This window comes from Cyclobacteriaceae bacterium, assembly GCA_025808415.1.
GTDB lineage: Bacteria > Bacteroidota > Bacteroidia > Cytophagales > Cyclobacteriaceae > UBA2336.
In genome coordinates this window covers 2,880,358-2,938,028 of the sequence record CP075525.1, presented here as the reverse complement: position 1 = coordinate 2,938,028, position 57,671 = coordinate 2,880,358, and the positions used below count along the sequence as shown (strand labels likewise).

The 57,671-nt window shown below is 43.4% G+C and carries 51 protein-coding genes, 1 tRNA gene and 1 pseudogene (2 of these 53 only partly in view); 17 read left to right on the top strand and 36 right to left on the bottom strand.

Going from position 1 to position 57,671, the window contains the following annotated elements; translation table 11 throughout:
• From KIT51_13165 to KIT51_13105, 13 genes are all read right to left on the bottom strand, one after another.
• Positions 1–657: the beginning of a tandem-95 repeat protein gene (locus KIT51_13165; protein UYN85811.1), read on the bottom strand. It extends 4,581 nt beyond the left edge of the window; only the first 657 of its 5,238 coding nucleotides appear in the window; its start codon is at positions 655–657; its stop codon lies beyond the left edge, outside the window.
• 154 nt (positions 658–811) lie between these two features.
• Entirely contained in the window at positions 812–1,597 is a 786-nt protein-coding gene (locus tag KIT51_13160; protein UYN85810.1) for a hypothetical protein, read from the bottom strand.
• 170 nt (positions 1,598–1,767) lie between these two features.
• Entirely contained in the window at positions 1,768–2,910 is a 1,143-nt protein-coding gene (locus KIT51_13155; protein UYN85809.1) for a glycosyltransferase family 4 protein, read from the bottom strand.
• The gene (locus KIT51_13150) at positions 2,907–3,836 is read right to left on the bottom strand and encodes a glycosyltransferase family 2 protein (GenBank protein UYN85808.1); all 930 of its coding nucleotides are present in this window, start codon (positions 3,834–3,836) and stop codon (positions 2,907–2,909) included. The genes KIT51_13155 and KIT51_13150 overlap by 4 nt, the downstream gene beginning before the upstream one ends.
• Entirely contained in the window at positions 3,833–5,011 is a 1,179-nt protein-coding gene (locus KIT51_13145) for a glycosyltransferase (protein UYN85807.1), read from the bottom strand. The genes KIT51_13150 and KIT51_13145 overlap by 4 nt, the downstream gene beginning before the upstream one ends.
• Positions 5,012–5,038: 27 nt before the next feature.
• Positions 5,039–6,157, bottom strand: coding sequence for a sugar transferase (locus tag KIT51_13140; protein ID UYN85806.1), 1,119 nt, complete (start codon positions 6,155–6,157; stop codon positions 5,039–5,041).
• A complete protein-coding gene (locus KIT51_13135) occupies positions 6,154–6,537 on the bottom strand; it encodes a response regulator transcription factor (protein ID UYN85805.1) in 384 nt (127 codons plus the stop codon). The genes KIT51_13140 and KIT51_13135 overlap by 4 nt, the downstream gene beginning before the upstream one ends.
• Positions 6,538–6,749: 212 nt before the next feature.
• On the bottom strand, positions 6,750–7,865 hold the full coding sequence (locus tag KIT51_13130; protein ID UYN85804.1) for an AMP-binding protein: 1,116 nt from the start codon (positions 7,863–7,865) through the stop codon (positions 6,750–6,752).
• Positions 7,866–7,877: 12 nt separating this feature from the next.
• The gene (locus KIT51_13125; protein ID UYN85803.1) at positions 7,878–8,246 is read right to left on the bottom strand and encodes a hypothetical protein; all 369 of its coding nucleotides are present in this window, start codon (positions 8,244–8,246) and stop codon (positions 7,878–7,880) included.
• A 16-nt stretch (positions 8,247–8,262) separates the two neighbouring features.
• Positions 8,263–9,087: a 1,4-dihydroxy-2-naphthoyl-CoA synthase gene (gene menB, locus KIT51_13120; protein UYN85802.1), complete on the bottom strand. Its 825-nt coding sequence runs from the start codon at positions 9,085–9,087 to the stop codon at positions 8,263–8,265.
• Positions 9,077–10,807 carry a 2-succinyl-5-enolpyruvyl-6-hydroxy-3-cyclohexene-1-carboxylic-acid synthase gene (gene menD, locus KIT51_13115; GenBank protein ID UYN85801.1) on the bottom strand — a complete coding sequence of 577 codons (1,731 nt, stop codon included), beginning with the start codon at positions 10,805–10,807 and terminating at the stop codon, positions 9,077–9,079. The genes menB and menD overlap by 11 nt, the downstream gene beginning before the upstream one ends.
• A 7-nt stretch (positions 10,808–10,814) precedes the next feature.
• Positions 10,815–12,008 (bottom strand): chorismate-binding protein, encoded by a 1,194-nt coding sequence (locus KIT51_13110; protein ID UYN85800.1) that lies wholly within the window; start codon positions 12,006–12,008, stop codon positions 10,815–10,817.
• A 2-nt stretch (positions 12,009–12,010) separates the two neighbouring features.
• A complete protein-coding gene (locus tag KIT51_13105; protein ID UYN85799.1) occupies positions 12,011–12,436 on the bottom strand; it encodes a hotdog fold thioesterase in 426 nt (141 codons plus the stop codon).
• A gap of 94 nt (positions 12,437–12,530) precedes the next feature.
• On the opposite strand from KIT51_13105, the gene KIT51_13100 reads away from it, so the two are divergent.
• Positions 12,531–13,172 carry a histidine phosphatase family protein gene (locus KIT51_13100; GenBank protein UYN85798.1) on the top strand — a complete coding sequence of 214 codons (642 nt, stop codon included), beginning with the start codon at positions 12,531–12,533 and terminating at the stop codon, positions 13,170–13,172.
• A gap of 1 nt (position 13,173) precedes the next feature.
• Here the strand turns inward: KIT51_13100 and KIT51_13095 are convergent, their stop codons facing one another.
• The 3 genes from KIT51_13095 to KIT51_13085 are packed head-to-tail and all read right to left on the bottom strand — an operon-like array spanning position 13,174 to position 16,568.
• Positions 13,174–14,718, bottom strand: coding sequence for a tetratricopeptide repeat protein (locus KIT51_13095; GenBank protein UYN85797.1), 1,545 nt, complete (start codon positions 14,716–14,718; stop codon positions 13,174–13,176).
• Entirely contained in the window at positions 14,654–15,460 is an 807-nt protein-coding gene (locus tag KIT51_13090; GenBank protein ID UYN85796.1) for a hypothetical protein, read from the bottom strand. Before KIT51_13090 ends, KIT51_13095 begins: the two co-directional genes overlap by 65 nt.
• 7 nt (positions 15,461–15,467) lie before the next feature.
• Positions 15,468–16,568, bottom strand: a complete 1,101-nt coding sequence (locus KIT51_13085) for a Nif3-like dinuclear metal center hexameric protein (GenBank protein UYN85795.1) — start codon at positions 16,566–16,568, stop codon at positions 15,468–15,470.
• 56 nt (positions 16,569–16,624) lie between these two features.
• On the opposite strand from KIT51_13085, the gene lpxK reads away from it, so the two are divergent.
• The 3 genes from lpxK (at position 16,625) to KIT51_13070 (ending at position 20,226) form a co-directional block, all read left to right on the top strand.
• Complete coding sequence (gene lpxK / locus KIT51_13080) at positions 16,625–17,665, top strand: tetraacyldisaccharide 4'-kinase (GenBank protein UYN85794.1); 1,041 nt, start codon at positions 16,625–16,627, stop codon at positions 17,663–17,665.
• Positions 17,666–17,738: 73 nt separating this feature from the next.
• Complete coding sequence (locus KIT51_13075) at positions 17,739–19,604, top strand: hypothetical protein (GenBank protein ID UYN85793.1); 1,866 nt, start codon at positions 17,739–17,741, stop codon at positions 19,602–19,604.
• Positions 19,605–19,629: 25 nt separating this feature from the next.
• Positions 19,630–20,226 carry a tRNA-(ms[2]io[6]A)-hydroxylase gene (locus KIT51_13070; GenBank protein ID UYN85792.1) on the top strand — a complete coding sequence of 199 codons (597 nt, stop codon included), beginning with the start codon at positions 19,630–19,632 and terminating at the stop codon, positions 20,224–20,226.
• 3 nt (positions 20,227–20,229) lie between these two features.
• Here the strand turns inward: KIT51_13070 and KIT51_13065 are convergent, their stop codons facing one another.
• Complete coding sequence (locus KIT51_13065) at positions 20,230–21,486, bottom strand: asparagine synthetase B (GenBank protein ID UYN88591.1); 1,257 nt, start codon at positions 21,484–21,486, stop codon at positions 20,230–20,232.
• Positions 21,487–21,638: 152 nt separating this feature from the next.
• Here KIT51_13065 and KIT51_13060 point away from each other — a divergent pair, with 152 nt between their 5' ends.
• On the top strand, positions 21,639–22,874 hold the full coding sequence (locus KIT51_13060; protein ID UYN85791.1) for an ABC transporter permease: 1,236 nt from the start codon (positions 21,639–21,641) through the stop codon (positions 22,872–22,874).
• Positions 22,875–22,890: 16 nt separating this feature from the next.
• Here the strand turns inward: KIT51_13060 and KIT51_13055 are convergent, their stop codons facing one another.
• Entirely contained in the window at positions 22,891–23,301 is a 411-nt protein-coding gene (locus KIT51_13055) for an OsmC family peroxiredoxin (GenBank protein UYN85790.1), read from the bottom strand.
• Between the two features lie 63 nt (positions 23,302–23,364).
• Between KIT51_13055 and KIT51_13050 the strand changes: the two genes are divergently transcribed.
• Positions 23,365–23,454 (top strand) — tRNA-Ser (locus KIT51_13050).
• 14 nt (positions 23,455–23,468) lie between these two features.
• Here KIT51_13050 and KIT51_13045 read toward each other — a convergent pair.
• Together KIT51_13045 and KIT51_13040 are read right to left on the bottom strand one after the other, a co-directional pair.
• Entirely contained in the window at positions 23,469–24,200 is a 732-nt protein-coding gene (locus KIT51_13045) for a response regulator transcription factor (GenBank protein UYN85789.1), read from the bottom strand.
• Positions 24,197–25,321 carry a histidine kinase gene (locus tag KIT51_13040; GenBank protein ID UYN85788.1) on the bottom strand — a complete coding sequence of 375 codons (1,125 nt, stop codon included), beginning with the start codon at positions 25,319–25,321 and terminating at the stop codon, positions 24,197–24,199. Before KIT51_13040 ends, KIT51_13045 begins: the two co-directional genes overlap by 4 nt.
• Before the next feature lie 215 nt (positions 25,322–25,536).
• Between KIT51_13040 and KIT51_13035 the strand changes: the two genes are divergently transcribed.
• A complete protein-coding gene (locus KIT51_13035; protein ID UYN85787.1) occupies positions 25,537–26,133 on the top strand; it encodes a retropepsin-like domain-containing protein in 597 nt (198 codons plus the stop codon).
• 20 nt (positions 26,134–26,153) lie between these two features.
• On the opposite strand, the gene KIT51_13030 is transcribed toward KIT51_13035, so the two are convergent.
• Genes KIT51_13030 through kduI form a run of 5 tightly spaced genes read right to left on the bottom strand, consistent with a single transcriptional unit; the run spans position 26,154 to position 31,702 of the window.
• Complete coding sequence (locus tag KIT51_13030) at positions 26,154–27,590, bottom strand: tagaturonate reductase (protein UYN88590.1); 1,437 nt, start codon at positions 27,588–27,590, stop codon at positions 26,154–26,156.
• Positions 27,591–27,602: 12 nt separating this feature from the next.
• The gene (uxaC, locus tag KIT51_13025; protein ID UYN85786.1) at positions 27,603–29,027 is read right to left on the bottom strand and encodes a glucuronate isomerase; all 1,425 of its coding nucleotides are present in this window, start codon (positions 29,025–29,027) and stop codon (positions 27,603–27,605) included.
• Between the two features lie 16 nt (positions 29,028–29,043).
• A complete protein-coding gene (locus KIT51_13020; protein ID UYN85785.1) occupies positions 29,044–30,069 on the bottom strand; it encodes a LacI family DNA-binding transcriptional regulator in 1,026 nt (341 codons plus the stop codon).
• The gene (locus tag KIT51_13015; GenBank protein UYN85784.1) at positions 30,066–30,860 is read right to left on the bottom strand and encodes a gluconate 5-dehydrogenase; all 795 of its coding nucleotides are present in this window, start codon (positions 30,858–30,860) and stop codon (positions 30,066–30,068) included. Before KIT51_13015 ends, KIT51_13020 begins: the two co-directional genes overlap by 4 nt.
• Positions 30,860–31,702, bottom strand: coding sequence for a 5-dehydro-4-deoxy-D-glucuronate isomerase (gene kduI, locus KIT51_13010; protein ID UYN85783.1), 843 nt, complete (start codon positions 31,700–31,702; stop codon positions 30,860–30,862). The genes KIT51_13015 and kduI overlap by 1 nt, the downstream gene beginning before the upstream one ends.
• Before the next feature lie 300 nt (positions 31,703–32,002).
• Here kduI and KIT51_13005 point away from each other — a divergent pair, with 300 nt between their 5' ends.
• From KIT51_13005 to KIT51_12960, 10 genes are all read left to right on the top strand, one after another.
• On the top strand, positions 32,003–35,242 hold the full coding sequence (locus KIT51_13005; protein UYN85782.1) for a TonB-dependent receptor: 3,240 nt from the start codon (positions 32,003–32,005) through the stop codon (positions 35,240–35,242).
• Between the two features lie 20 nt (positions 35,243–35,262).
• Complete coding sequence (locus tag KIT51_13000) at positions 35,263–37,056, top strand: RagB/SusD family nutrient uptake outer membrane protein (protein UYN88589.1); 1,794 nt, start codon at positions 35,263–35,265, stop codon at positions 37,054–37,056.
• Between the two features lie 13 nt (positions 37,057–37,069).
• A complete protein-coding gene (locus tag KIT51_12995) occupies positions 37,070–38,641 on the top strand; it encodes a DUF5123 domain-containing protein (GenBank protein UYN85781.1) in 1,572 nt (523 codons plus the stop codon).
• Positions 38,642–38,712: 71 nt separating this feature from the next.
• Positions 38,713–40,152, top strand: a complete 1,440-nt coding sequence (locus KIT51_12990) for a pectate lyase (GenBank protein UYN85780.1) — start codon at positions 38,713–38,715, stop codon at positions 40,150–40,152.
• A 3-nt stretch (positions 40,153–40,155) separates the two neighbouring features.
• Positions 40,156–40,902 (top strand): rhamnogalacturonan acetylesterase, encoded by a 747-nt coding sequence (locus KIT51_12985; protein ID UYN85779.1) that lies wholly within the window; start codon positions 40,156–40,158, stop codon positions 40,900–40,902.
• Between the two features lies 1 nt (position 40,903).
• On the top strand, positions 40,904–42,313 hold the full coding sequence (locus KIT51_12980) for a glycoside hydrolase family 28 protein (GenBank protein ID UYN85778.1): 1,410 nt from the start codon (positions 40,904–40,906) through the stop codon (positions 42,311–42,313).
• Positions 42,314–42,338: 25 nt separating this feature from the next.
• Positions 42,339–43,583 (top strand): DUF4861 domain-containing protein, encoded by a 1,245-nt coding sequence (locus tag KIT51_12975; GenBank protein ID UYN85777.1) that lies wholly within the window; start codon positions 42,339–42,341, stop codon positions 43,581–43,583.
• Between the two features lie 6 nt (positions 43,584–43,589).
• Positions 43,590–45,128, top strand: a complete 1,539-nt coding sequence (locus KIT51_12970; GenBank protein UYN85776.1) for a glycoside hydrolase family 88 protein — start codon at positions 43,590–43,592, stop codon at positions 45,126–45,128.
• Positions 45,129–45,314: 186 nt separating this feature from the next.
• Complete coding sequence (locus KIT51_12965; GenBank protein ID UYN88588.1) at positions 45,315–46,583, top strand: pectate lyase; 1,269 nt, start codon at positions 45,315–45,317, stop codon at positions 46,581–46,583.
• Positions 46,584–46,685: 102 nt separating this feature from the next.
• Positions 46,686–47,663, top strand: a complete 978-nt coding sequence (locus KIT51_12960) for a pectin esterase (GenBank protein UYN85775.1) — start codon at positions 46,686–46,688, stop codon at positions 47,661–47,663.
• Positions 47,664–47,743: 80 nt separating this feature from the next.
• Here the strand turns inward: KIT51_12960 and KIT51_12955 are convergent, their stop codons facing one another.
• The 11 genes and pseudogenes from KIT51_12955 to KIT51_12905 form a co-directional block, all read right to left on the bottom strand.
• On the bottom strand, positions 47,744–48,319 hold the full coding sequence (locus KIT51_12955; protein ID UYN85774.1) for a DUF4256 domain-containing protein: 576 nt from the start codon (positions 48,317–48,319) through the stop codon (positions 47,744–47,746).
• 31 nt (positions 48,320–48,350) lie between these two features.
• Positions 48,351–48,680: a DUF1801 domain-containing protein gene (locus KIT51_12950; GenBank protein ID UYN85773.1), complete on the bottom strand. Its 330-nt coding sequence runs from the start codon at positions 48,678–48,680 to the stop codon at positions 48,351–48,353.
• Positions 48,649–49,090, bottom strand: a pseudogene (locus KIT51_12945) (MmcQ/YjbR family DNA-binding protein). Before KIT51_12945 ends, KIT51_12950 begins: the two are co-directional and overlap by 32 nt.
• A 9-nt stretch (positions 49,091–49,099) precedes the next feature.
• Positions 49,100–50,008 (bottom strand): hypothetical protein, encoded by a 909-nt coding sequence (locus KIT51_12940; GenBank protein UYN85772.1) that lies wholly within the window; start codon positions 50,006–50,008, stop codon positions 49,100–49,102.
• A 133-nt stretch (positions 50,009–50,141) separates the two neighbouring features.
• A complete protein-coding gene (locus tag KIT51_12935; GenBank protein ID UYN85771.1) occupies positions 50,142–50,408 on the bottom strand; it encodes a hypothetical protein in 267 nt (88 codons plus the stop codon).
• Positions 50,409–50,521: 113 nt separating this feature from the next.
• A complete protein-coding gene (gene uxuA / locus KIT51_12930) occupies positions 50,522–51,685 on the bottom strand; it encodes a mannonate dehydratase (GenBank protein ID UYN88587.1) in 1,164 nt (387 codons plus the stop codon).
• A gap of 30 nt (positions 51,686–51,715) precedes the next feature.
• A complete protein-coding gene (locus KIT51_12925; GenBank protein UYN85770.1) occupies positions 51,716–52,456 on the bottom strand; it encodes an SDR family oxidoreductase in 741 nt (246 codons plus the stop codon).
• 22 nt (positions 52,457–52,478) lie between these two features.
• Positions 52,479–54,638 (bottom strand): alpha-glucuronidase, encoded by a 2,160-nt coding sequence (locus tag KIT51_12920; protein UYN85769.1) that lies wholly within the window; start codon positions 54,636–54,638, stop codon positions 52,479–52,481.
• Between the two features lie 15 nt (positions 54,639–54,653).
• On the bottom strand, positions 54,654–55,676 hold the full coding sequence (locus KIT51_12915) for a LacI family DNA-binding transcriptional regulator (protein UYN85768.1): 1,023 nt from the start codon (positions 55,674–55,676) through the stop codon (positions 54,654–54,656).
• A gap of 170 nt (positions 55,677–55,846) precedes the next feature.
• On the bottom strand, positions 55,847–56,989 hold the full coding sequence (locus tag KIT51_12910) for a Gfo/Idh/MocA family oxidoreductase (protein ID UYN85767.1): 1,143 nt from the start codon (positions 56,987–56,989) through the stop codon (positions 55,847–55,849).
• Positions 56,990–57,005: 16 nt separating this feature from the next.
• On the bottom strand, positions 57,006–57,671 hold the 3' portion of the coding sequence (locus KIT51_12905; GenBank protein UYN85766.1) for a gluconate:H+ symporter. Its footprint extends 648 nt past the window's final position; only the last 666 of its 1,314 coding nucleotides appear in the window; the start codon falls outside the window, past its right edge; its stop codon occupies positions 57,006–57,008.

The window sequence follows — 57,671 nt, the reverse complement described above, 5'->3', positions numbered from 1 at the left end:
GATCGTGTAGATTGGTGTTGGAATAATCGCTGGGGTACAGGCGTTAATCGCATTGATCATATTGGTAGTTCTGGATATTGGAACCACCGAGTCTGCGTCTCCATGAAATGCCCAAATGGGTATGCTGTTTGTACGGTAGGTACAGGCCCACGATAGCGTGTTGTAACCTCCACAAATGGGGGCTAAAGCAGCAACTTTTTGGGGAAAGTTAAAGGTGTATTCCCATGCACCGCCACCACCTAAACTTAAACCTGTAATGTAAATCCTGGACGGGTCTACACGTAAATAAGTTCTTACGTGTTCAACAACTTCATCCATATACCATACTGGCCAAAACCCAAAGCTGGCTTTTAGTTGAGGGGATATCAAAATAAAGGGGAACTTATAGCCCTCAACTACATAGCGTGGGGGTCCATTATAGGCAACCATGGGTAGGTCTGTGGTTCCATTTCCCCTTTCTCCCATGCCATGAAAGAAAATTACAATTGGGTAATTATTGGAGTTCGAGTTGTAGTCGGGGGGAAGGTACTCATAATATCCTATCTGGCTGGTGGGTGTTATTTTTGCTGTTTGGTTTTGGGCCAGGAGTGAAGTTGCCGTGAATAGCGCAACTAGTATGGACGCTACTCCATAAGTAAAGCATAATCTGTAGGACATGGTTAAACAGGTTAAAGTTTACGGTGCATAGCAAACTTCTATAAACCAAAAGTAAATCAACACTAAATCTACAATTTTTGCTTTAGGTAAGCAAAATTGACCCGGGTTTATAAATTTAATAGCTAAAATGTCAATTTTAGCGTCAAAAGTGCATTTATTTTCTAAATGATGAAATGTTCAATTGGTAAAGATCGCCCCCTAATATTCCAAATTCCTTTTCGTCAACAATAAATATTTCATTGGCTGATGTAAACGCTATGCCGGCTTTATGGGAGTAGTTGCCGAGTTCTATTCTCATAATGTTTCCGGTGGAAAATCGACCATTATTGAAATCACTTATGAGCCATATTCTGCTGTGTCCTAAAAGCGCTAAGGTAGAGCCATCCGGACTTATGTCGGCACCAGTCACCCAATCGTCCATCATAGGCCCTTTTCCAAGGTATATACTATCAACTAATGTGGCTATGTGTTGCCCCGGGTTTTTTGGTAGGCGATAAACTTTGGTGTATCCTGTAAAAGGTGTAGTTCTGTTTTTGGTAAAAATGTAGAGCCAATCGTTATAAGCGATAAGGGCATCAGCATCAAAGTTTTGATGGGTTATGGCTGGCGGAAATTCATGCTGGTCTTCAAACGTGAAATTTATTATTTCAGCGTTGTAAATTTTTTCTGAAACTGATTCCGGGTTTTTTACAATCAATATTTTCAGATCCCTTCTGTCGTTTTTATTATTGCCAAAGGCACCAATGTAAAGATTGCCTTCTTTGTCCCGGGCCAGGTCCTCCCATCCTTTGTTTAGATTATTTAAGTAGAGTGTACGGATTAATTTGCCGGTATTATCAATACAATAAAGCACGGGGATACCGTCATCATTGTGTGTCCAGAAATTTCCCTGATCAGCAACTGCAAGGCCAGAAGCCTCATTGATTTGATTTGGCAGCATCCCGGTTTTAAGAAGAGAATTTTTTGGAACAATTATGGTTTTGATCGCTCTTCTTGGAAAAGAATCAATAATCATAAATTCAGTTCCTTTGCAAACATGAATTTGTAAAACAAGTAATGTAATTGCTAAGAATTTGATTTGGGACATTACTTTAGTGCGTTTTATGTTTATTAACGATTTATTGATTTGTGATAAACCCGTTCGTATATATCCAGGGTTTTCTCTGCCGCATGTTTCCATTGAAAATTTTGAACTTGCTTTAGACCTCTATGACAATAGTCTTCCAGAAGCGCAGGGTGTTCAAGCAGTTCATGTATCGCATCCCTTATATTTTCAACGCTGTTGGGGTCGATAAGTTTCGCGGCATCCCCGGCAATTTCTGGAAGGGCTGATGTATTGGAGGTAATAACGGGTACTCCACAGGCCATAGCCTCCAATAGCGGCATCCCGAAGCCTTCTGACAGGGAAGGGAATAGAAAGAGCTTGCTTAAAGAATAGAGATGCACCAGGTCATCCTGATCAATATATCCAGGAGCGTAAATTTTATTTATCAAGTTGAGCTCTCCGCTTTTCTTTAGATTATCAAGAATAAAGTCACGTGGTAACCCGGGAGTAACCAGGGGTAATGGGGCAGTTGATTTTTTTGCGTAGCCCAGGTAAGCTGCTAAAACGCGTTCGGGATTTTTCCGGGCTGATGTGTTGCCAAGAAAAAGGATAAAATTATCGGGAAGACAATATTTAATTCGTGTTTCCTTGAGTTTTTCAGCGTCAACAGTTTTTTTGAAAATTGAACTTACGCCATTGTGGATAACATGTACCTTTTCCTCTTCAATTTTCAGCCGCTCGACCATTCTTTTCTTTTCGTAATTTGAAACTGTAATAATAGCTTCACTTTTTTTGCATGCCTGAGGAACAATAATTCTGCGGTATAAATTTCCATACCGTTGGTAATAGGAGTCAGATTTAGGTATGGGATCTAAAAAAATAATATCGTGAAGGGTTTGAACAATGGGTTTGCTGCAATACAAGGGGGTGGTATTGCCAGTGCAGTGGAGTATATTCAGTTGTTCGTGCTTTGCGGCAACAGGTAAAAAAAATTGTTCAAAGTCAAAAAATAATTTACCTCTTACTGTCCTTATTGTAAAGTTCTTGCAATCGTACAATTTATTTTCATGGTTGTTCTGAGCTGCCAGAATAATAAACTGATGATTGGTTTTTATTTTGTGCAATTCATGGAGCAGTTCAACGGCTGCTATTTCAATGCCAAATCTCTTTTTCCTAAATAGCCGCTGAACCTCTATTCCAATTTTCATGAGTTTCGTTTTGCGATGAATGATCTCTTGGTTCCGTTTTTAAAGTGGGTAAGGTTCCATATAATCCCTTGGTAAAATGCTTTCAGGTGATCGAACTCTTTTTTGATAATAAAGCTAACGGTATTCTTAGGAAAGGATATGAGGATCAGAAAAAAAGGCCAAAAAATGCTTTTAATCCCCGACACGTTCCTTCGCATAAAGAGAATACGGTTACGTGTGAGGTAATATGTTTTTAAAACAGAATTTTTACCAACAGATAATGATTCTTTGTGGAAGATGGTTGCCTGGGGCTCATAATAGATTCTGTATCCTGCATTTCGAATCCGTTCAGACCAATCAAGTTCTTCGTAATACAAAAAGAACAAGTCAGCCATTGTTCCGGCCTTTTCAATTACTTCTCTTTTTAAAAACATAGCGGCACCATGAGCATAAGGTGTATAGCCCGGTGTATCATGTTGGCCTCGGTCAATCTCATGGTCGCCAATGCATTTGTTTCGGCCTGTGAATGGATTAATTGGAGTGAAACCTGCATATTGAATAATGTCTGGATGGGAGAAATACTTAATTTTTGGGCTGATAAGGCCAATTGAATTATCGTTTTGAAAGGATGCAATCAACTTCTCGAATAAATCCGGTGTAACCTCAGTGTCATTATTTACGAGAAAGATATAGTCGCCCTGTGCGACTGCGATCCCAGTATTGTTGCCGCCTGAAAACCCGAGGTTTTTTTTGTTTACGATTAGCTTAACATCTGGATAATTTTTAGAAATTATCGAAGTAGGATTCTCAATCGAAGCGTTGTCAACAACAATAATTTCAAAATTCCTGTAGGTCAGCTTTTTTGTGGATTCCAGGAATTCACACGTTACCTTTGTGTTATTAAAGTTTATGGTTATGATTGATATTAAAGGATGCCCGGGATTCATTTTGGCAGGAAAGTGGAGTCGATTTCTCTTTGCTTGTGTTCGGTATGGATAAATGTTTTGCCAGACCCTTTGGCCAGAAGTACAGATTGAATAGTTTTAAGAATTACAATCGGTAGGATAATCATTGATGTTAGAAGTTTCCTTGTGAAGAAAATTCGCGGTATTGATACCGTTAATGCTAGCAAATAAACGAGTGTGAGTGCACACCATCTGGTCGTGATTTCTTTATCCTGATATAAAAGTGTAAAGAAGATGCAAATGAACAGAAGACTGATCAGGCTGATAATTCTTGATGGGAGTATATTTTGAATAATAGCAGAATTAAAGAAATTAATATTTCCTTTTAAAAGCATTCGAAAACCTTTACTAAGATTTTTAATAAGTACGGAATATTGCCCTGCTATCCATCTCCTTCGTTGATTTTTGTAGGCTTCCGCTGACTCAACCTTTTCATCAAATAGAAGTAATCCCTTTTGATAGGTTACAGTATAACCACTTTCAAGTAGCGCGAGTTGTAAATCCCTATCTTCAACAACGGAATCAATTTTAGATACTTTATCTTTCAATAATTTGAATGGAAAGGCCATGCCAGACCCAATAAGGGCAGATGAAAGCCCCAATGCATTGCTTCCTTGCCTGAATAAGTGATTGTTAATGGCTTCACTTACTCCATCCAGCATTGCCATAGGGGTATTTAAGTTTTTGGCCACTCGTTGAGCTTGTATAATTATAAAACCGGCATTGAACAGATCATTTATATCTTTTAAAAAGTTCTTGGAAAGTATGTTGTCGGCATCAGCAATAATGGCAATGTCATAGCTTTCATCGATTTGTGAAAAGGCATAATTAAGTGACCTGCTCTTCATGCTCTTGTCAAAAACTACCGGGATTACAATCGCATCGGTGGATTTAAGTGTTTCTAGTGTTTCTTTTTGCAATGAATCGGCTATAACAACAACATCATAACTTGATTTTGGGTAATCAAGCTTCAGGAGTTCGTTGGTGGTGTGGATTATTACTTTATCTTCCTTATAACTCGGAACGAGTATGGCAATCCTTTTGAATGAAGTTGAACTCGGAACATTTTTTTTTTTATAAAGATGGCCTGCAATAGCGAGGGCCAATACGTATAACGTGTTGATGCAAAAGAATACAAAAATCAGTAGTTCAAACATGGAGAGATCCAGGACTCAGATTTACGGTTAAACCTTCTCCTTTTGCAACAAAGCAGGAAACGTTTTAAAAATAATCTTCATATCCCCTAAGAAGGAATTGTTCATCGCGTATTCCATATCCAGTTGTATACGCTCTTCAGGCGACATGTCATCTTTGCCACGCTTGGTAATCTGCCAAAGTCCGGTTAAACCTGCAGGGGCCAAAAAGCGCCAGGCGATTTGATCCTTAGTCAACTTCTCTGCCTCATATAATGGCAGTGGACGGTTGCCCACTAGTGACATGTCGCCTTTCAGTACATTCAGCAATTGGGGTATCTCGTCCAGACTGGTTTTGCGAAGGAACATACCAAATTTAGTAATCCTGGGATCATCCTTGATTTTAAAGAATACAGTATCGCTCTCATCCGTGCCATACTGGTTAAGCGCTGCGAATTTTTTCAGTTCCTGATCAGCTCCCGCACGCATGGAGCGGAATTTATAGAAATCAAAAATTTTGTAACCGGCTCCGGCACGTTTTGAAATATAAAACACTGGCCCCTTCGATTCCAGTTTTATGATTAAGGCAATGAGCAGAAGCACAGGGGAAAGTATTATAATCGCTGAAAGCGCTGCTGCAATATCCACTGTACGCTTCAATCTCCATAACTTAACTTTTGGTATTGTTTTGGGTCGCTGCGATTTTAATATGCTCTCGCGATTAGCCTTGTAGATTTTTAGTTTCCTGATAATATCGATGCGCTTCAGCAAGCTGTAGTTGATTGCGCCAAACAAGTAGTCATCAACATGCAATTGTTCGGCTTTGCATTTGGCTTCAGGATCGAACTTGCCGGTGAATAAAATATAAGGTATGCAATGCGCGGCCAATGTGTCGTGCAGATTTTGTAATTGTTCTTTGTCCGCATCGGCATCAACAAATACCGCAGAAGGCTTGATTGTTTCGTTAGTGATTTTTTGAACAGCATCATCAGCCGTCAAAAACGAAATAAATGTGTTGTCTAGCTGAAAGTCTTCGAACTGAACGCTGTATTTGGCTTTGATTTTAACAATATAGTAAGTCACCAATTGTTTTTCAGGAATTTGTAATTCTGCCTCCTGGCCAAATACAGGGGTAGGATTTGCTGATATTTTCAGGGTATCGGCACTCATTTTTTAGTGATGAGAGGTTTTAAAAAAATCTCTTTTACCCGGCTCACCAAATGCTGGGGTTCAAAGGGTTTTATAAAGTAATCTACTGCGCCAAGATCGAGACATTCTTTTCTTTTTCTTGGGTCTTCAAAGCTAGACAAAATTATAACAGGAATATCTTTATACAATCCACTTTGCTTCAGGTTTTCTAACAGTTGTACACCATCCAGCGAGGGCATTCGAATGTCGGAAATAATCAAGTCAGGAGTATTTCCGGATGAAAGCCAGGAGAGTGCTTCCATGCCATCATTCATGATAATAACTTCGTACTTGGTGCCGAGGATTTTCTCCAGCAGCCAGCACAAAGGTTCGTCATCTTCGATGACCAATACCTTCTTCATGGTTCACAGTTAAGTAAAACAAACGTGCTTTAAAGCCCTGGATTAAAGGCGGGGATTTAAAGCCAAAACCTATAGACAAACAAACTTACTAAAAATTTCTATTTATTGAAGCCACACTCCATTCGTTTTGCCTGTAAAAGGTAAACTGAATTACCTTCAAAATTAATTTTAAAGCCTGCGGAGAGGGTTATGCGAAGGTTATTAGAGGGTTATTAGAGGGTTATTATTTGCTTAACGGGCATTATTGGGCCATCCATAGTGCTTTTTCGGGTGATTTTACCCGTTGGTGTATATTGGAAGCTGGCAATAAGCACAATTTTTCGAGGCCTTTGGAATTTTTCAGGAATAGACGCAACAGCTTCCTTTAATTTAATGAGGTCGTTTAGGTCGAGGTAATGGCCTTCTATATATAAGGCTACAAGTTCCCCCAATTGGTTATCTGGAAGCCTACCAATGAAGTAGTTATAGCGAACTGAGAGGTTTTGGAATGCCACTTCCAGCAAAGATTCCACAAATTCCGCATAAATTTTAACCCCACCTGAATTGATGACATTATCAGCCCGACCTAACCACTGAAAGCCGTTTTCATGGATTTGAACCACATCATTGGTGATTATCGCGTCAGGTTGAATAGGGTCAGTTACGACCAGGCAGCCCCGGCTATCCAGTGAAAGTGTTACCCCGGGTAAGGGAATAAAAAGATCTGAAGCCTCGGTAGGGTTCAGGCGTTTAAGGGCGATATTAGAAAGGGTTTCCGTCATGCCAAAAGTCTCGTAAACCGGGCATGCTAAGGAATTTATACTGGCCTTTAATTTCAGGTTTACGGTTGCACCACCTACCAATATTGCTTTCATGGTGTTCAACCTGTTTGTGTACAGAGGGTTGTCTACCAGGGTTTGAAGTTGGAGCGGGGCCACGGCCACGAAATCTATTTGAAAATCTTCGGGTATTTGCCGAAAAGGGTCTGAGGAGGGACCAACGGCTATAATTTTCATCTGATGTTCCAGCGCCCTCACCAGCATCATTTTACCGGCAACGTACTTCGTGTTCAGGCATACCAAAGCAGTAATGCCCGGTCTCAAACCAAGTGCATTTACCGTTCGGGCAGCGCTGGCCTTCAACTGATTACGGGTAAAGGTTATGCTTTTGGGTGAACCCGTGGAGCCGCTTGTTTGCAGAGTGAACTCATTCCCCCCCGACAACCATGCCGCTATGAAACTAAAAGTTGATGCTTCGAATTCAGATACTGCTTTCGCATTGCCGCTACATAAGGCATCGATCGAAACTTCACCTTGGTTAATCCAGATGGAATCAAAAGGATAGTTCACATCAGGTGTCGTTTACAAGTCATCAAGGTCGCGCTCAAACCGGGTTAGTATCAAAGCTTCTTTGGCTGAGAAACCGCAACACGATTCGGCCACCTGCTTGACAACGCGCTTTGCCTTCTCTTTAAGTTCAGGGGTGAGGTTACTTTTATACTTCTTGAAATCCATCATTGCCTCTTTGTAGGCATCTTCAAGCGAGGGCTGGGTAACTTCATCCAATAACTCAAATCTGCTTTGGGCCACCCATGAATCGTAATCGAGTTCTTTTTGGATAATATCGTTGAAAGCCATGCGTTCAGTTGAACTTAACCCTTTATCGGCCTTTGCAATAACGTACGCCACTTCGGCAATGGAACGATAGATTTCGCGCTTTTGGATGTCCATAAATTTACTTTCTGCGTTACGGGAATTTAGGAAATTTATCCCAGTTAGGCTCGCGCTTTTCTAAAAAGGCATTCTTGCCTTCTTTGGCTTCGTCACTAAGGTAGTAAAGAAGCGTTGCATTGCCGGCCAGTTCCTGAATTCCGGCCTGTCCGTCAAGCTCGGCATTGAACGAGGCTTTTAACATGCGTATGGCCAACGGACTTTTAGCGATAATTTTTTTGCACCAGGCAACATAGGTTTCTTCGAGTTGATCCAGCGGAACAACTTTGTTTACAAGTCCCATGTGAAGTGCTTCCTGTGCATCATACTGATCGCACAAGTACCAGATTTCACGCGCTTTTTTCTGTCCTACAATCCTGGCCAAGTAGGAGGCACCGAAACCCCCATCGAAACTACCCACTTTTGGACCCGTCTGGCCAAAGCGTGCATTTTCAGCAGCGATGGAAAGATCGCAAACCACATGCAGTACATGTCCACCGCCAATAGCCCAGCCGGCCACGGCTGCAATAACCGGTTTAGGAATTGAACGAATCAGCTTTTGTAGATCAAGCACATTGAGGCGAGGCGTGGCATCCTGTCCAACGTATCCACCATGCCCGCGAACACTCTGGTCGCCACCACTGCAAAAGGCTTTGCCACCTTCACCGGTTAAAACCACTACACGAATGTCTGCATCCTCACGGCAGATGTACATGGCATCAATCATTTCCTGCACTGTGAGGGGTGTGAAAGCATTGTGTACCTGTGGGCGGTTTATGCTGATGCGGGCGATACCTTCATATTTATGGAACAAAATTTCTTTGTACTCTTTAATCGGTTTCCAGGGATACTTAAGATTCATAGCTTAATTTTATTTTCTTCTTTAACTCCTCAAAAATAGTTTTGTTTAGCTCGTGCTCGGTTTCAAGTTCCAGGATTTTTGTGCTGCCATCAAAATCAAAAAAATCCTTGAGCGTGTTTTTTATTTTTCTTTTGTTATCGATTTTCAGGTAATCGAATCCAAATTCTTCACATAATTTTTTTGCTGAAAGGGTTTGCCGGGTTACAAAGTACTCTCCCGCTTCGGGCAAGGCTGCGGGGCCGTCAATCAGGTTAAAAATAGTGCCGCCATGATTGTTTAGTACAACTGCCCTGAAGTTCGGAATCAGGTAATTATGCCAGAAGGCATTGCGGTCATAGAAAAAAGCCATGTCACCGGTAATTAAAATAGTTGGTGACTCTGTGGCCAGGGAATGCCCCACTGCGGTACTGGTGCAACCATCTATGCCGCTGGTGCCCCGGTTGCTGAATACCTCAATGCCTTTTTGTGCAGCGGTAAGACCGATAAAGTTGGCATAGCGCACGCTCATGGAGTTGGCCAGGTGAAGGTTGCAGGGTGAAGGGAGTTGTTGCAGGATTTCTTTCACCAATTCAAGTTCGCCACAGTTTTCCTGTGGAAAGAATTCTTTTAGCAAGCGCTCGGTCTTCCACTCTTCTACACTCCAAAGTTTTTGATAATTGCTCTTTTTTTGTTGACCGAAATTTCCCGGGCTGTCGAGTGAATCCAGGAAATTGAAAAACTCAGCGGGTTCGGTATGGATAATGCGTGTCAGGCTTTGAAAGCTATCGGCAGGGATGCCCGCAGGTTGTATATGCCAATGTGCCTGTGCTGGAAACTGGCGAAGAAAAAGCTTTAAGTTCTTTGAAATTACCGATTCACCAAACGTAATCAATAATTCCGGTTGAAGTGATTTTCTGATTTCATCCGTGGCTTGTCCCAAAAACAAATCGGCATGCCTTATTAAATCTTCAACGAGATGTAAGTTGGAAATGACATCCCCGGCAAGGGGCAGATTATGTTTGCGGCAAACCTGTTCGAGTAACTTAGCTGTGGGTTCATGATACGTTTGCTGTCCGGCAACCATCAATACTTTGTTGTAACCTTCAAGTTCCTTTGCAAGTTGTTTACGCAAACCTTTTGCCAAACTCAGCTCGCTTTGTGCAGGTTCGATTGTACGAACGGATTTGGTATAAGTAAAATCTTCTGAAGCGTTAGGGTATAAAGGCTCGCGAAACGGGGCATTGATATGCACCGGCCCTTGCGGATGCGCATGGGCTTCGTTAATGGCTTCATTTACAATCCGGTTAATGGCCCACATGCTGTCGGGGTGTTCGTAATCCTGTGGGAGTTGAAAAGACCTCTTTACATGTTTTCCGAAAATATTTTCCTGGTAAATGGTCTGGCCATCCTGTTGACCAATCCATTCCGTTGGCCGATCGGCAGTAAAAATCAAAAGTGGTGTTTTTGAGAAGCAGGCCTCGGCCACAGCCGGGGCAAAATTATATACCGCTGTGCCAGAGGTGCACAGCAGTACGGAGGCTTGTTTGGTTTGCTGCGCCATGCCTAACCCCGTGAATGCAGCGGTTCGCTCGTCACTGAAAATTTTACAATTCAATTGAGGATGTCGGGTAAAAGCAAGCGTTAGTGGGGCACAACGGGAGCCGGGGGAGAGGACCACATGTTTCAAACCCTTGCGAGCGCATAATTCGGCAAGATCATATATGGGCTGAAAACGTGTCATGCAAATTTTAGCGGATAACCTGAAGCAAGGTATTCATTTTCATCTCTGTTTCTTCCCATTCTTTTTCAGGAACAGAGTCGGCTGTAACGCCTGCGCCTGCATATAACCAGGCTTGATCGGCAAAGAGTTTTGTGCACCTCAGGTTTACAAAAAGATAACTCCCTTCCTGCATGTTTACCGGGCCAAGAAAACCGGAATAGAACTCGCGTGGATAACCTTCTTGTTCCAGCAGGAATTTACGGGTGGTTTCTAACGGAGTACCGCATACCGCTGAAGTGGGGTGGAGGAGTCGCAACATAACCGAGCCTAATTGTGGAAAGTTGGTGGCTTTCATATCCACTGAGAAATCGGTTTTCAGGTGCATCAGGTTTCCGGCCACTACAGTTTTAGGCCCGTGCTCTTCAAACTCCCTTAGCCTTATTTTTTTAAAACAATTGATGATGTAGCGGCTTACCAATGCCTGCTCCTCAATTTCTTTCTGTGTCCAGGCAACGTGTTTGAGGTTTGTTCCCGGTTGGTAGGGTTGTGTACCTGCCAATGCCACGGTGCGGAAAATATTCTTCTCAACGGCTACCAATATTTCAGGCGAAGCACCCAGCCATGCACCGTATTTGGGGGTATATACAAATGAAACCAATGCATTGGGATAAGCACGTTCCATTCGTACAAGTGCTTCAGCAATATCAAATGTTGGCGAAAGTTCAATGGCTTTGCAACGCGAAGGCACGATTTTTTCAGCATGGCCAAGTTCAATCTGGTTTATGCTCTTCTGTACAAGTTCTAAAAAATCTATGGGGTGTTTAACAGCCCTTGCTTCAGGCAGTTTGGGTTTGCTGTCAATGCCTGGCTGGTCAGCAATATTCTTTAGCAGCCATTCCATGGCTTTGACGGATAGCGGTTCATCGGTTTTAAGTTTACCGTTATCAAACACAAAATGAATATCCGATTTAATGAAGATGCCCGGTTGATGAGGATCAAAGGGATGAAAAATAAAACCTTGGCCGTTTTCTTCGAACGAGTCAACCAACTGATAATATTCCGGTTTTATGGTAAGGATAACATGCGTATTGTTCGAGTCAGGCAGTCGCCAGGCGGCCATGGAATAATCGTGCTCCATAGAAAAATGGATGAGCTTATTCAACAACTCCTCCAGGTCAACAGGGATATCAACAGTTTCTGCGAGTACTTGAGCTTGGTCCATGGTTAACGCTTATCAATAACCGCCATCGTGATGCGGCTTATGCAAATCAATTCTTCTTTTTCATTGGTGATCCGGATTTCCCAAACGTGGGCCCGTTTACCAATGTGTATTGGCCTTGTGGTCCCGGTAACTACTCCAGCCTTAATTGCTTTAAGGTGGTTGGCATTTATATCCAAGCCTACACAGTATTGAATTGCAGTATCGATACAACAATGTGCGGCAACACTGCCCAACGTTTCAGCTAATGCCACGGAAGCACCGCCATGAAGTAAACCGTAAGGTTGATGGGTGCGGTGATCAACCGGCATGGTGGCTGATATGTATCCATCACCGATTTCCGTAAACACGATACCGAGATGTTCAACCATGGTATTAACCGACATCGTATTCAGGGCTTCAAGTGTTACGTCAGGGTTAAATAAGGGCATTCGAAATAGTCGAAAGTGGTAAGTGAATTCTTTTTCTATTTTTGCGGCAGTTTTTAGGGTTCTTGCCTCAAAACAAGGCCAAAATAGGTACAAATTGAACACGAAAAAAATATACATTGTTCGCCACGGACAGACCGATTTTAACCTGCGGGGCATTGTGCAAGGCAGTGGGGTTGATAGCAGTTTGAACGACTTTGGCAGGGCACAGGCAAAGGCGTTTTACGATTCGTATAAGCATATCCTATTCGATAAAGTATATACCTCCGTCCTGAAGCGCACCATTGAATCAGTCGACTATTTCATACAATCGGGCATCCCGCATGAACGCCTTGCCGGGTTGAACGAAATATCGTGGGGGAAGAAAGAAGGGCAGCCTATTACACCGGAAGAAGATGCCTACTACCATTACATGCTTAGTCAATGGCAGAAGGGTGAAACACACCTTCGCATTGAGGGTGGTGAGAGCCCTGATGATGTAGTGAAGCGAATGAAGCCTGCTGTTGATCATATCATGCAACAGAAAGATGAACAGACTATTCTTATTTGCATGCATGGCCGCGCCATTCGGATATTGCTTTGCCACCTGTTGCGTTATCCATTAAGGAGCATGGATATGTTTGAGCATGAAAATACGTGCTTGTATGTATTGAACTATACCGGATCGATGTTTTCGGTTGAACGGTACAACGACACCGCCCATTTAGCCCAGTTGAAGAAAGCGCTTTCGGTAGTATAGTTTATGTTGATTTTTTAAGCTGAGCCAGTGCCGATTTTGCTTTGCTATCGATGCTGTTTTTGTAGGCGTGCTTCTTATAACTTATGGCTTTGTTGAAATATTTCTGAGCCTCTTCGTTGCGGCCCTCATCCCGTAGAATATAGCCCAATTGTAAGCAGGCATTGGGTGCAAAGTACCAATTTTCAGTTCCGTTCAAGTCAATGGTTTGTAAGTAAAACTGTTTAGCTTCCTGGTATTGATTTGACTTATGGTACAATCGGGCAAACCGGTAATAATATTCTGACTGCTCGCGGGTTGAGATCAACTCTTCTTTTTTTATTGATTTCAACACGCGAATGGCATCATCATAGTAGCCGCCATCCGTGCTGTACCTCGCTTTCGTTAGGGCTTTGTTTGAAAAATCATTTTCGGTAAGGCTTCGGGTTGCATACTTGTCAGCTTCGGCTGCTTCCCTACCATTTTTTTTGGCCAGTTCAAAATTGGCCTGTGCCTGTTCAGGCATGTTCATTAACCAATAGGAAAGGCCGATTTTATAGTAAGCATCTTTTATATAATTAGCGCCTTTATAGGTTTGGATAAAATTCCTGTACGACTGAATTGATTTAAGGTAATTACCCTGGTGCAGGTAGACTTCGCCCAGCAGGTAATCGGCATAAAATATGGGAAATCCATTCTTTTGCGCTTTGAGTTTTTCCAGTAATATCATAGCCATTTCACTAAATGAATTTTTTATGGCCAGCGATGCCCCAAGAAACATCACTAATTTGTTGTCGGGATTTTGATGGTGGAGATTTTCGAGGGCAACCAATGATGAGTCGGTTTGTTGAAAGACAAAACCTTGAATTAAATGATACAACAGGGTGGTTTCAAAACGAAGCGACTTTTCGTTTTCCTGAACGGCCTGCAATTGTAATAATCCGGTTTCTACCGAGCCTTTCATACCCAGCATACTCAAAACCCATTGATACTTTTCTGGTACGGAGCCAAGCATGATTTCCAATATGCCTGAAGTTTTTTGGAGGGGTATAAATTGAGGGTATTTCCGTAAACCTTCCTGGGTAAGTACATGGGCTTGACGGATACTCCAGGCGGAAGTAAAGTCATGCCCGAACTTGAGGTAAACAAAAGCCCATTGCAAGCGCAATTCGGCCAATGCAAAAATGCTTTCGGCTGTTGCCGGGCTTATCTTTTTTAACACGTCCACCCGCTTTTCATAGCGCTTTTCAAGGTCAGTAAACCGGGCAGCATCTTCCGAAATCAATAGTTCAAGTGCATCAGCCAATGAGTTGATGTAAATGGCCTGGGGCGTTGGTTGGTCCTGCAGCAAATGCCGGCCCTCATCCAGCCTTAGTTTAAGGCATAAATCGTAAGCTTGTTTATAGGGTTCTTTTTCCAACCATGATGGTTGAGCGATTGTGTTAGATGCCCATAAAAAAAGGCAGGCTAACAGGCCTGCCTTTTTAAATAATATGGTAGTAGAATTATCCAACCGTTTTCCTTCTGCGAACAGGCGTTGCAGGTGCGCCAGCTTTTTTAGGCTTGTCACTGTCATCCAGTGAGTCCATGTCCACATCGGCTAAGATACGACCAGAATGCTCATCAATTACAATCTTTTTCTTTTCACGGATTTCGGCAATTTTCTGAGGAGGGATGACGATGTTACAGCCCTCAGCTGCGCCACGTACTACGCGTACTACTGCTAAACCATTGGAAAGGCTCCCGCGTAAGCGTTCATAGTACTTTAAGAGCGTTTTGTCTTCAATTTTCTTTACGGCTTTGTCGCGTTCGGCCAGAAGTCTTTTTTCTTCTTCCTGGCTCTCCGCTAAGATGCCATCCAATTCTTTCTTTTTAATGTTCAGGTGCTCGCCACGCTCGGCAATAAGGGCTTCTGTTTTGGTAATCTCGTCTTTCTTGGCCTGGGTCAAGTCTTTACCCTCTTTGATGCGTTTTTCGCAGATCTGGATTTCGAGTTCCTGGAGTTCAACCTCTTTGGTGATGGCATCGAACTCGCGGTTATTCCTTACGTTCTTTTGTTGCTCGGAGTATTTTTTGATGAGTTTTTCGGCCTCTTTAATGCCTTCTTTGCTTTTTTTGATGTTTTCTTCTATTTCTTTCAGTTCGGCCTGGTGGCGTTCAAGTCGTGTATTGTACCCGGCCATCTCATCTTCCAGGTCTTGGACCTCATCGGGAAGGTCGCCTCTCAATTTTATCAGTTCGTCTAATTTGCTGTCGATGGTTTGCAGTTTAACAAGGGCTTCGAGTTTCTGTGCTACGGTCTGAGTTTCCATTTAGTATTTAATCTATAAGATAACGTACTGGATTCGTGCTGGTTCTGGAAAAATTGACTGCAAAAGTAGGAAATTTTTCTTTCAAAATACCGGTTAATAAATCTTTCGTAAACACCTCGCTTTCATAGTGCCCAATATCGGCTATAATAATCTGATTATCAGCATCAAAGAACTCATGGTATTTGAAATCAGCGGTGATGAAAACCTGTGCCCCGGAACGGATGGCAGAGGGGAGTAAAAAGCTGCCCGATCCCCCGCAAACAGCCACTTTCCGCACGGGCTTGTTTATCGCTTGGGTATGGCGGATAATCTGTAAGTCCATGCTTTTTTTCAGGTGTTTGAGGAAAACCACAGGCTCCATTTCCACTGCTAATTCGCCCACCATGCCAGACCCTACTTCCTGGTTTTCGTTCGCCAATGAGGTTATGTAATATGCCACTTCTTCATACGGATGGGACTTTTTCAAGGCGCTGAGAACTCCACCTTCCAAATGAGCAGGAAAAATAACTTCAGCCCTTACCTCCTGAACGGATTCCTGCTGGTTGGCCTTACCAATATGTGGGTTCGCTTCGTCATTTGGCATAAATGTGCCTGTTCCATTAACCTGAAAACTACAGTTCTTGTAATTACCAATTTGCCCTGCACCTGCGGCATATAAATGACTAAGCACCTTATCGGCTTGCTCCGTTGGAATAAAGGTTACCAGTTTCGTGAGGGTGTTGGGTTTGGGGGCCAGTATTTTCAGGTTTTGCAAACCTATTTTCTCGGCAATTTTTTTATTCACGCCACGGTGCACATTATCTAGGTTGGTGTGTATGGCGTAAATAGCCATGTCGTTTTTTATGGCTTTTACAATAGTTCGTTCAACGTAATTGCTTCCGGTTAATTTCTTTAATCCTTTAAAGATAATCGGATGGTGTGCTACGATAAGGTTGCAGTTTAGTGCAAGGGCTTCTTCAACCACATCTTCAGTGCAATCCAGTGTAACCACTAAACCCTTAACTTCCTGGTTTGGACTACCAGTTAAAAGCCCGCTGTTGTCATACGATTCCTGATAAGCGCGGGGTGCGATGGATTCCAGGTATTGGGTAATGTCAGATACTTTCATGAATCACCGGGTTAATCGTACTTTTGGTTTTCTAAACGAACAAAGCTACAATATTCATGTCTGTTTTGAAGCTTTTACTGTGGCCGTTGGCGGTTATCTACGATGTTGTTATGAACATCCGAAACCGTCTGTACGACCTTAAGCTAAAGCCTTCGGTCTCTTTTGCAATACCCATTATTGGGGTAGGCAACCTGGCCGTTGGCGGTACAGGTAAAACGCCAATGGTTGAATACATTATTCGCACCTTGGGTGGATCATTTAAACTTGCAACCCTTAGCCGTGGCTACGGCCGCAAGACTAAAGGCTTTCGGTTGGCAACGCCTGACGATACCCCTAAAACCCTGGGTGATGAACCCTATCAACTATTTAATAAATATGGTTCATCGGTAGTTGTTGCCGTGGGTGAAGACCGCGCGTATGCTATACCGCACCTATTGGATGGCAGACCTGACGTTCAGGTTATTGTGCTGGATGATGCCTTTCAACACCGTAGAGTAACCCCCGGGTTTTCCATTTTACTCTCCGAATACAGTAAACCTTTTTATGATGATCATGTGATGCCGTTTGGCAGGTTGCGTGAAGGGCCGGAGGGCGCAAACCGCGCAGATGTTATCATCATCACCAAGTGCCCTGAAAGCCTGAGTGAAAACGACAAGATGAAAATTATGTACCGGGTGCATGCTTATAGTAACAAACCGGTTTTCTTCACCACCATCCGTTATGGTGAGCCTCAGCCGCTGCTTAACTACGCTAAACCCTTTACTAAGCAGGTTATCTTGTTAACGGGTATCGCCATGCCTTTACCCTTAAAGGACTATGTGGTTAAGAATTTCACACTTGTAAAGCACCTCGAATTTCGCGATCACTATTTCTACACCAAAACCGATTTACAAACAATGGCCAAATTGGTAAGTGAGTTTAAAGAAGGTCAGGTTAGCATACTCACCACAGAAAAAGATAAAGTAAAACTGGAGAGTGACGAACTTAAATCCCTTGCCGAAAGCCTGCCCATTTTTTATTTACCAATTGAAATGAAATTTATCGGGAATGGTAAGGATTTTGATGTGTTACTGCATGATTTTGTAAATCGTGGTTAGACTTTTAACTGTGTGTTTGTTGCCCCTATCTTTGCGCGTGATTTTTTTCAGGTACCTATTCTTCTTTTTCGGCTTGATTCTGGCAATAACATTGCATGCGCAGGATGAAGAACCTGAAACCCGCACCCGGTCCTCCATAATTGATGATAGCACAAAACAGGTTTACGGCCCTACCACATCCCGATTGTTTTATGAGGAGGATATTTTTTTTAATCGCTGGGTCTCTTTTTCGATTGATACTGTAATCCGGAATTTTCACCGCTTCACTTTTGTAAACCGGTACAATAACCTTTACCAGGATTTGGGCAACATCGGCACGGCTATGCGTCCGGTATATTACGAAGTTCCGTCAACACTGGGGGCCACCGTTGGGTTTGACACGTATGATATTTACTGGGATGCCAACCCTGCAAAATATTACAATACACGGTCGCCTTATTCGAACATGAACGTGTTGTTGGGAGGCAATGGCCGTTCACTCACCAACATCCGGTATGCCCGAAATATAAACCCGCGTTGGAATTTTGGTTTTAACTACAACGGGCTTTTTATCGACAAACAAATACAACGGCAAGGTAAAGGCGACCGGAATGCCCGCAGCGAATCGTATGATCTACACATGAGCTATCATAACAAAGACAGTACCTATACTGCGCTGTTCAGTTTTAAAAGAATGTACCACCGCGTTTTTGAGTATGGTGGTGTTCGCACCGATGCCGGTTTTAGTTATGCCGATTTGTTTGAAGACAATGCCCAACCCTGGTTGATCAATGCTGAGAGCAATGTTTTGCGAAGGAATTACCATTTCTACCAGCAATACAAAGTGGGGGAAGCACTTCAGGTGTATCACCGGTTTGATAGTGACCGAAGGCGCCACCGCTTTTATGATAATTTAGCTGGCGAACCTTACCGGGATTTTTTTGATGCCATCATCATCGACAGTGCCCAAACACGCGACCAGGTAAAATTCAACACTATACGTAATGAAGGTGGGATAAAGGGCAACCTGTTAAAGCTGTTTTACAACGGTTATGTTGCGTTGCGAAACTTTTCGATGGATTACCGGTACTTTAACCAGAATGATTTTTTCATCCCTACAAAGGGTGTTGAATTTTATGTTGGCGGCCGAATGGCTCTTCAGCTTGATTCGCTTGTTGAGGTGCAAGGCTTACTCGAATCGATGCTGGATGCCCGGTACCGGGTTGAAGGTTCCATTAAAACGAAATGGTTTGCTGCTTCGCTTAAACGGTCGGTGGTAACACCAACTTTTTTGCAACAGGCCTACCGTGGAAGCCATGATATTTGGATGAACTATTTCAGTCCGGTAGAAACCAGTGAACTGAAGGGTAACCTGATCTATGAGTCGAACTGGTTGCGCCTTTACCCGGGCATTCGTCTGGCCACCTTCAGGAATTACGTGTTCTTCAAACAAGGGGATTTTGGTATTGATCAAACGGTACTGCCTGTTCAATCCTCTGGCTTTCAAACCCTGGCTTTGCCTGAATTATCGGTGCGTATAAATCCCTTTAAAAACACTACCCTGAGCGGGCAGGTGATATATGGCAAGATTCTTGAAAATGCCGATAATGCCATTCAGTTGCCTGAACTTTTTGTGAATGCGCAGTTGGCATATGCAAACATTTGGATCCACGGTAACTTTGATTTTCAGGTTGGGGTTGACTTGCACTGGAAGTCGGCCTATTATGCATACGGGTACGACCCTGTGATTCAGCAATTCCACACACAGCAAAGTTTCAGGAGTCCGTCTTTCCCGGTCATGGATGTTTTTCTGAATGCTAAAATTATACGGGGCAGGGTGTTTTTTAGATACAGTAATGTTTTAAAAGCATTTAACCCGTATGGAAATATACCCACACCTTTTTACCCGGGCGTGGTAAATGTATTTGATTTTGGATTCGATTGGTCGTTTTATGATTAAGGCCGCATAGGCTTCTTATTTATTCATGAAAGATAAATTTACACTAGGACTTGAACTGTCCACCGATCCGCGTTGGGTCGATGTTGCCGAAAAAAATATTGAAGATATTTTGGTTGATCATGCCTATTGTGAGCAAAAGGCAGCTTCATCGTGTATCTCGCTCATTGTTCAGTATCCTGACAAAGCAGCATTGGTGGAGATGCTGACACCGGTTGTAGCGGAAGAGTGGGGGCATTTTGAACGCGTTGTGGAAGAGCTAAGAAAGCGTGGCTATGCGTTGGGAAAGCAGCGCAAAGATGAATATGTGGAGGCCTTACATAAAACTATCCGTAAAGGTGGAAGCCGTGAACAGCAGTTGGTGGAAAAGCTTTTGATGAATGCCCTGATTGAAGCCCGTAGTGCCGAACGATTTAAGTTACTATGGAAAAATATTAATGACCCCGAACTGTCAAAGTTTTATTATGAACTGATGGTATCGGAGGCTGGCCATTACAAAAATTTTTTACAATTGGCCAAAACCTACAGGCCTGCTGATGAAGTAGATAAACGCTGGCGTGAGTTGTTGGAAGAGGAAGCAACGATAATGGCTACCCTTAAAGTCAGGGGAGATCGCATGCATTAGTAATTACGTTTTTTGCTTTTTCTTTTTTGCAGCCGGAAAGAGAACATTGTTCAAGATTAACCGATACCCGGGTGAATTGGGGTGTTGGTTAAGATCCGTTGGTTCTTCACCTACCTGGTGCTGGTAGTCTTCCGGATCGTGCCCGCCATAAAATGTCCAAAAGCCTTTGCCCAACACACCGTGCAGGTACTTGGCTTCCTTAATCTCTTTGTTTTCGGCCATAATCACTACTTCAGGTTTTATCAGGCTCTTTTTAAAGCCCGTAGTTTGGCCGAAGAATCCTTTTATGACCCGGGCATGGTTTTGTGTAAGCATGGTGGGGATGGGATCCCACTTGGCCGAAAACTCAAACAACGAAAAGTAATCGTTGGCCTGTCGCAGCCCACGTTCATTGGGTGGGTTATCGATCGAAGAAAATTCATATTGGTAAGGATCGCGCACCAGTTTGAAATCGGTAAACGCCAGTGTTTTATCAAAATCAATTTTTTCCTGTGCTTGCGGATCGGCCGGGTCGCCATCGAACATGCGTTCACAAATATCCACGCCTTCGGCAGCCAGGGCTATATCGTAACTGTCGGTGGCCGAACACATGGCAAACATAAATCCGCCACCGGCCACAAATTCTTTTATACGCTTGGCAACCGCCAGCTTTAATTGCGATACTTTATGAAAACCATTTCTTCGTGCCGTTTCTTCGGCATCGCGTTGGGCTTCAATGTACCAAGGCATGTTGGAAAACGAGCCATAAAACTTTCCATACTGCCCGGTAAAATCTTCATGATGCAGGTGAAGCCAATCGTATTTCGGCAATACACCGGCCAGTATTTCATCATCGTACACTACATCGTAAGGAATTTCGGCATAGGTAAGTACAAGGGTAACGGCATCGTCCCAGGGTTGGGCGGTTTTAGGAGAATACACCGCTATGCGCGGGTATTTCTCTAGTTTCATGATGTCGTAGTTCACGGCCGGGCTGGCAATTTCGCTTATGATCTGGTTGGCTTGTGCATCAGATATCACATCGAAACTTACCCCCCGTATCACCAACTCATTTTGAATGGCCGGATGATATTTAACCATAAAACTTCCACCCCGGTAATTCAGCAGCCAGTCCACCTCGGTTTCGCTCCGTAATATCCAATAGGCAATGCCGTAGGCCTTTAAATGGTTGGACTGCCGCTCGTCCATCGGTATAAAAATATAGTTAGCCCGCGCCACACTGCAAATCAGTATTAATGCTAACCATAATGAACCCCGCATACTGCCCATAACGCGAACGATGTAGTTTTACGTTTGTTATCTTTAAACAAATTTAGGTTCTTTTTATAAAAAGCCCCGAAAAATAAAAAAGCCGACCCTATGTGTAACATTTGGCCTGTATTGATCAACGTATTAGTGCTCTAAAACAGTTTATGAATATAGTAGAAAATATGCGGGAGGGTTTACGGTCGGTGCAGGCCAACCTGCTCAGGTCGGTACTAACTGCCCTTATTGTAGCCATTGGTATAACGGCCCTAGTAGGTGCTTTGACAGCCGTAGACGGTGTGGAGAAATCCATTAATAGCAGCTTATCCTCCCTGGGCGCAAATACGTTCGACATTACTTCCAAAACTAACCGTGGCGGAAGCACACAAGGGGTTACCGAGAAATTATACCCTAACCTGAAATTCAATGAAGTGATACGGTTTGCCAATCAATATGACTTTCCGGCAACGGTAAGTTTGTCGGCAAATTTAACCCAGATAGCGGAGGTGAAGCGCCTGTCAAACAAAACCAATCCTAACGTTACTGTTTTAGGGGCTAATGAAAACTACGTAACCATTAAAGGACTTGACATTGCGCAGGGCAGGAATTTCTCACCGATTGAGATTGAGTATGGAACACAGGTTGTAATTATCGGTCACAAAATTTTCACCACCTTATTCAAGGAAAATGAAAATCCCATTGGCGAGAAGATTTCTTTTCTCGGTGGACAGTTTAAGGTGATCGGTGTTATTGTTGAAAAAGGGCAATCATTTGAAGGAAATTTTGACAACATGGTTATTGTGCCTATTCGTGTGGCCAATCAAATGGCAAAAGGAAGGAGTTTATGGTACCGCTTAACCGTAGGTGTGGAGGATATTAATGAAGTCGACAATGCCATGGGTGAAGCTACCGGAGTTATGCGCAGGATACGGCAAGACCATGTGGGTAACGAAAATTCATTTCAGTTAGAACGGAGTGTATCGCTGGCCGAACGAACCGCGCAGTTGGCGGGCTACGTTCGTACAGCAGGATTTTTAATTGGTTTTGTTACCCTGTTGGGTTCATCCATCGCGCTCATGAATATTATGTTGGTTTCGGTAACAGAACGTACACGAGAGATTGGTGTGCGCAAAGCGTTGGGCGCAACGCCTCTGCGCATTCGGCAACAGTTTGTTACCGAAGCGATTGTGGTTTGTTTGCTGGGGGGTGCCTTAGGCGTATTGTTAGGCATAGGCATTGGCAACTTGGGCGCGCGCTTTTTGGGCATGGAAAGTTACATCATCCCCTGGGTGTGGATTTTCTTCGGGCTTTTTGTTTGCGTTTTGGTTGGACTGTTGGCCGGTTATTACCCGGCACACAAAGCATCCAAACTTGACCCTATAGAATCGCTGCGCTTCGAGTAGAAAAGTCAAAAATTAATCAGACCAATGAGGCGCTCAACGAAATGTTTGTGTTGAGCAGCTTTGAAATGGGGCAATTAGCTTTTGCGTTCTCGGCACAGTCATCAAATTTTTCTTTTGAAATACCGGGAATGTTTGCCTTCAACAAAAGATATGAGTTTGTTACCGACCCGTTTTCGAGCGTAATGGTGCAGGTGGTGGTTAACTCGGTAGGTTTAAAGCCGGCCTCACCCAGTACAAAGCTTAATTTCATGGTAAAGCAACCTGCATGTGCAGCGGCAATTAGTTCTTCAGGGTTAGTTCCAACGCCCTCTTCAAAACGCGAACTAAAAGAATATTGTGTTTTGTTTAGCACCGTGCTTTGCGTGCTTAAATGGCCATTACCTTCTTTGCCTGAACCTTGCCAAACGGCTGTAGCTTTTCGTTTCATATACGTTGGGATTTATTTTTGATTTAGCTTTGTGAAGCTACGTTAAACGCAAACAAAACCAAAGGAGAGATGCCAGAGCGGTCGAATGGGACGGTCTCGAAAACCGTTGTGCGGGCAACTGTACCGAGGGTTCGAATCCCTCTCTCTCCGCCATTTTTATCAAATAATTACACGGTATCGGCCAGGTAGTTATTCCTGTTAAGTACTTTCAGGGCTTCGTTTTTATATAACCTTCCTATCGGTATAACAAATTCATTAAGCCGTACATGGTTGGTGGTGTAAGAAGTAACTTTTTCGAGTGAAATAATGTACGATCGGTGTACGCGCAGGAATTGCTTTGCGGGTAACTTATTCTCCATGTGTCCTATTTTCTGGTAAGACACTACTGGTTTTCCGGTTGTTTTTACACGAATGTAATCGCGCAAGCTCTCTATGTAAATAATATCGTGCAACAAAACCTTTATCATGGTGCGGCCATCTTTTAAATAAATATAAGCGCTGTTGTGGGCATATAAGGTTTCAGGTTGATCGGATACCTTTGCGGGAGCTTGGGAAAGCTGATACACCTTACTGATACTCCGTAAAAACCTGTCGAATGAAATGGGCTTCAATAAATAATCAACGGCATCCAAATCGTATGCTTCGTATGCAAAATCCCGGTAGGCGGTGGTAAATATTACCCTCGGTTTTTGTTTTAACGAACTGATCAGTTCAAGCCCTGTAATTTGAGGCATCTGGATATCCAGAAAAAGTAAGTCTACCGGTGTATGTTGAAGAAAAGAGAAGGCCTCAACGGCATTCGGAAAACTTTTTACCAGTAAAAGCCCTTCTACACGGTTAATATATTTTTCCAACAACACGCGGGCTAATGGCTCATCGTCAACAATCAGGCATTTCATAGGGTAGCTTGGGTTTGTTCTTCAGCAACGGTTATTGCTTGTGGTTCGCCTACGTTAATTGTTAGTATTACTGAATGCATTTGTTGTTCATTCACGATGTTTAGTGTATAACAGTTGGCATAAATTAAATCCAAACGGCTACGAACATTCTGTAACCCAATTCCCGATTTTGGTAAATAATTTTTTAATGAATCCGTTTTACTGTTTTCTACTTTAACCGTCAACCTCCCGCCTGCATAATGGATATCAAGGCGCAGCCACCCTCCACTAAGGCCTGAACTTAATCCGTGTTTGAACGCATTTTCAACAAAGGGTAGCAATAAAAGGGGTGCAATCTGTATGCCTGAAATATTGCCTTTAATGGTTAATGCTATATCTACCGTTGAGTCGTACCGGATTCGTTCCAACTCCGTATAATTTTGGATGTAGTGCAACTCCTGCTCAAGGCTTACCAGCTTGTGGTTTCCTTCATGAAGCATATAACTCGTTAACTCTGACAGGCGATGGATCACTTCGGGGGTACGCGTGGATTGATCCAACGCAAGCACGTACAGGTTATTGAGGGTGTTAAATAAAAAATGGGGGTTGATTTGAGACTTTAAAAACTTTAATTTGGCTTCCAGCATTTCATTTTCCAAAGCCTGACGTGAACGCTCAAATTCCTGTGCAGCTTGCTGGTTCCTGTACCAATGACGGATCAGGTGAAATGAAGTAATTATACCGACCAGGGAGTAGATGGAAAAAATCATGATCAGTATTTTAGGCAGGTAAAACAATGGAACGGCCGTGGCATCGGGATAGAACATTGGGTAGATGATATAGTAAGCCAGCATGCGCGACAATACCCCAAATCCCAGCATGGAAGTGAATAACAGAAGCAGGAAGGCGGTGTACTTCTTTTTAATGAGGAACCGATCAACCAATATGTACAAGGTGAAATATGCTGCGCTGATTTTTACAGGAAGATCAACCAGCGAGCTCATCAGCCGCTGGCCGTACTGGCCATCCACCAAGCCCCACACTAGGCCTTCATAGGCAACAACCCCAAGCCAAAACAGAACATGAAAAATAATCCTGAACTTTTCAAGCCTTAGGTCTAGTACGGTGCTATTGTCCTTCATCGTTTCCTTTTTTACGATGAAGATCATGAAAAGATACCTATTGATTCAACTTTCTTAGACAAACAACAAATTCACCCTACGAAAAGCATTTGCCTGCCGAAATATTCCTTTTTGAAATTTTCCTGCAGTATGTCCTTACAGGGGTAGCGTTAATCTAATACCACAGCATAGCAATTTATAAGTTTGCTTTTTTAAGGCACTAATTGAATAATGTTATGGTGCCATGTAGTGAAAGATCGGTTCGTTTAGGTGAAGTTATAGATTCATTTACCAACGGGTTGATAATCCTGTTGTTGGTGCTTGGTTATTACACAACCCCGGCACAACGAGTACATGGCGACTCCAACTTCAGCGAACTTCCCTTTCAAACTTTAAATGGGAAAATACCAATTGTAAAAGTACAGATTAACGGAAAGCCTGCCTGGATGATTGTTGATACGGGCGCATCCGTTACCATTGTCCATGCTGCAAAAGCATCTTACTTTGGGTTTGAGATCGCACGACATACCGTTGATAAAATGGACATGACCGGCCTTGGAGGCTCAACCGAACTGTTGGAGACCTATGGCTGTAACCTGAAGCTTGGCAATCTGATAATAAAGCAAAGGCCAAAGGCTCAGGACTTATACCGGTTGCTTTCTACTATAAAGGCTCATGATAAAATAACTATTGTTGGTATTCTTGGGGCTGATGTGTTGTCGCGCCATAAAATGAGCATCGATTACAGCAGTAATAAAATTTTATACCCTACTCCAAAAGGGAATCGTGAAGAAGAAATTAATTTGTGTCAGGTACAAGAGGTGTTTAATTGACGACATTCAGTCTTTCTGGTTTACAAAATCGTCAGTGCCTCGTCCTTTTTTTCGGCTTTATCGATTTCAGCCAGGTATGTTGAAAGGGTTGACCCAAGCCCATCAATGGTGGATAAATCCATGTCCCACAGGGCGATGTTGGAAAGAATACCATTAACTGTTTTTTCAAGTGTTGATTGGTTCCATGCTTTGGCAAAATGACCAAGGACTTCAGGCGTGTCTTTCACGGGCAGTTCTACTCCTTTCCAACTTCCTTTATAAAACCTGATGAGGGCTGCAAAAGAATATGCCAGCCTGTTTGGTATTTTGCCGGTCCGTTCAATGTATTGCAATAAGGATGGAAGCACACGTACTTTAAATTTTGACGCAGAGTTTAATGCTATAGAAGCGAGTTCATGCCGTATGAACGGGTTTCTAAACCGCTCCAATACACTGGCTGAAAAACCTTCGAGTTCTTTTTTTGGAAGGTCAAGTGTTGGTATAATCTCCTCGAATATTGTTCCCTTTATAAATTCCCCGGTAAAGTTGTTCTCTACGGCTTCTTGCACGGTACGAAGGCCATGAAGATAGGCAACGGGCACCATTGCAGTATGTGCCCCATTTAGTATCCTAACTTTTCTGGTTCTGTAGGGAGATTGGTCGGAGACAAATTTTACATCGAGTCCTGCTTTATCGGCTGGGAATTTTTCCTTCAAGGAAGCAGGCCCTTCAATAACCCAAAGGTGAAAGGGTTCGGCCATCACTACCAGTTTGTCTTCAAACCCAATTTGTTTCTGAATGGACTCAATGGTGTCTTTCGGGTAACCGGGTACAATCCGGTCGACTAATGTATTGCAGAAGGTAGCGTGATCAGTTAGCCATTGCTTAAATTCAGATGAAAGCTGCCAGTGTTGGGCATAGTGAAGGATAATTTTTCTTAACTCATCGCCATTTTTATCAATTAACTCACACGGTATTACTGTGGGCGCTTTATCGTTGCTGCCCTTAAAGAACTGAAAACGATGATGGAGGAGGGCTGTTAATTTTCCCGGAAAACTGGTTGGTAAATTTTCTATCGAATGGTCACTACTGTCGAAGGCAATACCAGCCTCGGTAGTGTTGGACACTATAAATTCAAGATCAGGATTTTCGGCCAGTTTAATAAACCGTTTATAATCATCGTATGGATTGATTACTTCGGTTACGCAAGTAATCAAACGTGTTTCGGTCAACACTTCTCCATTTTGTATTCCATTTAGCACAACATGGTATAATCCATTCTGATCGTTGATAAGCTTACCCAATCCGTTTGCAAGGGGTTGTATAATTTGAACCGATCCATTAAAGCAGGCCTTCTCATTCATCACATCTACCATCCAATCCACAAAGGCGCGCAAAAAATTGCCTTCACCAAACTGCAATACTTTTACAGGATATTTTTGTACAGTACCGGATGTTGCTCGGTTTAGTTTTTTCAGCATCGGAAAATTTTATGCATTAAAATTAAAATATGCTTTTGCGTTGAAGTAACAGATGTCAGCCACGATTTTACCTAACCATTTTTCGTCAGCCGGTAATTCACCTTGTTCAACATCTTTACCAATCAGGTTGCAGAGTATCCTCCTGAAATATTCATGGCGTGGGTAGGAGAGGAAGCTGCGCGAATCGGTGAGCATCCCTATAAAACAACTCAATAACCCCAGGTTTGATAAAGCATTGATTTGTTTTTCCATTCCATCTTTTTGATCAAGAAACCACCAGGCCGATCCGAATTGTATTTTTCCTTTACTGGAACCGTCATTGAAATTTCCGATCATAGTGCCCAATACTTCATTGTCGGATGGGTTGAGATTGTAAAGAATAGTTTTAGAAAGTTGATTGGTGGAGTCAAGTGCATTAAGAAACCCGGCCAGGGCCTGGCCTTGCGAAAAATCACCAATGGAATCAAAACCAGTATCCGGCCCAAGTGTGCCGAGCATACGGGTATTGGTATTGCGCAGTGCACCCAGGTGGAATTGTTGTGTCCAGCTTTTTTTGTGGTAAAGGCGGCAAAGTTCAAGTAATGTATGGTATTTAAAGTACTGAACTTCTGATATGGTCAGCGTTTCTTGTTTTTTTAACTTCAAAAAGATGGCATCAATTGATGAAGGTGGGGTATTGAAAAAATAAAGTTGCTCAAGGCCATGATCGGCAAGTTGGCAACCCTGGCTGGAAAAGAATTCAATTCTGTTTTTTAAAGCATCCAGTAAATCGGTATAGGTATTGATTTGAATACCCGTAACCTTACCAAGTTGTGAAAGATACTGTAAATAAGATGCAGCATGCTCAACGGCATAAGCCTTATCGGGCCGGAAGGTTGGCAGGATTAAGGTGACGAAGTTATCCTTTTTGATTTGCTGGTGGTATTCCAGTGAATCAATGGGATCATCAGTGGTGCAGACTACCTCTACATTCATTTTTTTTAACAATGAACGTGTAGCGTATGCTGAGGTATTCAACTTTTCTGTGGCTTCAATAAAAATCTTATCTGCTGAATCCGGATTTAAGAGTTCGGAAATTAAAAAATAACGTTGAAGCTCAAGGTGTGTCCAATGGAATAAAGGGTTTCGCACCGTGTATGGAACTGTAAAAGCCCATTGTCTGAATTTTTCACGATCAGGCGCATCTCCTGTAATATATTTCTCATGGATGCCCAGGGTACGCATAGCCCTCCATTTATAATGATCACCTGCCAACCATATTTGTGAAATGTTTTCAAATTGCCTGTTTTGGGCAATCTCTTTTGGCGGCAAGTGGCAGTGATAATCGATTATGGGTAGGTTTTTGGCGTAATCGTGATAAAGTGTTTTAGCAAAATCATTTTGCAGTAAGAAATCCTCTGTCAGGAAAGATGCTGTGGTTGTTGCTGGGCTCATAGGGCTTTTTGTGAGATTAACCTTTTTTCAATGATGATTTACGGATAATCAATTCCGGTTTCAATACTGTTTTCTTCGGTACAAATGGTTTCTTACCATGTCCGATTTGTTCAAAGAAGATTTCTGCTGCGGCATTGCCCATTTCTTTACTACGTTGATCAACCGTAGTGAGCTGCGGTTCAGAAAACCAGGTAAAGGGTTCGTTGCCAAAGCCAACCAGTGCGACATCTTCAGGGATCCGTAATTTTCTTTCCTTTAAAACCTGCATGGCGCCCATGGCGCTATAATCGCTGGCCGAAAATACGGCATCGGGTGGTGAAGGTAGCGATAAAAGTTTTTTCATGCTTTCTATGCCATCTTCCAGTTGCATGTTACTGCCGATCACCAGCGATTCATCGAAAGGTAATCCGTTATCCTGAAGGGCTTCGCGATATCCACGATACCGCTCACGGTAAATACTGATTTTTTTTATTCCGGTGAAGTGCGCAATCCGTTTGCAACCTTGTTTGATAAGATGAGTTACTGCTTTATAGGCACCTTGGTAATCATCGAGGATTACGTTGCTCACCTCCAGGTCCTCATTTGAACGGTCGAAGAGAATAAGTGGTATACCTTTATCTTTGATTTTTAAAAAATGGTCAAAGTTTTCAGTGCCTTTTGCAAAGGAAGCTACAATTCCATCAACCCGTGCATTGATCAGGGCTTCTACAGTAGCAACTTCTTTTTCGTAGTTGTCATACGATTGACAGATCATCACATTGTATTTCGATGCATTGGCAATCTCTTCGATTCCGCGTACAACCGATGAAAAGAAACTCCTGTCGGCCGTAGGCACAATGATGCCGATAATCTTACTGCGACCGTTGCGTAAGGCTGCTGCGATGTGATTGGGTTGATAGTTTAAAGTTTGTGCTGCCTTTAATACCGCTTTTTTAGTGGCCTCACTAATGCGTGGGTGATCTTTCAAGGCACGCGAAACCGTTGAAGCGGTTATGTCCAGTTTTTTGGCAATATCATGTATGGTGGCACGTTCTCGTTTCATAATTCATTGGCGGGTTTACCAATTGTTGCTAAGATACCTCCATCAACATAAATTATTTGACCGTTAACGAAGTTGCTGGCCGGTGAGGCGAGGAATATTGTTGTTCCTGCCAGGTCATCCGGGTTACCCCATCGCCCTGCAGGTGTTCTATTAATAATAAAGTTGTTAAATGGATGGCCTGCTTCGCGGATCGGGGCAGTTTGCTCCGTAGCAAAGTACCCCGGTCCAATTCCATTTACCTGAATGTTAAACCGGGCGAGTTCAGTAGCCATGTTTTTGGTGAGCATTTTCAATCCGCCTTTCGCAGCGGCATAAGCAGAAACAGTATTCCTTCCCAATTCACTCATCATCGAACAAATGTTAATGATCTTGCCGGCCATGCGCTGGGTCATAAATTTCCCCACGTGTTTTGAAACAATGAAGGGGCCAATAAGATCGACATCAATTACTTTACGGAAATCTTCCACCGGCATGTCGAGCATGGGCACACGTTTAATAATACCGGCATTGTTGATCAGTATATCAATCGGGCCAATCTCTTTTTCTATTTTCCGGATCGATTCTATAACAGTTGTTTCATTGGTTACATCAAATAAATAGCCATGGGCAGTGTAACCTTCTTGTCTGTAAACATTGATTGCATAATCAAGTTTTTCAGGTGTATGCCCATTAATGATAAGTGTGGTGCCTGCTGATCCAAGCGCACGGGCCATAGCCATGCCTAGTCCATGAGTTCCGCCTGTTATAAGCGCTCTTTTACCACTCAGATCAAACAATTCAGATGACTTCATTAACGTAAGTTAGCAGGTTGCACAATATCCATATCGCTATAATCAAGGTTTTCTCCAGCCATTCCCCATATAAATGAGTAGTTGCTTGTACCTGCCCCTGCGTGAATTGACCACGGTGGGGAGATAACAGCCTGTTGGTTTTGCACCCAAATATGCCGGGTTTCCAGTGGTTCACCCATAAAGTGGCAAACCGTCTGGCCAGTGGGAACATTAAAATAGAGGTATACCTCCATTCTTCTGTCGTGGGTATGGGCGGGCATCGTATTCCATACGCTGCCGGGTTTTAATTCGGTAAGGCCCATTTGTAATTGACAGGTTTCAATGACACCCGCAATCAAAAGCTTTCTAATAGTACGGTGATTGGAGTTTTCAGGCGATCCAAGTTCTACCGTTTCAGCCTGATCCAATGATACTTTTTTTGAGGGAAAGGCATGGTGGGCAGGAGCGGAGTTAAAATAAAAAAGTGGCTGACTTCCCGATGGGCCTTGTTTAAAGAGTACGTCCCTGGATCCTCTTCCAATGTACAATGCCTCTTTGTTGCCGATTTCAAAAGGTTGGCCATCAACTTCAATTACTCCTGTATCCCCAATATTTATAACGCCAAGCTCCCTTCGTTGAAGAAAGAAATCTGCTTTTAGGATTTCGGGTGGATTAAGTGAAAGGCCGTTTGAAGTAGGTTGAGCCCCGCCTACTATAAATCGGTCATACAAGGTATAAACCAGGTTTACTTGTCCGCTGGTAAAAACATTTTCGACCAGATAGTTTTTGCGCAACTCTTCAGCAGTGAAGAGTCTGCTTTGGGAAGCATGAATTGGATGACGTATTGCACAGAGGTTACTCATAAAGGTTTATTGTGTAATCGTTTGCGCAATATTATTGTATTTGACCCTATATGACCAACTCGTTTCCAGTACTTCTTTTGACAGAATGACAAAACTAATATGCATAGAAAATGCTTAAAATGATTAAATATTGAACTTTATATCAAAAAACTAAAATTTCATTTGGTAAATATACAAACACTTTTTAATATGCAATCGATTGCGCAAAAAATTGCTATATAACGTTTGAAAGACAACTAGGAAAAATGAAAAAGAGGAAGCAATTCAAGGTAACGACTAAATCTTAATTCCTTAATTTATATGAATAGAGCTCTACGATTGTTTATTCGAATGCCCATCGCAGTAACACTGGCTATTCTGATCAGTGTAACCGCCCTTTACGGTCAGACACGGTCTGTTTCCGGAGTGGTGAAGACCGATGGGGAGGTGCTTCCAGGAGTTACCGTTACCGAGAAAGGAACAAGTAACGGAACAGTTACTGATAGTGACGGTAAATTCGTGCTTTCCGTTTCCTCAGATGCCATCCTCGTGTTCACCTTTATTGGCATGAAACCAACTGAAGTTCCTGTAGGGACACAGACGGTTATCAATGTGAACATGGTTTCAGATATTTCCCAGCTTGAGGAAGTGGTTGTAATTGGTTATGGCACTGCAAAAAAGTCTGATCTCACGGGATCAGTAGTTTCAGTAATTGGTGATGATTTAAAGAAAATGCCGGTAGCAACGGTAACTGAAACTTTAACCGGGCGGTTGGCTGGTGTTCAGGTAACCTCCACCGAAGGATCGCCTGATGCCGATATAAGAATCCGCATCAGGGGCGGGGGGTCTCTCACCCAGGATGCCACACCTTTATTTATTGTCGATGGTTTTCCGGTAAACAGTATCAATGATATTTCACCATCCGATATTAAATCAATTGATGTTTTAAAAGATGCTTCGTCTACGGCCATTTTTGGTTCACGGGGTGCAAATGGTGTGGTAATTATTACAACAAAGGGCGGAACAGACGGCAAGGTGGCTGTTAGTTACAATAGTTTTTTTGGTGTTAAACGAATTGCCAATACACTGGATGTGTTAAATCCCGAAGACTTTGTTAACTGGCAATATGAGTATGCACTGTTAAGAAACGATATTCAATCTTATGAGCGATTTTTTGGATCGTGGCAAGATAGGGACTTGTACACAGGCTTACAGGGTAATGACTGGCAGCGACAGATTTATGGACGCACGGGTAGAGTGTTCAGCAACGATTTGAGTGTTCGTGGTGGTTCAGATAAATTCAATTATTCATTCAATTATGCCCGCTTTGATGACAGGGCAATTATGATAGGTTCAAATTTTACCCGTAACAACGTTACGTTATCGCTTAAAAATAAGGCAAGCAATAAAGTCAATTTAGGGTTTACAGTCCGCTACTCCGATACTGAAATTTTTGGTGGCGGGGTTAACGAACAACGTGAAGCTTCTGCATCAGCAGATGCCCGTTTGCGTCACAGCGTTGGTTATTCTCCTATTCCATTGCCTGGCTTAACCACGGATGATACAGATGAACAGGTTGCCGGTTACCTGGTTAACCCATTTGTGGCCACTGCCGATAACGACCGTGAGCAACAAAGGCGAAACTTTAACATGGTGGGGAGTTTTGATTGGAAGATAATTGACAACCTGCAATTTAGAACTGAGTTGGGTATGGATAACCTAACGTATTTTGATAATCGTTTTTATGGCCGGTCAACCTATTACTCAAATAATAACGTGCAGGCAGCCTACCAGGGATTTCCGGCAGTTGTTAACCGCAATCAACGAGACCTTAGGCTTCGTAATGCCAATACATTCAATTACGACTTCAAACACTTAGTAAGTAATTCAAATCACAAGCTTAATCTATTGGTTGGTCAGGAGTTGATATTTTTTGAAACATCTGAAATTGCAACAGCCATTCAGGGATTCCCGAAATTCTTTGACGCAAAGACAGCGTTCAAATTAAATTCGCAAGGTGTTCCGCAATCAGTTGCCAGCAACTATTTGCCGGATGATAAACTGCTATCCTTTTTCGGGCGGTTGAATTATGACCTGATGGGTAAGTATTTATTGTCGGCCACCTATCGAGCTGACGGATCCAGTAAATTCTTGGGCGACAACCGTTGGGGATATTTTCCATCCGTTGCGGCTGCCTGGAAAGTATCGGAAGAATCTTTCATGACAAATGCTGCCGGATGGCTAAACAGCCTGAAACTACGCGCCAGCTATGGTGAAGCGGGTAACAATAATATTCCTGTCGGACAAACCATTCAAACATTTGAATCAGGTGCCGGTGCCCCCCTGGCCTGGATAAACGGTGTGAATAGTTTTTGGGCGCCTTCAAAAATAATGGCAAACCCTAACCTGAAATGGGAAACAACCATTACCCGCAATGTTGGTTTGGATTTCGGCATCCTGAAAGGTCGTGTTAATGGAACGGTTGAAGCGTACCTTAATACAACAAATGATTTGCTGATCCGCTTCCCGGTGCCGGGTTCGGGGTATGATTTCCAATATCGAAACATGGGCAGTACAGAGAACAAGGGCCTGGAAACATCAGTAAACTATATCGCTATTGATAAAGCAAATTATGGTTTGAATTTCTCGTTCAACATCAGTTTCAATCGAAATAAAATCAAGTCGCTTGGTATGATGAATGACTTCCCTGAAAATACAGGGTGGGCGTCAACGGCAATTACTCAAGACTTTTTTGTTTATGTTGGTGGACCTATTGGAAAGATGTATGGCTACCGCAGTGGAGGTCGGTATGAGGTAGATGATTTCAACTACGATCCGGTTAGCGGAAACTATACCCTTAAAGAAGGTGTGGTCAATAGCTCGAACGTGGTGGGTACCCTGCGCCCCGGCATGATGAAGTTAAAAGACTTGAGTGGACCTAACGGTGAACCTGACGGCATTGTTAATCAAAACGATCTCACCATTATTGGCGATGCAAACCCAAAACACACCGGAGGTTTTATTATCAACGCTTATGCTTATGGTTTTGATTTAATGGCTGCCTTTAACTGGAGCTATGGTAATGATATATACAATGCAAATAAAATTGAATTCACTTCGGCAACAGTAACCCCTAACGGACAATACCGAAACCTGCTCACCACAATGGGTAGTGGAAGCCGTTGGACCAACCTTGACCCTGCTACTGGTGCGCTGGTAACCGATCCGGCTGCGCTGGCAGCACTTAATGCCAACACCACCATGTGGTCGCCTTACATGCAACGCTACGTGTTCAGCGACTGGGCAGTTGAAGATGGTTCATTTCTTCGATTGAATACCTTAACACTTGGTTACACCGTTCCAAGTTCGGTAATCACCAAATTGAAGTTGACCAACCTTCGTTTTTATGCCACCGGGTACAATGTTTTCCTGCTCACAAAGTATTCCGGCCTTGACCCTGAAGTTTCTACACGAAGAAGAACACCCCTCACGCCAGGAGTTGATTATTCTCCTTATCCGCGCAGCAGACAATTGGTATTTGGTTTAAGTCTTAATTTTTAAACTTCATGAAGAATTGGAATATGAAAAAGTCACTCTATATCATCGGAATATTATTGAGTTGCACCATTACTTCGTGCGATGACTTTCTTGAGGCACCAACAAAATCATCGTTGGATGAATCCATTATTTTCTCCACACCCGGGCTGGCAAAGGGTGCTGTGGATGGAATTAAAATACCATTTGCTGAAACCAATTCATACCGTGGAAGGTATTTGCCCTGGTATGGTATGAATACAGATATTGAGTGGTACAATACATCCCAAACCCCTGGCGACAACGCGGACCTGGCTGTTTACAACACTAAGCCCAACAATTCGCAAATGAATACCGACAACAATGCATGGGCGATGATGTACATGGGTATTGAGCGTGCTAATATCTGTATTCGGGGTTTGCGTACGTATGGTAATACCGGACCAGGCACAGAACTCGGCCACTTATTAGGTGAAGCGCTAACCCTACGGGCTGTTTACTATGCCGATTTGCTGAAAGCCTGGGGCGATGTGCCGGCCAGGTTTGAACCGATTAACAGTGAAACAATCTATTTACCTAAAACCAATCGTGATGTAATTTATAAGAGACTGATTGCTGATTTAGGTGAAGCTGCTGAATTGGTACCATGGCCCAATGAAACCCCCGGCACGACAAATGTCGAGCGGGTAAGTAAAGCTTTTGTAAAAGGATTACGTGCCCGACTTTGTTTAGCGGCAAGCGGCTACTCATTATATCCTGATGGTGTACCCGGGGTTATTCGAAGAAGTAATGATCCTGATTTATCGGTAGCCAATATGTACGCCATTGCACTTCAGGAATGCAAGGACATAATCGAAAGCGGTACTGTTCGGCTTGATCCATCCTTTGAGAATTTATGGCGCAAATACAACGAAGATGTAATTGCAGCAGGTAACGAATCACTTTGGGAAATTCCATTTTCTGATGGTCGCGGAAGGATGCTCTTTACTTTTGCGGTTCGTCACAACACCAATAATCAACACCATGCCAACGGTGCTAACCGTGGTGGTGTTGCCGGACCGCTTCCCCATATTTTTTATGATTTTGATGAGAAAGATCTCCGGAGAAATGTAACCTGTGTTCCTTACCGGTATGGAAATGCAGTAAACGGTTTTGCCCGGCAGGAACTGGTCAATCTTAATACCTGGTATTTTGGCAAGTATCGTTATGAATGGATGAAACGTTTTGTAACATCCACCAACGATGATGGCGTAAATAAAATGTACATGCGGTATGCTGAGGTTTTGCTTATGGCCGCTGAAGCAGCCAACGAATTGCAGGGACCGGCAGCCGCTGCTCCCTATCTTAAACAAATAAGAAGACGCGCTTTCAATGCTGCCGACTGGCCGACAAAAGTTGATGCATATGTTGATGCCTTTGCTACGAAAGAAGCTATGTTCAATGCCATTGTTGATGAGCATAAATATGAATTTTGTGGCGAGTTTGAACGGAAGCAGGCTCTTATCCGGTGGAATTTGCTGAAAACTAAACTTGATGAAGCCAAAGCAAAGATGTTTGCCTTGCAGGGGCGTACCGGTGCGTATGCCGATGTTCCATCAACACTGTACTACAAGCTGGCAAGCGATGATGAATCGTTGATTATTTATGGGCTCAACCGGGGCGAGAATCAGCCACAACCTGCTCCCGAATATTCATCCTTTGCATGGAATAACCTGAATGATACTAAGATCAACTCCTTATACCTGGAAGGAGTTAACCCCGACCATAGGCAATTCTGGCCGATTTGGCAGTACTTCCTTAACACCAGTAACGGACAACTTGTAAATGACTATGGTTATTAATCGAATGATTGTTATGAAAATGAGATATTTAATCACGTGTGTGTTGGTCGGATCATTGACCCTGGGCTTTATGGCCTGTGAAGATAAAATCGATCAACTTGTTACAGAGTTGGATGTTGACCGTGTGTTTTCACCCACAGGCTTAACGGCCCGTGTACGCAACCTTACCAGTATTGAACTTACGTGGAATGTGCGCGATGATGCAGACCATTACATTGTTGAATTCAGTGAAGATAACCTTCAATTCAACACGATCATCCGCACATTAACCGTTTTACCCGATGACCTGCCTGTGTTAGAGATATTTGAAGGTGAAACAGAATACTCCATCAGGGTTAAAGGTGTTAGCAACAAGCCGGGTGTGGCTGATTCCAAATGGATAACCACAACGGTGATGACTGCTGAGGAAAATATTTATTTACCCATTGAACCCGGTGACATTGCCGCTACCGAAGCTACCTTGCGGTGGACGTCCAATAGCCAGGTTACCAATTTTATTATCAATCCGGGCAATGTTCAACGCGACATTACACCTGCTGAAAAAGAAGCCGGTATAGCTACTATTACCGGGTTAACCGGTGAAACAAGCTACACCGTGCTTCTTAAAAATGGCACCAAAACACGGGGTACTAAAGCATTTGTAACCCTTATCGATTTGGGTGGTGCATTGGCCATCCATCCTGAAGATGACATCAGGGCAAAACTCGATGAGGCGGAACCAGGCACCTCATTTGTGATCTTTCCGGGGCAATATAACCTGGGTTCATATGCACTTACCAAGTCGGTTAAGTTAAGCGGCTATCTGCCATTTAATAAGCCCGTTATCTATGGTCAATTCACAAACAATACCATAGTAGCAACAGTAGAATTTAAAGACATTGTTTTCCGTGGCGATGGTGATGCTACAGTTTTAGGCCAGTTTTTTATTGCCCAGGCTGGTAGCGACATCACAACGCTTTCTATCCAAGATTGTGAAATTAGTCACTACCAGAATACTCTGATTGCCAGTACCAATACCAGCGCATCTGCTGGTAAGTTTGGTTCTATTATTATCAAAGGTTCTTACGTGCACGACATCCTTCCGGCAACCGGTGGCGATGGGTTGGATTTCAGGGGTGGTACTGTTGGTTCACTTAGTGTAGAGAACAGCACCTTCGCCAATGCATTCCGATCATTTCTGCGCATGCAGGTGGCAAGCAATACATCGTTTAAGAATTCTACATTCTACAAAATATGTATCGGTACAAACGACAGCAACAATACCGGTCTTTTTAGGGCAAATGTGGGTGGAACAATTGAGGTGAGAAATTGTCTTTTTGTAGAAACCGGTAGGGAGGATGCGGCAACGGCCGCGAATGGTGGGGTGTGGACAAGGAATGCAACCAGCATGGCTGCCACACCAACTTATGCCAACAATAACATACACAGTTGTTATAACATACTCGGGGGTTTGTACACAACACCTGCGCAAATAAGCGCAACCGAGTTAAATCCTGGTTTTGTAAATGCTGCTGCAGGTAACTTTACGGTTACCAATCAAACGTTGATCGATAACCAGGTGGGCGACCCACGTTGGCTTCAATAGATTTGTTAGGTTAAGTTTAATACAAGGGTAGCGATGCATGTTGCTACCCTGTATTTTTTAATTGGTGTAGTATGGCAAAGTTTTTTCGATACGCGATCATGTTGTTTACTATGCTTTGGTTCAGTGGTTGTAGCCCGGAGGCTGACCCTGAACCAGGAATTGATATGCCTCAGCCGGTTGATGAAGAAGCTTTTGCATTTCCGGGGGCTGAAGGTTTTGGTAATAAAACAACGGGTGGCCGTGGCGGACAGGTAATTAAAGTTACGAACCTCAATGATTCGGGCCCGGGAAGTTTGCGTGCAGCCATCAATTCAACCGGGGCACGATTTATAATTTTTGAAGTATCCGGCACGATTGAATTGTTGAGCAATCTTACCATAACACAACCCAACGTTACAATTGCCGGCCAAACCGCTCCGGGCGAAGGGATCACCATAAAAAATTATCCGGTATTTGTCGGTGCCGATAATGTGATCATTCGGTTTTTGCGTTTCCGAATGGGTAATGAAAAACAGGTTGAAGGTGATGCCATTTGGGGACGATACAGAAAAAATGTTGTCATCGATCATTGCTCCATGAGTTGGTGTACCGATGAAGCTGCCTCTTTTTATGCTAATCAGGATTTTACCATGCAATGGTGCATCATTTCGGAAAGCCTCAACAAGTCATTGCACGATAAGGGTGAGCATGGCTATGGTGGTATCTGGGGAGGTGATCGTGCCAGTTTTCATCATAATCTGATGGCGCACCATAAAAGTCGCACCCCACGATTTAACGGTTTTCGTTCGGGCACATACAGCGCCAGCAATCCCTATCCAAACGAACATGTAGATTACCGAAACAATGTTGTATACAATTGGGTAGGTGAGGGCACTTATGGAGGTGAAAACGGAAACTACAACATGGTGAACAACTACTATAAACCTGGGCCAGCTACTACCTCTAATCAGTCTCGTATTTTGGTTGCTTATAAAGAAGTGTTTCAAGACCGCCCCGGAGATGGTAAGTTTTATGTAGATGGAAATTATGTTCACGGTAGTGCTGTTGCTACCGCTAATAACTGGAGTGGCGTAACGTATAAAAATGGCGCTACAGAAAGTGCCTCTAAGCTGAATGCACCGATAACGTTCATCATGACTTCTCAACATTCAGCAGTACAAGCCTATGATAAGGTATTAGCCCATGCTGGCGCCAGCCTTAAGCGCGATGCTGTCGACTCGCGTGTGATAGAAGAAGTGAGCACGGGCACAGCAACTTACAATGGTTCCGAAACCGGTCTTCCGGGTATCATCGACAGCCAGGAAGATGTGGGTGGATGGCCTGTGCTGAACAGTTTGCCTGCTCCGCTGGATACCGATGGTGATGGAATGCCTGATGCTTGGGAAATCGAGATGAAACTTGATCCGAATACGCCCAATGCCAATGGCCGCAACCTGAGTACAGCATATGATAATATTGAAGTGTATATCAATAGCCTGGTTAAAAGTATCGTTGAAGGTCAAAATCAATAAGGCATGAAGAGTTCATTGCTGTATGTGTTGGTCTTCTTTTTCATCGTACCGTTCTCTGGTATGCAGAACAAGATAACCGTATACCTTATTGGTGACTCTACGATGGCATCAAAAGCCAGTACAGCTTATCCTGAAACTGGATGGGGGATGCCCTTTGCTCATTTTTTTGATTCAACAGTAGTAGTTGAGAACCATGCCATGAATGGAAGAAGCACGCGTACCTTTATTAGTGAAGGGCGTTGGAGTACCGTTTCAGCAAAGTTGAAAACCGGTGATTATGTATTCATTCAGTTTGGTCATAACGATGAATCGAAGGAAAAGACTGATCGCTATACAGCTCCGGAAGACTACAAGAAAAACCTTTCTCGATTTATAACTGAGTCTCGTGCAAAAGGAGCTGTTCCGGTTTTACTGACACCGGTTGCCCGAAGAAGATTTGATGAGCAAGGAAAGATTATGGAGAGTCATCCGGAGTATTCGCCTTTGGTGCATACGGTGGCCAAGCAGATGAACGCACCGCTGATTGATCTGGATAAAAGCAGTCAGGCTTTGTATCAGGAATTTGGCATGGAGAATTCAAAACTGTTGTTTCTTCAACTGAAGCCAGGTGAGCATCCAAACTATCCGGAAGGTAAAGATGACAATACGCATTTTAATGAGCTGGGTGCGCGGCTCATTGCTCAGCTTGTGCTTGAAGAAATACGAAACCTGAAGCTTGAACTTGCTAACCGTATTATTAAAAAGAAGTAAAATGATGAATAAAAAATTATTTGTACTGGCATCGCTGATTTTTGTGCTTAACTCATGTTCTAACAAGTCAGCACCAGTGGCTGTTGATCCCTGGCAGGAAGCAGAAACTATTCTTGCGCGCATTGTTCCGCCAACTTTTCCGGATAAGGATTTCTTGGTTACGGATTACGGAGCAGTGGGCGACAGCATTACCGATTGTACTGATGCGTTTGCGAAGGCGATACTGGCATGCCATGAAGCCGGTGGAGGCAGGGTAGTGGTTCCGGAAGGAAAATTTTTCAGTGGTGCTATTCACCTGAAAAGCAATGTGAACCTTCATGTTTCGAAAGGGGCTAAGATTTTATTCAGCCGTGATCCGAACAAATACCTGCCCCAGGTATACACACGTTTTGAAGCTGTTGAGCTCATGAACTATTCGCCATTGATTTATGCATACGAACAAGAAAATATTGCCATTACCGGTGAAGGTGAATTAAACGGCCAGGCCGATGATGATCACTGGTGGTATTGGAAAGGCAAGTGGGGACATGCCGGTGTAAACCGTGAAGCCCGGGAACATCAGCAAAAGCCAGCCAACGAACGCTTGAAAAAAATGGCGGAAGAAGGTGTTCCGGTAAGTGAACGTATTTTTGGTGAAGGCGATTACCTGCGCCCCAGTTTTGTGCAGCCGTACAAATGTAAAAATATATTGATTGAAGGAGTAACGATTAAAGATTCACCCATGTGGGTTCTTCACCCGGTGTTAAGTGAAAATGTTACGATAAGGAATGTTACAGTAATCAGTCATGGCCCCAACAGTGATGGATGTGATCCTGAATCCAGCAAGGACGTTTTAATTGAGGGTTGTGTGTTTGATACCGGTGATGATTGCATTGCCATAAAATCTGGTCGCGACCATGATGGCAGAAGAGTGAATGTGCCCAGCGAAAATATTATCGTGCGCAAGTGTGTTATGAAGGATGGTCACGGTGGTGTGGTGATTGGCAGTGAAATATCCGGCAATGTCAGGAATGTATTTGCCGAAGACTGTGAAATGAACAGTCCCTACCTGGATCGCGCCTTGCGCCTAAAGTCAAATTCGCGAAGAGGCGGTGTTATAGAAAATGTATTTATGCGCAACGTTACCATTGGCGATGTAGATGAAGCCGTGGTGCATGTCTACATGTTTTATGCCAACGAAACAGGTGATAATCATCCGGTAGTCCGGAATATACAGGTGAAAAACGTCACGAGTAAAAAATCTCAGTATGGCATTTACATTGAAGCTGAAGAAGATTATCCGGTAGAAGATATCCTCATTGAGGATTGCTCATTTGACAACGTTCAGAAAGGAAATGTACTAAAAGGCTATAAGGGCCTTACGCTTAACAATGTTAAGGTAAATGGGGAAGAACTTAAATCGAATCAGTAGTTTAGCTAACTCAATTCTTAAGAAGATGAAAACCAGTTTAATTATCAGTTTGCTGCTGTTGGGCATGGCTTGTGAAGTAACTTCGCAGAAAAAAGAATTCAGCGAATCATTTACGGTTAAGGTTTCCAATCCTGCGGCATTTGACCGCGCTGATGTTTTAGCCTTAGTTCCTGAAAATCAGCTACCAAAAAGTTTCAATGAAAAAGCCTTTGCTGTATTTGCTGATAAGACCGAAATACCCAGCCAGTATAATACAAAGGATAAACTAAATAGTGGTATTGCGGTTGTGTTGGATAAACTGAATGCAAACCAATCGATTGTATTAACCGTGCGGTATTCCAAAACTGGTGAAGTAAATCGTGTCTATCCAAAGCGCACACAGGCAGAACTTTCTCCAAAATTTGGTGGCGAGTGGAAAAATCGCGAATACATAGGAGGTGATTTTAAAAATGTAACACATTTGCGTGTGCCACCGCAGCATAAAGACCATTCGTGGTATATCCGTTATGAAGGCCCGGGTTGGGAATCGGATAAAGTAGGGTACCGGTTTTATCTTGATCAGCGAAATGCTGTTGATGTATTTGGTAAAACTGTGAAAGAACCTGCCTTACACAAAGCAGGTTTAGATGGTTTTGATTCATACCACAGCATGCAGGAGTGGGGCATGGATGTTTTGAAGGTTGCCAAGTCGTTAGGGGTTGGGTCCATTGGTTATTTTGATGGTAAAGCAGCGCACCGGGTTGAAATTACCGATAGCGTGGAGTGCAGCATAACCGAAAACGGAGTTGTTTACTCTTCGATCCTTACCAATTACTACGGTTGGAAAGCCGGAGCAAATAAAACTAATTTGTCATCCCAACTTTCCATTCATGCCGGTAGTCGGTTAACAGAGACTTCACTTTCGATGAGTGATGCCTGGGACAATATCTCTTCAGGATTAATCAAGGATCCGAAAGGAAAATTGTTTACTCACAAAGGCAGCACTGATCAATATGGATACCTCGCCACCTACGGTAAACAAAGCCTTAACGATGATAACCTGGGGATAGCCGTTTTATTCAACGCATCAGACTTTATCGGATTCACAGAAGACGATTTCAGCCACATTGTAAAAATGAAACCTTCCAATGGAAAATTAACCTACTACTTTGCTGCTGCCTGGGAAGGAGAACCCGATGGAATTAAAACGGAAGAAGCATTTCTAAAATACCTGGAACAAGAAGCGAAAAAATTGGCAAGTCCTGTACGTGTTGAAGTAGTTAAGAAATAAGTTGGTATGTACAGATTATTATTTTTAGCCTTGGTTCTCTTAATGGCTTGCAATAAGCAGGCTTCCGACATTGATTCAATACTGATTACTGTAGAGCGTAACTATGAAGTTCCTAAGAAGTCCGAGCAAGTTGTAATTTTTATCGACTGGAAGGAATTGATTAAACGAGCCCCGGGTGTGCAGCATACAACGCCTGTTGTTACCGACAGGAATTTTGGTACTGAGGTGCCGGTTGGGCTGATCGATACAGACGATGACAAGTCCCCGGATTTCCTGATATTGGAATACACGTTAAATTCAAATGAACCTGTTTTTACTTTTCTGATAGAAGCTGGAAATAGTAAACAGGAAGTAATTACTTCAACGCAAGAAGTTGATACCCGTTTTGAAGTTTCTTTTCTAACTCCATTGAGAGAATATGAAAAGAAGAATGGAGCGGTAACTGATTTTTCATCAGCATTGGTTAACAGCACCATGAATCAGTATCCGGATCTGGAGAAATTTCCCATCTATGCCCCAGACCGATGGAATTATGAGTATAGCTTTTTTATGGCGGGGGTTTATCGCCAGGGAAAGAAAGTTAAAAGTGATTCTTATGTATTGTATGCCCAACAATGGGTTGATGGTTTTATTACCAATGAAGGTTCCTTCGAGCCGGGTGTTTATAATATGAAAGAATACAAATTAGATGATATTCTTCCGGGTCGTGTCGTGATTTATTTGCACGAAGAAACCAAAAATCCAAAGTACAAGGCGATTGCCGATACATTGATACTTCATCTGGCACAACAACCAAAGACCAGTGATGGAGGATACTGGCATAAGGAAATTTATCCTTACCAAATGTGGCTGGATGGGATTTTTATGGCTGATGTTTTTTCCATGCAATATGCCAAGGCATACAATCAGCCCGAATGGTTTGATGAGTCCATTCACCAGATCAAACTGATTTATCAACGTACACTGGATCCGACAACCGGTTTGTTGTATCACGGTTGGGATGAATCGAAAAACCCGGTGTGGGCACATCCCGAAAGGGGAACCTCGCCAGAATTCTGGGGAAGAGCAGTTGGTTGGTATTTGATGGCGTTGGTGGAGAGCCTGGATTATATTCCTGAAAATCATCCCGAGCGTGATGAAGTTATAAAAATACTACAGGATTTATCCGCTGTTGTGCGAAAGTATCAGGATTCCTCTTCTAAACTTTGGTACCAGGTGATGGATAAAGGCAATCAACCGGGTAACTGGATTGAAACATCGTGTTCGGCCATGTTTGCCTACGCGTTTGCGAAGGGTCATCGGCAAGGTTTTCTGGATGAGTCATATCTCGTTACAGCCAATGAAGCTTTCAATGCGTTGTTAGATCAGTATGTGTTTGTGGATGATGCCGGAAATCTTCATCTGGATCAAACCGTGAAGATTGGTACCCTGAATCCGAAAAATTCAAAAGGTGATTTTGAATACTACATTTCAACCGAAAGGAGAATTGACGATTATAAAGGCTTAGCTTCATTATTGTTTTTAAGTATTGAATTAAATAAATAGAACGACATTGCGAACGGAAGGGTGGAATTGAGCGAGGGGGTGAAGCCTGTCTGCCGAACAGGCAGGCAATGACGGTTGGATTTAATTATGGGAAATATGATTTTCAGACTATTAGGTATATACATATCCCTGATCCTGACATGTTGTGCGCAACAGAGCACATCACAACAGAATCTTGATCGGCCCTTGGCTTTTCCCGGTGCTGAAGGTTTTGGTAAGTACACCACGGGCGGTCGTGGAGGCGCTGTACATGTAGTAACCAATCTGAATGATGATGGCCCGGGAAGTTTGCGCGAGGCTATTAAAAAGAAAGGGCCACGTATTATTGTATTTGCAGTTTCCGGGTATATCGATTTAAAAGAGCCACTCTATATTAATGACCCTGATGTTACCATTGCCGGCCAAACGGCACCGGGTGATGGCATTACCCTGCGGCATTACCCGTTGAAGATCAGTACCCACAATGTAATTATCCGGTATTTGCGCTTCCGGCTCGGAGATGAATCCGGTACGGAGGATGATGCCATCAGTGGTACACGACAGAAAAATATTATCATCGATCATTGTTCCATGAGTTGGGCAACGGATGAATGTGCCTCGTTTTATGGCAACGAGAACTTTACACTTCAGTGGTGTATTATTTCCGAGAGTCTTAACAGTTCGGTACATGCCAAAGGCGATCATGGGTATGGCGGAATCTGGGGTGGCAAGAAAGCATCGTTTCACCATAACCTGATTGCTAATCATAACAGCCGGTTGCCGCGTTTTAGCGGTTCAGCAACTGTTCCGAACACACCTGATGAACTGGTAGACTTTCGGAACAATGTTATTTACAATTGGATGAACAATAATACTTATGGTGGTGAGAAAGGTCGTTACAATATTGTAAACAATTATTATAAGCCAGGCCCTGCAACGAAAAGTAACCGAAAAGAAAGAATCCTTGACCCCTCAAAACCGTATGGTAAATTTTTTGTGCAGGGTAACGTGTTGGAGGGTTACAACCAGATAAGTCAGGATAACAGATTGGGTATTACCGTGAACCCAGATTCAGTAGTGGTCAACCAGCCATTTAGTGTTGAAAAGATTGCAGAACAAGCCGCACAGGGATCATATGAACTTGTTTTGCGGGGGGCAGGGGCAAGTTTAAAACGCGATGTTGTTGATGCCCGGATTATTGAAGAGGTTAAAACGGGCACGGCATCGTATGGAAAAAGTAACAATGGTATTATTGATTCGCAAAATGATGTTGGAGGCTGGCCGGAATTGAAGTTAGCAGTGGCACCAAAAGATTCGGATGGCGATGGAATGCCTGACGAATGGGAAATAAAAAACAAGTTGAATCCGAAAAGTGCTGCAGATGCCTCTCAACATACGTTAAGTAAATCCTATACGAACATTGAGGTGTACATCAATAGCCTGGTGGAAGTGTTGGTTCAGCTACGCTTAAGATAATTTTTGCACCAATCAAATATTTTATATTCAACGAGAATGAAACTACAAAGCGGTGGAAGAATTTCGCAGTGCTCACCAAGAAGATTAATCTCATTTCTTTGTATGCGCAGTGTCCTCTTTGTGTTCTTTGTAGTTACTATTGCCTCTGCCCAAAAAATTCAACCAACGAGTATTACCGTAGCGCAGAATGGAAGCGCTGACTATATCACCATTCAGGAAGCTATCAATGCCTGTCGCGATTTGGGCTATGCGCGCGTAACCATTAATATTAAAAACGGCATCTATAAAGAAAAGCTTGTTATTCCTTCATGGAAAACAGCGATAAGCCTGATTGGTGAAAGCAGGGATAACACCATTATTACTTACGATGACTATTCCGGTAAGGGCAATCCAAATACAAATGAGCCTGGTGCTAAATCCAAGCTCAGCACCTTCACCTCCTACACTATGCTGGTGCAGGGTAACGACATCATGCTTGAAAATTTAACGATACAGAATACAGCCGGTCGTGTAGGCCAGGCGGTAGCGTTGCATGTTGAAGGTGATCGTGTATCGGTGAAGAACTGCAGCATCAATGGAAATCAGGATACATTATTGGTTACGCGCGATGGCAGCCGGCAATACTTTAAAGACTGTTACATAGAGGGTACCACCGATTTTATTTTTGGTGAAGCCACAGCGTTGTTTGCTAACTGTACAATCAAAAGTTTATCAAACTCATTCATCACTGCTGCCTCAACACGTGAACATACACCCTTTGGTTTTGTCTTTCAAAACTGTAAACTGATTGCCGCTGACGAGGCAACATCAGTTTATTTTGGCAGACCGTGGAGACCCTTTGCGAAAACAGTTTTTATGAACTGTGAGCTGGGCAATCATATTCATGCAGAAGGCTGGGATCCGTGGAAAGGTGATGTCATGTTTCCTGATAAAGATAAAACAGCATTCTATGCAGAATATAAAAATTATGGATCGGGCGCTGATGTTGGCAAGCGCGTAGCCTGGTCGAAGCAACTGACGAAGAAGGAAGCAAAACAGTATACCTTAAAGAATATTTTTCGGGATTGGAATCCGGATTGAGTAGGAATGTGAATTCTTTTACAGTGTGTTTACAGCCAACGATGGCCATAAGTAATCAAAAGAAAATTCACTCAATCAATTTAAACCCTGAGCAATCCCCTAAATCCCCGTACACCGTAGTACGATTCGGCACCGTTGTGATAAATGAATACACGCCCGAACCGGTAGTCACCGAAAATGGCGCCTCCAAGTTTGCGTATATCGGCTGGGGTTTTTAGCCAACTTGAAGTTTTTGTATCGAACGGGCCAAGCTTTTGCAATTCGTGGTATTGTTCTTCAGTCAGCAATTCAATGCCCATGTCTTCGGCCATTTGCACGGCACTGGTTTCGGGTTTGTGTTCTTTCCGCGATTCCAATGCCTCATGATCGTAGCAAATACTTCTGCGGCCTTTGGGTGTTTCAGGAGAGCAATCGCAAAAAATGAATTCGCCTGATTTCTTATCGCAGGAGATTACATCAGGTTCACCACCTGAGCTTTCCATTTGGTGAAGTGACCACACCTTTGCGGGATTGGCCTCCAGTCTTGTTTGTACCTTTCCCCACTCAAAACCTTTGTGGCGATTCTTATTTTTTTCAAATCGGGTTTTTAATACATTAAGAAGTTCTTCCTGTTGATCACGTGATAACTTCTTTTTCGTGATTATATTCTTACTCATACGGTAAGAAATTTAGTTATTTTTTTGTTAACTACCCCTTTAAACGCTCAAGCTTTCCTTTTCGCTTTACAATATTTTTATAGTCCCATTGAATTTCGCGCGACTTTTTAAGCCAACGCGTTACCTCTCGGATGTTGACCTGATCAGTGGAGGTATACCGGATGGAGGCATCTTTGAATTTTCCGGGGCCAGGCTGTAGTTTTTCTTCATCAAAATCAATACCGCTCCAGAACATGAGCCGGATGCTGTCATTCAGTTTGCTGTACCCCACAACGGGGTTTCCGTCTAAAAACCAAACGGGGTGGGCATGCCAGATTTTACTTTCTGCTTCAGTTAATACATGATCGATGGTGTTGGCCAATACGGTGCAAATGGCTTTGTCGGTGGTTGTTTGTTTGTTTGTTGTTGTAGGCTTGTATTTCCTTGTTCATGGATTTAGTCTTAAGTTTTTGTGCAAGTTTTTGGGGAGCTACTGCGAAATATGCTGTGGTGAGGGCATCGGTGAATACATCACTGCGGACTTTTCAATTCAATAAGCGTCCATCCCTGTTTGCCCCATTTATTGTTAACCGGATAGATAATGGATTTGTTTGTGCTGGCGAAAACATCCTGATCGATCTCCGATAATTTGAGACATGCTCTGTTGTTGGCGTGATCATACGTTGCAAAGATCTTTTTCTTTACACGAAAAGAAGTTTTTTCATGGTGGGGTTCCTCCGTGGTTTCCGGAAAGGAGAGGGCCAGTTTGCGAAATGTTTGGAGGGTTACCATGTATTTAGTTTAGCCGGTACACAAGATTCGCAGGCCCAACGCATGCTGCAGGCTTGTATCCGTAATCATTCTTAGCTCCGGAATGGATGCCATATTTAAGGATGGTCTCAATTCGTAATACAAGTGTACCCATTTCCATAGGTCTCCTTTCTTTCCGATTCTAAAATCAACGCCCATAGGTATATAAGTGGAAGCAGCAAAGTTAGTTTTGTTTCGGAATGTTTCGGTTTTACCGGTGTAAGAACTTGAGTAAAAATGTGTATAGGAGGTATATCCGTTAGGGTAACGGTTTCGGGTATGGCCGTATTTGCTGTAATAGATTTCGGTGTGGGCATTAACCGATACGCCAACAGCAAGGCCTATCCCGGCATAAAACGACCAGCGGGCTAGCGGATTGGTTCTGAAAATGAACGACCCGTCAAGCCGAAGTTGTTCCGAGATGTAATTCATGCTGTAGTGTTGGTTATTTACAGAGTCAATATAAATGACTCGACCTGTTTGGGAAGACGTTAACGTATCATAGGGCTTGTTGTCCGTTTTGAACAGGCCTCCGTGCAGCATTGATCCTGAAAAATAGCTGATGCCAAGGCGAAAAACGGGGTTGGTTTTGTACTGGGTCTTTTGCTTATTACTGAATTGAAGCCCAATCAGCACCGAGAACAGCGAATTGTTTATAATATTGAAGCTGCCGGACTGGGAGAAACCGGTCATGTCGCTATTCAATAAATCCGATTCCGGAAAGAGCGTCTTAAAGTCTGCAAGGCCTGCTTTGGTGCTCGGAACCGAAAATGAACCACCCTGAATGGATACATCGTGGATTCTGATTTTTTTAATTTTCGTTGGTTGTTCTTCCTGTGCTGAAACAGCGAATGAAGCGGTGAGCAGGAGAGCTGCTGGTAAAACGTTGATGGTTCTCATTTTTTCGGGGGTTTGTATCCGATCAACGGTTTTTATAGGGGAGATATTGTTTAGGAGTGTAATGTTGATTTCTACAATGATGCATATAGATGAACCCGGTTCCCTTGCCTGGAAGCTACTTGTTGATTTAATGCTATTCTGTTCTAAGTATTTCTGCCGGATTGGTGGATGCGGTTTTAAACGTTTGGGAAGCAATGGTGGCAAATCCCAGTGTTAAAAGTATCGCCAGGCTAAGCAACACGTCCCAGAAATTCAGCGTGACATGGTATTCTTGCAGCTCGGGGAAAATCAGGTCGGCAAGCCATATCGTTATGGGAATGGCGAATACGGCAGCCCACATTATGAGGGTGAGATAATCTTTAGACAGCAGCACCGTAATATTCGTGGTGGTAGCACCCATCACTTTTCGGATGCTTACTTCTTTCGTCCTTGTTTCAGAAGTGTAAAACTTTCAGCGTTTTCAAAATGGGAGCGTGGATATTTATTTAGGCCATGCACAATCACGCCAACGGTTTACTTGGTCAGCAGGCTTGCAAGCCCTGCCTCCAACCCCCGCAATTCGGCTAGGCCCTTGAGACGGCCAATGGCGGAGTAGCCCGGGTAGGTTTTCTTGTTCAGGTCGTCCAGCATCTGGTGGCCATGGTCGGGGCGCATAGGTATGGAAGTGCCAGTGCGGTTCATGAGTTTGAGTACTTCACGCACTACGGCCACCATGTCGGTGTCGCCCTCTAAATGATTGGCTTCATAAAAGTTTCCATCGGCATCGCGCTTGGTGTTGCGCAGGTGTAAAAAGTGAATGCGTTCACCAAATTTCCGGATCATGCCCGTAATGTCATTGTCGGCACGCGCACCAAATGAACCTGTGCAGAAGCATAAGCCATTGGCAGGTGAGGGCGCAGCATTCAGTAATTCCTGTACATCCTTTTCGGTGCTTACCACTCGCGGTAAACCGAGCACGGAATAGGGTGGGTCATCGGGGTGGATGGCCAGTTTTAGTCCTGCTTCTTCCGCTACCGGTGCAACTTCTTGCAAAAAATGAAATAAGTGTTGTTTCAGTTTGGCCGCGTCTATGTTCTCGTATTCTTTCAGGGCAGTCAGTACCTGTTCGGGTGTAAAGCTCTCATCGCTGCCGGGCAGGCCAAGCATGGCATTCTGAAAAAGAAATTTCTTTTCTTCTTCGGTCATGCTGTTGAAGCGAGCAGTGGCCTTTTGTATTTCTTCGGGTGAGTAATCCTTTTCAGCATCAGGTCGTTTCAGCATAAACAAATCAAACGCAACAAAAGCTGCCCGCTCAAAGTAAAGTGCTTTGCTTCCATTGGGCAGTGTGTAGGAAACGTTTGTGCGCAACCAATCCAGTATCGGCATAAAATTGTAGGTCACAACTTTCAGGCCGCATGCCGCTACGTTACGCAAACTGATTTTGTATTGCTCAATGTATTTTTTGTAGTCACCGGTTTGTTTTTTTATATCTTCATGTACAGGCAGACTTTCAATCACCGTCCACATTAAACCAGCATCTTCAATTATTTTTTTTCGTTTGTTGATTTCTTCAATCGTCCACACATCACCAACCGGAATGTGGTGCACTGCGGTTACAACACCCGTACACCCGGCTTGTCGTATGTCGCTCAGGCTTACCGGATCGTTAGGTCCGAACCACCGCATGGTTTGTTCCATTCTCACCACTTTCATTTATCAATTATAGGGTTAAAACCCAATCGAATTTCCTCCATCGACAGGCACTACTGTTCCGGTGATAAAGGTTGAATCATCGGATGCAAGAAAGTACGCTGCGTTTGCTACATCTTGCGGATCGCCCAGTCGACCCATCGGGGTACGGGAAAGAACTTTTTGTCTTCGTTCAGGGTCGCCATTTAAAGCCGTTGCCGACATTTTTGTAGCTATGAATCCGGGGGCAATGCAATTTACGCGCACACCATGCGGAGAAAGTTCAACCGCCAGTGTGCGGGTAATACCTTCAATGGCTGTTTTGGAAGCGGCATAGGCGACCACTCCGGGTAAGCCATACTGGGCTGCCATGGAGCTGATGTTAATTATGCTACCTGATTTGTTGGCTATCATATTTTTAGCTACTTCGCGGGTAATAGCAAACACACTGGTTAGGTTGGTGAGCAGTATGTTCTGAAATTCCTGATCGGTAACTTCCAAGGCACTTTTCTTCATGTTTATGCCGGCATTGTTTACCAGTATATCTACCTGACCGTGCTTTTTTACAATGCTGTTTACTAGTTCAGGCAAACCACTGAGGTTAGTTACATCAAACGAAATGCCTTCGCTATTGCTGCCAAGCAATGCGGTGACTTCATTTAGTTTTTGCTGATCTCTGCCCACAATGATGGTGTGTATATTCTGTTCAGTAAACTTTTTTGCGATAGCAAAACCGATTCCTGATGATCCTCCGGTTACGATGGCAATCTTTTTTCCCATGCGGTATAATAATTAAACCTTATCACCACTGCGGCCTGATGCCGGGTGCATAAGGGAATTCTAAATTCATATAATACTCTAAAGTCTTGTCAGGTTTTTCAAACCCAGCCGGTAGGGGCAACCCTGAAAAGGTCTGGAAATACAACAAGCAGGCGTTGCGCCACCAAATGGCTTCCTTGTATTGAATGTCCAGCAACATTTTTACGTGTTCAAAGCGTTCCTGGTCAATTTTTCCTTCCAGTGTATTCCATTTCTGTTGAAACGATTTTACTTCTTCTGCGCCAGCGTAATAGTGGTGGCACAGTTCTTCCCACAATGTTTTTCCTGATTTTAGTTTTTCAGTCCAACTCACATGATGAAACCACAGCAGAAATTTTTCAGGACATTGTTCACGTGAACCAAACAGGTTGGCTACCGGCTCCACATACTGCGCAATGGCATTGCTGCCTGATGCTGTGCGGTTAAAACCAATGCCTTCTTTGCTTGCCTGGTGATAATATACGGATGTCCAGTCGGCACGGTGTTTATCTTTAATCCACGGTGCAGGCCCGTAATGGTGACTCCACCCCATGATGTGGTGCAGCCCTAGTGGCGTCATATACGACACGGTGGTTTCCCAGGAGTTGTCCATGATTTCTTTAATCGGATTTATAAAGTCTGCATCGTTCGTGAACGTCATGCGTATCCATTCATCCGCTATTTGATTGGCTGAAAGCTGATGATTCCACGCCAACCTTCCGAATGCATACCAATTGGCTTGCGCGAAGGGATGGCTCGTCCAATTTCTGTCGGTGCCGATGTTGGCTACACCGGCAATACCTGAAAGCTGGTGGTTGTCGAGTGATCCGTCAATAACTTTTGCCACTGTTGATCCTGTGCCTTTGGCATGTGTATCGGCATCCAGGCATTCTTTAAATTGATTGGCCAGATAAACCAGATGGGTGCTGAAGCCGGTGTATTCTTGTGTAAGTTGAAACTCCATCATTAACGGAGTGTTGGGAATGGTTCCAAACATCGGATGGAACGGTTCGCGCGGTTGAAAATCGATGGCTCCGTTTTTTACTTGTATCAACACATTTTTTCTGAACGTTCCATCAAGCGGTTTAAATTCATTGTAGGCTTGCTTGGCGCGATCGTCAGGTACTTTATCATCATACACAAAAGCACGCCACATAACTATTCCATTGAAAGGTGCTACTGCATCAGCCAACATGTTGGCGCCATCAGCATGGTTGCGGTTGTAGTTTTGCGGGCCCGGTTGTCCTTCCGAATTTGCTTTCACCAAAAAGCCACCGAAGTCGGGAACATGTGTGTAGATTTCCTTCACCTTGTCTTTCCACCATTGCTGAACGGATTCATCCAGTGGATCGGCAGTTTTTAATCCACCCAGTTCAATAGGTGCGCTGAAGCGTGCGGTGAGGTAAATCTTTATACCATACGGCCGGAACACATCTGCGAGTGCGGCTACTTTTTCAAGGTAATGCTTGGAAAGTACGCGTGCATTTGCATTTACATTGGTTACTACTGTTCCGTTTATGCCGATGGAAGCATTTGCACGGGCATAGTCATGATAGCGCGGATCAATGTATCCGGGAAGTTTGTGCCAGTCCCACAAGGAAAATCCGGCATAGCCGCGTTCAACGGTTCGATCGAGGTTGTCCCAATGATTGAGTACACGCAGGTTAATGCGCGGTGAATTTTCAATATCAAGTTTGTAAATCGGTTGATGGGTTTGCAGCAATTTTAAAAAGTGAAATGCACCATATAGCACACCGATTTCTTCCGGTGCAGCAATTACGGTTAGTTTCTTCTTCTGGTAGGTTGTGGTGAGTATTAAAAATCCTTCATTGCCCAGTTTCTTTAATCTGGTGTCAAGATTTAGGTTTCGGATTATTTCGGACGATTGGGGAGTGCCCAACAAAACGGTTGATGTTCCCGGGGTTTTAACTTCCGGAATGTTTCCGATTAATCCCCTAAGGCCTTGTTGAATTTCTTTTTTAACCAGTGAAAGGGTGGGTGAGTTGCCATGCACCATCCATCCGGTAATGTTCTTCTTGTATCCAGTCGCTACGGCCTTGTTTGTTATCGGATCATACCGAAGCCACAGCCGGTAGCCGTCTTCACTATGTACAGCAGTAAATGTTAAACATAGAATAATGAAGAGCAGTGGCAGTTTTTTCATGGTAATGTAATGGCGCTATTTCTTCAGGGAAGATTGACGGATAATCAATTCATGGCGCAACACAATGGTGTTTAGGTTTGCTGTATTGCTTTTATTTAGCTTGTTCAACAAGGTAGCGGCTGCTACTTCACCCATTTCCTGACCCGGATAATTTACGGTGGTCAGGTTGGGTTCAATCACTTTCGATACCGGATCGTTGTTGAATCCGACAAAAGCAATATCCTCAGGTATTCTTATTCCTGCTAGTTTCAGTTCGCGCATGCAGGCAACTGCCGAAGTGTCGTTGGCGGCAAAAACACCATCGGGCCTTTCATTCATTTCTAAAATTTGTCGGGCTGCTTCTTCACCTCCCATGTCGCTCAGGTTGTTGCTGATCACCAGTTCCGGATCAAATGCAATGCCTCTTTCCTGTAGCGCTTGTTTGTATCCGTCTAGTCGATCGGCATATACATTGCGGTTTAAACTTCCGGAAAGATGAACAATGCGTTTGCATCCTTGATCAAGAAGATGTTTGGTGGCATCATAGCCAGCCTGGTGGTTATCGATAACAATACTGGTACAGCCAGCGTGTTCCAGAATACGGTCGAAGAAAATGATTGGGATATTTTTCGTCAGCAGGGCTTGAAAGTGCTCTGTGTCTTTCGTGTCGTACGCAAGTGAAACCATCAAGCCATCAATGCGGCTGTTATACATGGTGTTCACGCCAGCAATTTCTTTTTTGAAGGATTCCTGCGATTGCGAGATGATGAGGTTGTACCCGTTTTCATTCACCAGCTTTTCCATACCGGCAATTACGGTGGACATGAAGTAACTGTTCAGGCGTGGAACGATGACACCGATCGTGTTGGTTTTCTTTCGCCTGAGGTTGCTCGCAAAGGTGTTGTACTGGTACCCCATCTTTTTAGCGGTATCCAGAATTTTTCTTTTTGTATCTTTTCGGAGTCCGGGATGATCTTTCAGTCCGCGGCTTACCGTGGCAGGGGAAACGTTGAGGGCCTCTGCTATATCGTAAATGGTGACTTCTTTGTGGTGAGTCATTTCAATCGATTACATGACAAATTAACACTAAAAATCGCAAAAAAATCATTAATAAAAACACTTAAATGCAATCGGTTGCATTAATATTTCTCAGTAAGACTATCAAATTCATAACTCAAATTACTTCATAGCAAGCTTCTTTGACTTTTTTTTATTGAATTCGGCTTTTTTTAGACCAATTCAATCCGTTTTCCTGTCCGCTTAGCTTCATAAATCGCCTGTAGTAACCTCACATCCCGCCTTCCCATTTCACCGGGTACCGGAGAAGGGCGATTGTCTCGGATGGCTATCGCAAAGTCATCCATTTGTTTGGCTTGTTGATTCACAGGCTGAATCTCCATTTTTCCAGCGGACGTTTCACCTTGCAATCCACCGTAGTTAAATGCCGGAGAAAGTTGGAACCAACCCTTTTCGGCCTCAGCTCTCAGCACGTTCATGTTTTCTGAGTAACTGGTTTTACCTTTAGCCCGAAGTCCATTGGGCATTTCAAATTCCCACGTGAGTGATTCTTCAACTTCGCTGAATTTCAACGGATCGGTTTTTGGTCCTTCCTTAGCCGTAACCGCAATGGGCTCCATGCCGGAGAGGTAACAAAAACCCTGAACACTGTAGATGCCAAGATCCATCAAGGGGCCACCACCGGCAAGCGTTTTATTCAATCGCCATATTCCGACCGAAGCTTTAAAGCCAAAGGATGAGGTCAGATCCGTCAGCTCGCCAAAAACTTTTTCGTTGGCGAGTCTGATCATCTCACGGTGATAAGGATCAAAGTGCAGTCGATAGCCGATGGAAAGACGCACGTTGGCTTTGTTACACGCTTCAATCATTCGATCACAATCCTCAACGGTAATGGCCATGGGTTTCTCACAGATAACATGCTTACCTGCCTGGGCCGCTCTAATGGTATACTCGGCATGCATGGAGTTGGGAAGCACAACATAAATAATGTCAATGTCAGGATTGTCTTTAATGCTATCGAAGTTTTCGTATGCATAAATATTCTTATCGGGAATATTATACTTCTCTTTCCATTGCGGGATTTTTGATGGCGTACCGGTAACAATTCCTGCCAGGTAACAATATTCGGTCTGCTCAAGGGCAGGCGCCAACTGGCCGCCAGCATAAGCGCCCAAACCCACCAGCGCAATCCCAAGCTTTTCTTTATCGCGGTTCATGGATGTTCCTTTACTTTCTTTTTTAGTACTGCTACTGCACGAATAAACTGAAGCAAACGATGTAAGGCCTAATGTTGTAAGGCCAAGGTTGTAAATGAACTTTCTTCTTGAGTCGGCATGCGTTGAAGTTGTATCCATAAGCAGGGTTGTTTGGTTAAACAAATTGTTGCAGCACAAGTATGCCCAATAAGCCTAATACTGACATCAGCGACTCCATTACTGTCCATGACATGAAGGTTTGTTTTAGCGACAGGTTGAAGAATTCCTTAAACATCCAAAAGCCGGTATCGTTAATGTGCGAGCAAAACACACTTCCAGAGCCCACCGCAAGCACCATTAGTTCAGGCGATACTACACCACTTAATACCAAGGGGGAAACAATTCCTGCAGCTGTCAAGCCTGCCACCGTAGCAGAACCAAGCGCGATACGAAGGAGCGCGGTAATGATCCACGCGAAAAGATATGGATTGATTTGCCACTCACTGCTAAAGGAAGTGATGTATTTCCCTGTACCGCTGTCGATTAAAACTTCCTTTAAAACTCCTCCTGCGGTGATGATCAATAGTATCATGGCAATGCCAGAGATGCCTTCCGTTAACCATTCCATAATGGTGTGCATATCCGTACCCCTTCGCGTTCCAAAAAAGTAAACGGCCAGTAAAACAGAAGTCAGTAATGCAATATTTGGGTTTCCGAAAAACTGTATGATTGAATAGATGGTTCCTGCTGATTTAAAGAAAGTATCAACAACTACTGCTAAGGAAATAAGCAATACCGGCATTAAAGCAATGATAAAACTTGCAAAAGGTGAGGGTGGGTT

Excerpts from the sequence above, each read along its gene's own strand:
- KIT51_13160 (UYN85810.1), bottom strand. The coding sequence starts at position 1,597 with ATGCTGCCAAATCAAATCAATGAGGCTTCTGGCCTTGCAGTTGCTGAT.
- KIT51_13155 (UYN85809.1), bottom strand. The coding sequence starts at position 2,910 with ATGAAAATTGGAATAGAGGTTCAGCGGCTATTTAGGAAAAAGAGATTT.
- KIT51_13150 (UYN85808.1), bottom strand. The coding sequence starts at position 3,836 with ATGAATCCCGGGCATCCTTTAATATCAATCATAACCATAAACTTTAAT.
- KIT51_13145 (UYN85807.1), bottom strand. The coding sequence starts at position 5,011 with ATGTTTGAACTACTGATTTTTGTATTCTTTTGCATCAACACGTTATAC.
- KIT51_13140 (UYN85806.1), bottom strand. The coding sequence starts at position 6,157 with ATGAGTGCCGATACCCTGAAAATATCAGCAAATCCTACCCCTGTATTT.
- KIT51_13135 (UYN85805.1), bottom strand. The coding sequence starts at position 6,537 with ATGAAGAAGGTATTGGTCATCGAAGATGACGAACCTTTGTGCTGGCTG.
- KIT51_13125 (UYN85803.1), bottom strand. The coding sequence starts at position 8,246 with ATGGACATCCAAAAGCGCGAAATCTATCGTTCCATTGCCGAAGTGGCG.
- menB (UYN85802.1), bottom strand. The coding sequence starts at position 9,087 with ATGAATCTTAAGTATCCCTGGAAACCGATTAAAGAGTACAAAGAAATT.
- menD (UYN85801.1), bottom strand. The coding sequence starts at position 10,807 with ATGACACGTTTTCAGCCCATATATGATCTTGCCGAATTATGCGCTCGC.
- KIT51_13110 (UYN85800.1), bottom strand. The coding sequence starts at position 12,008 with ATGGACCAAGCTCAAGTACTCGCAGAAACTGTTGATATCCCTGTTGAC.
- KIT51_13105 (UYN85799.1), bottom strand. The coding sequence starts at position 12,436 with ATGCCCTTATTTAACCCTGACGTAACACTTGAAGCCCTGAATACGATG.
- KIT51_13090 (UYN85796.1), bottom strand. The coding sequence starts at position 15,460 with ATGGAAACTCAGACCGTAGCACAGAAACTCGAAGCCCTTGTTAAACTG.
- KIT51_13085 (UYN85795.1), bottom strand. The coding sequence starts at position 16,568 with ATGAAAGTATCTGACATTACCCAATACCTGGAATCCATCGCACCCCGC.
- lpxK (UYN85794.1), top strand. The coding sequence starts at position 16,625 with ATGTCTGTTTTGAAGCTTTTACTGTGGCCGTTGGCGGTTATCTACGAT.
- KIT51_13070 (UYN85792.1), top strand. The coding sequence starts at position 19,630 with ATGAAAGATAAATTTACACTAGGACTTGAACTGTCCACCGATCCGCGT.
- KIT51_13065 (UYN88591.1), bottom strand. The coding sequence starts at position 21,486 with ATGCGGGGTTCATTATGGTTAGCATTAATACTGATTTGCAGTGTGGCG.
- KIT51_13060 (UYN85791.1), top strand. The coding sequence starts at position 21,639 with ATGAATATAGTAGAAAATATGCGGGAGGGTTTACGGTCGGTGCAGGCC.
- KIT51_13055 (UYN85790.1), bottom strand. The coding sequence starts at position 23,301 with ATGAAACGAAAAGCTACAGCCGTTTGGCAAGGTTCAGGCAAAGAAGGT.
- KIT51_13045 (UYN85789.1), bottom strand. The coding sequence starts at position 24,200 with ATGAAATGCCTGATTGTTGACGATGAGCCATTAGCCCGCGTGTTGTTG.
- KIT51_13040 (UYN85788.1), bottom strand. The coding sequence starts at position 25,321 with ATGAAGGACAATAGCACCGTACTAGACCTAAGGCTTGAAAAGTTCAGG.
- KIT51_13035 (UYN85787.1), top strand. The coding sequence starts at position 25,537 with ATGGTGCCATGTAGTGAAAGATCGGTTCGTTTAGGTGAAGTTATAGAT.
- uxaC (UYN85786.1), bottom strand. The coding sequence starts at position 29,027 with ATGAGCCCAGCAACAACCACAGCATCTTTCCTGACAGAGGATTTCTTA.
- KIT51_13020 (UYN85785.1), bottom strand. The coding sequence starts at position 30,069 with ATGAAACGAGAACGTGCCACCATACATGATATTGCCAAAAAACTGGAC.
- KIT51_13015 (UYN85784.1), bottom strand. The coding sequence starts at position 30,860 with ATGAAGTCATCTGAATTGTTTGATCTGAGTGGTAAAAGAGCGCTTATA.
- kduI (UYN85783.1), bottom strand. The coding sequence starts at position 31,702 with ATGAGTAACCTCTGTGCAATACGTCATCCAATTCATGCTTCCCAAAGC.
- KIT51_13005 (UYN85782.1), top strand. The coding sequence starts at position 32,003 with ATGAATAGAGCTCTACGATTGTTTATTCGAATGCCCATCGCAGTAACA.
- KIT51_13000 (UYN88589.1), top strand. The coding sequence starts at position 35,263 with ATGAAAAAGTCACTCTATATCATCGGAATATTATTGAGTTGCACCATT.
- KIT51_12995 (UYN85781.1), top strand. The coding sequence starts at position 37,070 with ATGAAAATGAGATATTTAATCACGTGTGTGTTGGTCGGATCATTGACC.
- KIT51_12990 (UYN85780.1), top strand. The coding sequence starts at position 38,713 with ATGGCAAAGTTTTTTCGATACGCGATCATGTTGTTTACTATGCTTTGG.
- KIT51_12985 (UYN85779.1), top strand. The coding sequence starts at position 40,156 with ATGAAGAGTTCATTGCTGTATGTGTTGGTCTTCTTTTTCATCGTACCG.
- KIT51_12980 (UYN85778.1), top strand. The coding sequence starts at position 40,904 with ATGATGAATAAAAAATTATTTGTACTGGCATCGCTGATTTTTGTGCTT.
- KIT51_12975 (UYN85777.1), top strand. The coding sequence starts at position 42,339 with ATGAAAACCAGTTTAATTATCAGTTTGCTGCTGTTGGGCATGGCTTGT.
- KIT51_12970 (UYN85776.1), top strand. The coding sequence starts at position 43,590 with ATGTACAGATTATTATTTTTAGCCTTGGTTCTCTTAATGGCTTGCAAT.
- KIT51_12960 (UYN85775.1), top strand. The coding sequence starts at position 46,686 with ATGCGCAGTGTCCTCTTTGTGTTCTTTGTAGTTACTATTGCCTCTGCC.
- KIT51_12955 (UYN85774.1), bottom strand. The coding sequence starts at position 48,319 with ATGAGTAAGAATATAATCACGAAAAAGAAGTTATCACGTGATCAACAG.
- KIT51_12940 (UYN85772.1), bottom strand. The coding sequence starts at position 50,008 with ATGAGAACCATCAACGTTTTACCAGCAGCTCTCCTGCTCACCGCTTCA.
- KIT51_12935 (UYN85771.1), bottom strand. The coding sequence starts at position 50,408 with ATGGGTGCTACCACCACGAATATTACGGTGCTGCTGTCTAAAGATTAT.
- uxuA (UYN88587.1), bottom strand. The coding sequence starts at position 51,685 with ATGGAACAAACCATGCGGTGGTTCGGACCTAACGATCCGGTAAGCCTG.
- KIT51_12925 (UYN85770.1), bottom strand. The coding sequence starts at position 52,456 with ATGGGAAAAAAGATTGCCATCGTAACCGGAGGATCATCAGGAATCGGT.
- KIT51_12920 (UYN85769.1), bottom strand. The coding sequence starts at position 54,638 with ATGAAAAAACTGCCACTGCTCTTCATTATTCTATGTTTAACATTTACT.
- KIT51_12915 (UYN85768.1), bottom strand. The coding sequence starts at position 55,676 with ATGACTCACCACAAAGAAGTCACCATTTACGATATAGCAGAGGCCCTC.
- KIT51_12910 (UYN85767.1), bottom strand. The coding sequence starts at position 56,989 with ATGGATACAACTTCAACGCATGCCGACTCAAGAAGAAAGTTCATTTAC.